This window comes from Enterobacter sp. MEB024, from assembly GCF_030209635.1.
In the GTDB taxonomy this organism is placed as follows: Bacteria; Pseudomonadota; Gammaproteobacteria; order Enterobacterales; family Enterobacteriaceae; genus Enterobacter; species Enterobacter ludwigii.
The window spans coordinates 1-57,671 of sequence record NZ_JARVRQ010000016.1 but is presented as its reverse complement, the minus strand read 5'-3'; the positions used below and the strand labels follow the sequence as shown (position 1 = coordinate 57,671).

Annotated in this window: 48 protein-coding genes, 2 tRNA genes and 1 pseudogene (1 of these 51 running past the window's edge); 26 read left to right on the top strand and 25 right to left on the bottom strand. The window is 56.8% G+C overall.

All coding sequences use genetic code 11. The features are described from left to right. From QRN24_RS21900 to nudI, 5 genes are all read left to right on the top strand, one after another. Positions 1-9,942, top strand: the 3' portion of a protein-coding gene (locus tag QRN24_RS21900) for a BapA/Bap/LapF family large adhesin (RefSeq protein WP_284943066.1). 1,233 nt of this gene lie to the left of the window's left edge; the window shows 9,942 of its 11,175 coding nt (coding positions 1,234-11,175); its start codon lies off the left edge, out of view; it ends in the stop codon at positions 9,940-9,942. 79 nt (positions 9,943-10,021) lie between these two features. Continuing rightward, positions 10,022-11,425 (top strand): TolC family outer membrane protein, encoded by a 1,404-nt coding sequence (locus QRN24_RS21895; RefSeq protein WP_047742234.1) that lies wholly within the window; start codon positions 10,022-10,024, stop codon positions 11,423-11,425. Then, complete coding sequence (locus QRN24_RS21890) at positions 11,422-13,620, top strand: type I secretion system permease/ATPase (protein ID WP_284943065.1); 2,199 nt, start codon at positions 11,422-11,424, stop codon at positions 13,618-13,620. Before QRN24_RS21895 ends, QRN24_RS21890 begins: the two co-directional genes overlap by 4 nt. A 10-nt stretch (positions 13,621-13,630) precedes the next feature. Further along, the gene (locus QRN24_RS21885) at positions 13,631-14,800 is read left to right on the top strand and encodes a beta-barrel domain-containing protein (RefSeq protein ID WP_086462978.1); all 1,170 of its coding nucleotides are present in this window, start codon (positions 13,631-13,633) and stop codon (positions 14,798-14,800) included. 170 nt (positions 14,801-14,970) lie between these two features. Further along, the gene (nudI, locus tag QRN24_RS21880) at positions 14,971-15,396 is read left to right on the top strand and encodes a nucleoside triphosphatase NudI (RefSeq protein ID WP_044860067.1); all 426 of its coding nucleotides are present in this window, start codon (positions 14,971-14,973) and stop codon (positions 15,394-15,396) included. On the opposite strand, the gene QRN24_RS21875 is transcribed toward nudI, so the two are convergent. After that, a complete protein-coding gene (locus tag QRN24_RS21875; RefSeq protein WP_226876168.1) occupies positions 15,368-16,126 on the bottom strand; it encodes an AraC family transcriptional regulator in 759 nt (252 codons plus the stop codon). The genes nudI and QRN24_RS21875 overlap by 29 nt on opposite strands. A gap of 69 nt (positions 16,127-16,195) precedes the next feature. Between QRN24_RS21875 and QRN24_RS21870 the strand changes: the two genes are divergently transcribed. Further along, positions 16,196-16,615, top strand: a complete 420-nt coding sequence (locus QRN24_RS21870) for a hypothetical protein (protein ID WP_047956002.1) — start codon at positions 16,196-16,198, stop codon at positions 16,613-16,615. Positions 16,616-16,617: 2 nt separating this feature from the next. On the opposite strand, the gene QRN24_RS21865 is transcribed toward QRN24_RS21870, so the two are convergent. The 3 genes from QRN24_RS21865 to QRN24_RS21855 form a co-directional block, all read right to left on the bottom strand. Further along, positions 16,618-17,136: a DUF6622 family protein gene (locus QRN24_RS21865; RefSeq protein WP_068794940.1), complete on the bottom strand. Its 519-nt coding sequence runs from the start codon at positions 17,134-17,136 to the stop codon at positions 16,618-16,620. An 85-nt stretch (positions 17,137-17,221) separates the two neighbouring features. Beyond that, the gene (locus QRN24_RS21860) at positions 17,222-18,403 is read right to left on the bottom strand and encodes an aminotransferase-like domain-containing protein (protein ID WP_014171291.1); all 1,182 of its coding nucleotides are present in this window, start codon (positions 18,401-18,403) and stop codon (positions 17,222-17,224) included. 66 nt (positions 18,404-18,469) lie between these two features. Continuing rightward, the gene (locus QRN24_RS21855) at positions 18,470-19,378 is read right to left on the bottom strand and encodes a LysR substrate-binding domain-containing protein (protein WP_059306477.1); all 909 of its coding nucleotides are present in this window, start codon (positions 19,376-19,378) and stop codon (positions 18,470-18,472) included. Positions 19,379-19,475: 97 nt separating this feature from the next. On the opposite strand from QRN24_RS21855, the gene QRN24_RS21850 reads away from it, so the two are divergent. Then, positions 19,476-20,078, top strand: a complete 603-nt coding sequence (locus QRN24_RS21850) for a short chain dehydrogenase (protein WP_063925511.1) — start codon at positions 19,476-19,478, stop codon at positions 20,076-20,078. On the opposite strand, the gene QRN24_RS21845 is transcribed toward QRN24_RS21850, so the two are convergent. The 5 genes from QRN24_RS21845 to QRN24_RS21825 all read right to left on the bottom strand — a co-directional run bounded on the left by QRN24_RS21845 (position 20,072) and on the right by QRN24_RS21825 (position 24,853). Further along, complete coding sequence (locus QRN24_RS21845) at positions 20,072-20,806, bottom strand: class I SAM-dependent methyltransferase (RefSeq protein ID WP_150342910.1); 735 nt, start codon at positions 20,804-20,806, stop codon at positions 20,072-20,074. The genes QRN24_RS21850 and QRN24_RS21845 overlap by 7 nt on opposite strands. A 73-nt stretch (positions 20,807-20,879) precedes the next feature. Continuing rightward, positions 20,880-21,878, bottom strand: a complete 999-nt coding sequence (locus tag QRN24_RS21840; RefSeq protein WP_014171295.1) for a transketolase family protein — start codon at positions 21,876-21,878, stop codon at positions 20,880-20,882. Continuing rightward, positions 21,878-22,723, bottom strand: coding sequence for a transketolase (locus QRN24_RS21835; RefSeq protein WP_020883879.1), 846 nt, complete (start codon positions 22,721-22,723; stop codon positions 21,878-21,880). The genes QRN24_RS21840 and QRN24_RS21835 overlap by 1 nt, the downstream gene beginning before the upstream one ends. 12 nt (positions 22,724-22,735) lie before the next feature. Beyond that, a complete protein-coding gene (locus tag QRN24_RS21830; protein ID WP_032680432.1) occupies positions 22,736-23,485 on the bottom strand; it encodes an SDR family NAD(P)-dependent oxidoreductase in 750 nt (249 codons plus the stop codon). A gap of 36 nt (positions 23,486-23,521) precedes the next feature. Next, a complete protein-coding gene (locus QRN24_RS21825) occupies positions 23,522-24,853 on the bottom strand; it encodes an MFS transporter (RefSeq protein WP_032678819.1) in 1,332 nt (443 codons plus the stop codon). Between the two features lie 281 nt (positions 24,854-25,134). Here QRN24_RS21825 and QRN24_RS21820 point away from each other — a divergent pair, with 281 nt between their 5' ends. Next, on the top strand, positions 25,135-26,055 hold the full coding sequence (locus tag QRN24_RS21820) for a LysR substrate-binding domain-containing protein (protein WP_284943064.1): 921 nt from the start codon (positions 25,135-25,137) through the stop codon (positions 26,053-26,055). Between the two features lie 18 nt (positions 26,056-26,073). On the opposite strand, the gene QRN24_RS21815 is transcribed toward QRN24_RS21820, so the two are convergent. The 6 genes from QRN24_RS21815 to QRN24_RS21790 all read right to left on the bottom strand — a co-directional run bounded on the left by QRN24_RS21815 (position 26,074) and on the right by QRN24_RS21790 (position 33,689). After that, complete coding sequence (locus QRN24_RS21815) at positions 26,074-27,453, bottom strand: amidohydrolase family protein (protein ID WP_104440310.1); 1,380 nt, start codon at positions 27,451-27,453, stop codon at positions 26,074-26,076. Positions 27,454-27,469: 16 nt separating this feature from the next. Continuing rightward, positions 27,470-28,420: a carbamate kinase family protein gene (locus QRN24_RS21810; RefSeq protein WP_025203405.1), complete on the bottom strand. Its 951-nt coding sequence runs from the start codon at positions 28,418-28,420 to the stop codon at positions 27,470-27,472. Positions 28,421-28,464: 44 nt separating this feature from the next. Further along, positions 28,465-30,009 (bottom strand): hypothetical protein, encoded by a 1,545-nt coding sequence (locus tag QRN24_RS21805; RefSeq protein WP_014171302.1) that lies wholly within the window; start codon positions 30,007-30,009, stop codon positions 28,465-28,467. An 11-nt stretch (positions 30,010-30,020) separates the two neighbouring features. Continuing rightward, the gene (locus QRN24_RS21800) at positions 30,021-31,436 is read right to left on the bottom strand and encodes a YlbE family protein (protein WP_014171303.1); all 1,416 of its coding nucleotides are present in this window, start codon (positions 31,434-31,436) and stop codon (positions 30,021-30,023) included. Beyond that, a complete protein-coding gene (fdrA, locus tag QRN24_RS21795) occupies positions 31,436-32,977 on the bottom strand; it encodes an acyl-CoA synthetase FdrA (RefSeq protein WP_284943063.1) in 1,542 nt (513 codons plus the stop codon). The genes QRN24_RS21800 and fdrA overlap by 1 nt, the downstream gene beginning before the upstream one ends. Before the next feature lie 106 nt (positions 32,978-33,083). Next, positions 33,084-33,689 (bottom strand): ankyrin repeat domain-containing protein, encoded by a 606-nt coding sequence (locus QRN24_RS21790; protein ID WP_047366136.1) that lies wholly within the window; start codon positions 33,687-33,689, stop codon positions 33,084-33,086. A 320-nt stretch (positions 33,690-34,009) separates the two neighbouring features. Here QRN24_RS21790 and QRN24_RS21785 point away from each other — a divergent pair, with 320 nt between their 5' ends. Continuing rightward, positions 34,010-34,939 (top strand): LysR substrate-binding domain-containing protein, encoded by a 930-nt coding sequence (locus tag QRN24_RS21785; RefSeq protein ID WP_020883871.1) that lies wholly within the window; start codon positions 34,010-34,012, stop codon positions 34,937-34,939. Here QRN24_RS21785 and QRN24_RS21780 read toward each other — a convergent pair. Further along, the gene (locus QRN24_RS21780; RefSeq protein WP_032678825.1) at positions 34,936-35,094 is read right to left on the bottom strand and encodes a YqaE/Pmp3 family membrane protein; all 159 of its coding nucleotides are present in this window, start codon (positions 35,092-35,094) and stop codon (positions 34,936-34,938) included. The genes QRN24_RS21785 and QRN24_RS21780 overlap by 4 nt on opposite strands. 179 nt (positions 35,095-35,273) lie before the next feature. On the opposite strand from QRN24_RS21780, the gene QRN24_RS21775 reads away from it, so the two are divergent. From QRN24_RS21775 to QRN24_RS21765, 3 genes are all read left to right on the top strand, one after another. After that, on the top strand, positions 35,274-35,573 hold the full coding sequence (locus QRN24_RS21775; RefSeq protein WP_020883869.1) for an ArsR/SmtB family transcription factor: 300 nt from the start codon (positions 35,274-35,276) through the stop codon (positions 35,571-35,573). 9 nt (positions 35,574-35,582) lie between these two features. Then, on the top strand, positions 35,583-36,104 hold the full coding sequence (locus QRN24_RS21770; protein WP_284943062.1) for a rhodanese family protein: 522 nt from the start codon (positions 35,583-35,585) through the stop codon (positions 36,102-36,104). A 79-nt stretch (positions 36,105-36,183) separates the two neighbouring features. Next, positions 36,184-36,363, top strand: coding sequence for a GDFGVC terminal motif YodC-like protein (locus QRN24_RS21765; RefSeq protein WP_014171310.1), 180 nt, complete (start codon positions 36,184-36,186; stop codon positions 36,361-36,363). Between the two features lie 38 nt (positions 36,364-36,401). Here QRN24_RS21765 and stpA read toward each other — a convergent pair whose 3' ends face one another. Beyond that, entirely contained in the window at positions 36,402-36,806 is a 405-nt protein-coding gene (gene stpA, locus QRN24_RS21760; RefSeq protein WP_020883867.1) for a DNA-binding protein StpA, read from the bottom strand. Positions 36,807-37,299: 493 nt separating this feature from the next. On the opposite strand from stpA, the gene alaE reads away from it, so the two are divergent. Further along, a complete protein-coding gene (gene alaE, locus QRN24_RS21755; protein WP_020883866.1) occupies positions 37,300-37,749 on the top strand; it encodes an L-alanine exporter AlaE in 450 nt (149 codons plus the stop codon). Between the two features lie 32 nt (positions 37,750-37,781). Here the strand turns inward: alaE and QRN24_RS21750 are convergent, their stop codons facing one another. After that, positions 37,782-38,126 carry a DUF2002 family protein gene (locus QRN24_RS21750; RefSeq protein WP_006811693.1) on the bottom strand — a complete coding sequence of 115 codons (345 nt, stop codon included), beginning with the start codon at positions 38,124-38,126 and terminating at the stop codon, positions 37,782-37,784. A 160-nt stretch (positions 38,127-38,286) separates the two neighbouring features. On the opposite strand from QRN24_RS21750, the gene QRN24_RS21745 reads away from it, so the two are divergent. The 13 genes and pseudogenes from QRN24_RS21745 (at position 38,287) to leuA (ending at position 52,988) form a co-directional block, all read left to right on the top strand. Continuing rightward, the gene (locus tag QRN24_RS21745; RefSeq protein ID WP_014171314.1) at positions 38,287-38,613 is read left to right on the top strand and encodes an ElaB/YgaM/YqjD family protein; all 327 of its coding nucleotides are present in this window, start codon (positions 38,287-38,289) and stop codon (positions 38,611-38,613) included. Positions 38,614-38,865: 252 nt separating this feature from the next. Further along, positions 38,866-39,105 carry a glutaredoxin-like protein NrdH gene (nrdH, locus tag QRN24_RS21740; RefSeq protein ID WP_020883865.1) on the top strand — a complete coding sequence of 80 codons (240 nt, stop codon included), beginning with the start codon at positions 38,866-38,868 and terminating at the stop codon, positions 39,103-39,105. Further along, complete coding sequence (gene nrdI / locus QRN24_RS21735; RefSeq protein ID WP_040018935.1) at positions 39,102-39,512, top strand: class Ib ribonucleoside-diphosphate reductase assembly flavoprotein NrdI; 411 nt, start codon at positions 39,102-39,104, stop codon at positions 39,510-39,512. Before nrdH ends, nrdI begins: the two co-directional genes overlap by 4 nt. Then, the gene (nrdE, locus tag QRN24_RS21730) at positions 39,485-41,629 is read left to right on the top strand and encodes a class 1b ribonucleoside-diphosphate reductase subunit alpha (protein WP_284943061.1); all 2,145 of its coding nucleotides are present in this window, start codon (positions 39,485-39,487) and stop codon (positions 41,627-41,629) included. The genes nrdI and nrdE overlap by 28 nt, the downstream gene beginning before the upstream one ends. A 9-nt stretch (positions 41,630-41,638) precedes the next feature. Next, positions 41,639-42,598: a class 1b ribonucleoside-diphosphate reductase subunit beta gene (gene nrdF, locus QRN24_RS21725; protein WP_086462967.1), complete on the top strand. Its 960-nt coding sequence runs from the start codon at positions 41,639-41,641 to the stop codon at positions 42,596-42,598. 333 nt (positions 42,599-42,931) lie between these two features. Further along, positions 42,932-44,134: a glycine betaine/L-proline ABC transporter ATP-binding protein ProV gene (proV, locus tag QRN24_RS21720; RefSeq protein WP_014171319.1), complete on the top strand. Its 1,203-nt coding sequence runs from the start codon at positions 42,932-42,934 to the stop codon at positions 44,132-44,134. After that, complete coding sequence (gene proW / locus QRN24_RS21715) at positions 44,127-45,191, top strand: glycine betaine/L-proline ABC transporter permease ProW (protein ID WP_014171320.1); 1,065 nt, start codon at positions 44,127-44,129, stop codon at positions 45,189-45,191. Before proV ends, proW begins: the two co-directional genes overlap by 8 nt. 9 nt (positions 45,192-45,200) lie before the next feature. Next, positions 45,201-46,199: a glycine betaine/L-proline ABC transporter substrate-binding protein ProX gene (gene proX, locus QRN24_RS21710; protein ID WP_014171321.1), complete on the top strand. Its 999-nt coding sequence runs from the start codon at positions 45,201-45,203 to the stop codon at positions 46,197-46,199. A 149-nt stretch (positions 46,200-46,348) separates the two neighbouring features. Beyond that, positions 46,349-47,533, top strand: a pseudogene (locus QRN24_RS21705) (MFS transporter). A gap of 314 nt (positions 47,534-47,847) precedes the next feature. Further along, on the top strand, positions 47,848-48,378 hold the full coding sequence (gene emrR, locus QRN24_RS21700; protein ID WP_014171323.1) for a multidrug efflux transporter EmrAB transcriptional repressor EmrR: 531 nt from the start codon (positions 47,848-47,850) through the stop codon (positions 48,376-48,378). 127 nt (positions 48,379-48,505) lie between these two features. Beyond that, positions 48,506-49,678, top strand: a complete 1,173-nt coding sequence (emrA, locus tag QRN24_RS21695) for a multidrug efflux MFS transporter periplasmic adaptor subunit EmrA (RefSeq protein WP_020883861.1) — start codon at positions 48,506-48,508, stop codon at positions 49,676-49,678. Positions 49,679-49,694: 16 nt separating this feature from the next. Further along, positions 49,695-51,242, top strand: coding sequence for a multidrug efflux MFS transporter permease subunit EmrB (gene emrB, locus QRN24_RS21690; RefSeq protein ID WP_020883860.1), 1,548 nt, complete (start codon positions 49,695-49,697; stop codon positions 51,240-51,242). Between the two features lie 96 nt (positions 51,243-51,338). Further along, complete coding sequence (gene leuA, locus QRN24_RS21685) at positions 51,339-52,988, top strand: 2-isopropylmalate synthase (RefSeq protein WP_079231737.1); 1,650 nt, start codon at positions 51,339-51,341, stop codon at positions 52,986-52,988. Here the strand turns inward: leuA and QRN24_RS21680 are convergent. From QRN24_RS21680 to QRN24_RS21650, 7 genes are all read right to left on the bottom strand, one after another. Next, positions 52,985-53,749 (bottom strand): AraC family transcriptional regulator, encoded by a 765-nt coding sequence (locus QRN24_RS21680; protein WP_032680417.1) that lies wholly within the window; start codon positions 53,747-53,749, stop codon positions 52,985-52,987. The genes leuA and QRN24_RS21680 overlap by 4 nt on opposite strands. Positions 53,750-53,803: 54 nt before the next feature. Then, positions 53,804-54,319 carry an S-ribosylhomocysteine lyase gene (gene luxS, locus QRN24_RS21675; protein WP_032680415.1) on the bottom strand — a complete coding sequence of 172 codons (516 nt, stop codon included), beginning with the start codon at positions 54,317-54,319 and terminating at the stop codon, positions 53,804-53,806. A gap of 152 nt (positions 54,320-54,471) precedes the next feature. Next, positions 54,472-56,016: a glutamate--cysteine ligase gene (gene gshA / locus QRN24_RS21670; RefSeq protein WP_014171329.1), complete on the bottom strand. Its 1,545-nt coding sequence runs from the start codon at positions 56,014-56,016 to the stop codon at positions 54,472-54,474. A gap of 83 nt (positions 56,017-56,099) precedes the next feature. Continuing rightward, complete coding sequence (locus tag QRN24_RS21665) at positions 56,100-56,528, bottom strand: YqaA family protein (protein ID WP_032678833.1); 429 nt, start codon at positions 56,526-56,528, stop codon at positions 56,100-56,102. Further along, positions 56,525-57,091 (bottom strand): fructose-1-phosphate/6-phosphogluconate phosphatase, encoded by a 567-nt coding sequence (gene yqaB / locus QRN24_RS21660; protein WP_014171331.1) that lies wholly within the window; start codon positions 57,089-57,091, stop codon positions 56,525-56,527. Before yqaB ends, QRN24_RS21665 begins: the two co-directional genes overlap by 4 nt. Positions 57,092-57,355: 264 nt before the next feature. Continuing rightward, positions 57,356-57,432 (bottom strand) — tRNA-Arg (locus QRN24_RS21655). A 159-nt stretch (positions 57,433-57,591) separates the two neighbouring features. Further along, positions 57,592-57,668: transfer RNA gene (locus QRN24_RS21650), tRNA-Arg, on the bottom strand. Positions 57,669-57,671: the final 3 nt, after the last annotated feature.

Genomic DNA, 57,671 nt, shown 5'->3' with positions numbered 1-57,671 from the left:
GTTGCCAGCAACGGCACCTGGACGTTTACCCCTTCGATCAATCTCAGCGAAAGCACGCATCAGCTCACCGTCCGGGCAACCGACGCCGCCGGTAACACCGGACCGGCTTCCCCGGTGTTCACCGTTACCGTCGATCTCACCGCACCAACTGCGCCAACCGCCATCGTGCTGAACGATGAAACGGGTGCCATCAAAGGCGCAATTACCTCTGGCCTGTTCACTGATGCCGCTAAACCTGTTCTTGCAGGGAGAGGAGAGCCCGGTGGGACAATTACGATTTTTGATAACGGCGTGCCCATTGCGACCGTTAAAGTTCAGCCCAACGGCACCTGGAGCATCACACCGGACAAACCGCTTTCGGAGGGGGCTCACTCAGTAACGGTGCAGGTCACCGACGCTGCCGGGAACCAGAGTGGGTTGTCGCAGCCAATCAACTTCATTGTCGATACCACGCCACCTGACACGCCCGACATCACGCTTAATCCGGCAGGCACGCAGATTACCGGCACTGCCGAGCCAAACAGCAGTATTGTCATCACCAGCAGCGACGGCACCATAATTGGCCGAACGACAACGGACGGCAACGGCAACTTCGTTGCCACGTTAACGCCGGCGCAAACTAACGGCCAGCAGATCTCCGTGGTGGCGTCTGATGCTGCAGGTAACCAGAGCACACCTGCAACCGTCACGGCTACGGACACAACCCCTCCTGTCGCCCCCGGCAACCTTCAGGTGGCAGAAAACGGCCAGAGCGTCAGCGGCACGGCGGAGCCAGGCAGCACCGTCACCATTAAAGATCCTAACGGCGCGGTCATCGGTGAAACCACCGCCAACAGCGATGGCACCTTTACGGCGGTTATTAGTCCTGCACAGACCAACGGTGAAGTGCTGACGGTCGTGGCAACCGACGGCAGCGGTAACGCCAGCCTGCCCGCTACAGCCGATGCACCAGATACCACGGCGCCACTGGCTCCGGACAACGTTGTTGTCTCAGATGACGGTACCAAAGTGACAGGTACCGCAGAGCCAGGCAGCACCGTGACCATCCGTGAAAATGGCGTCACGGTTGGCGAGGCGAAAGCCAATGACGACGGCAGCTTCACCGTCACGCTGACCCCACCAAAAGCCAACGGTGAAACCCTGACTGCAGATGCCACCGATCCCGCCGGCAATACCGGGCCAACAACCCCTGCCATTGCGCCGGATATTACCGCCGCGCAAACGCCGGTTATCGTTTCAGTGGACGACGATGCCTCTGCCACTACGGGCCCTGTCGCCCAGAACGGGCTCACTAATGACCGGACACCAACCATAAACGGAACGGGCGAGCCTGGCACAACCATCACGCTCTCCAGCGGCGGCACGGTCATCGGCACGGCACTCGTTCCGGCATCTGGCGTATGGAGCATCACGCCATCCTCGCCACTTGCTGATGGCGGCCACGTGCTGACGGCAACGGCAGTTGACGCCGCCGGTAACCCAAGCGGGCCATCAAATGCCTGGAGTATCACTGTCGACGGTACCGCACCCGAAGTACCGGTAATTTCGCAAGTGGTGGACGATGTTCAGGGAAGCACAGGTGCGCTCACCGCAGGTGCCATTACGAACGATCCAACCCCGACACTCAACGGCACTGCCGAACCGGGCTCAACGGTCACCATTCGTCTGGACGGTGTTGATATCGGCACCGCGCTGGTCGGCAGCGGCGGCGCGTGGACATTTACGCCAGGTACACCGATTGGTAACGGTGAGCATACCCTGACCGCCGTCACCACCGACGCGGCAGGTAACATCAGCCTGCCGTCAGGCGGCTTCACCTTTACGGTCGATATCACCCCGCCACCGGCGGCGACCATCACAACCGTAACCGATGACGTCGGTGACGTTCAGGGCCCGCTCACCAGCGGCGACACCACGGATGACACGCAACCGTTGCTGCAGGGCAGCGCGCCGGCGGGTACGGTTATTACGCTTTATGATGGCAATACCCTGCTCGGTACCGCCACACTCGACGGTACCGGCGGCTGGAGCTTCACCCCTACCACCCCGCTCACCAACGGCTCGCACTCTCTGACGGTTCATGCGACCGATACCGCCGGGAATACGACCGTCTCCAGCCCGTTTGTGCTGGTGGTCGATACCGTGGCACCCGCCACGCCGGAGACGCCAGAGATCACCGTGAACCCTGACGGCGGCACAACAGAAACCCCGCTGAACCCGGGAGAGACCACCCGCGATACCACGCCGACGCTGAGCGGCACCGGCAATCCGGGCGATACCGTGACTATCTACAACGGCACCGACAAAATTGGTGACGCCGAGGTGGACAGCAACGGTAACTGGACATGGACACCGGAGACCCCACTGGCCAACGGTACCTACGACATCACCCTGACCGTCACCAACAAGGACGGCGCGGGCAACGAAAGCGCCCCGTCCCAGCCGGTGACCATCACCATTGACACCGACCCGCCAGCTACGCCAGCAGCACCGGTGATTACGGACAGCGTCAGCCAGATAACCGGACCGGTTGCCGACGGGGAAACCACGAACGATCCGCGTCCGGTCCTGAGCGGCACCGGCACAGCGAACGATGTGGTTATTATTTATGACAGCATTAATGATCAGCCTGCTACCGAAGTGGGTCGCGTCACCGTAGACAGTAACGGCAACTGGAGCTGGCGCCCTGACGCCAGCATTGATGAGGGAAGCCACGAATTTACCGCCACCGCCACCGACGAAGCCGGTAACGTTTCGGCGGCGTCACCGGGGATCACTATCACCGTTGATACCGTGGCACCTGATACGCCTGTCATTAGCGCCGTTGGCGGTAAGCCAGACGGTGGTGTTACCACGGATACTACCCCCGGTGTGGGCGGTACCGGCCCTGCGGGCGAAACGGTCATCGTTTATAACAATGGCGTTGAACTAGGACGCGTCGAAATCGGCAGCAATGGCGAATGGTCTCTCGATCTTCCGACCCAGACTGATGGCCCACTCAACATCACCGTTGCGGCAGTCGATGCTGCGGGTAACGTCAGCGGCCTCAGCCCGGTCTTCACCGTCACCGTTGATACCACTGCGCCAGAAATCCCGCTGATTAATACGGTGTCTGACAGCCAGCTCACAAGCAATGTGCTTTATACCCGTGATGGCACGCCGACCCTCACGGGCACCGGCGAACCGGGTACCACCGTTATCGTCTCTGTGGACGGTACAGCATCCACGGTGCCGGTAACGGTACAGCCGGACGGCAACTGGAGCTGGACCGCCGACAGCACGCTGGCGGAAGGCCCGCATACCTTCACCGTCTCCGCGGTCGATCCGGCCGGCAATACGTCCGGTAGCTCTGCACCGCTTAGCGTTAACGTCGATACTCTGGATCCGGCTGCTCCCGCGGTTACTGGCATAGCCGCTCAAGGTACTCCATTGACCGGCACCGCCGAAGCGGGGGCTACCATCACTGTAACCGATAACAATGGTAATGTTCTCGGTACAGGCGTAGCCACCGGTGGCACCTTCTCCATCGCGCTCAGCCCAGCCCAAACGGATGGCGCTGTGCTGACGGTGACCGCGACCGATGCCGCGGGCAACCTCAGTCCTGAGGCATCCTACACCGTCACCGGTACGCTGCCGAATCTTCCGGATGTGCCCATCATTACGGCCATTAACGATGATGAAACGCCTGTCACCGGCGACGTGAAAGACAAAACCACCAACGACATTACCCCGACACTCGTGGGTACGGCCGAAGCGGGCAGCATTATCACCATCTACCAGGACGGCATCGCGGTTCCGCTGATCAACGTGATTGCTGACGCGGACGGTAACTGGAGCTATACCCCACTGATTGCGCTGGGTGAAGGGCTGCACACCTTTGAAGTGACCGCGACGGTCGGGCTCTCTACCAGCGGCCGCTCGCCGGTTGCAACCGTCACCGTTGACCTCACCGCACCGGACACGCCAACCATTGGCTCAGTGATTGATGATGTCGGCCCTGGCACTGGTCAACTCACCAACGGGCAGACCACCAACGACAACCAGCCTACCCTTACCGGCTCCGGCACGGTGGGCGATACCATCTCCGTTTACAGCAACGGAACCCTGCTGGGTACCGCACTGGTCGGCAATACGGGGACCTGGGTCTTCACACCGCCTGCGCTGGCGGAAGGCAATAACGTTCTGACCATCCGCGAGACCGATCCCGCGGGCAATGAAAGTGGTCTGTCGACAGGCTTCACCATTATCGTTGATACGGTTTCCACCACGCCATCGATCACCAACGTAACGGATAATGTGGGCAATGCTGCCACCACGATTGTGAGCGGCGATCCGACTAATGACGCCACGCCAACCCTTTCGGGGACGGCGGAAGCGAACAGCGTGGTGAAAATTTTCGACGGCGGTACCCAGATTGCCGTGGTCACGGCTGACGGCACCGGTGCCTGGACGTTCACCCCTGACACCGCGCTCGGCGAAGGGCCTCACGCCTTCACCGTTACCGCCACCGATCCACAGGGCAATGTCAGCCAGGTGTCTAACGGCTGGAACGTCGTGGTTGACCTGACGGCGCCAACGGTTCCAACGCTGGATACGGTTAACGACAATGCCCCTGGCGGCGTGACCGGCAACCTCACCAGCGGGCAAGTCACCAACGACACCACCCCGACGATCGGCGGCACCGGACAACCGGGCAGTACAATCCATATCATGAATAACGGTACGCAAATTGGCCTTGCGACCGTCGACGGAAGTGGTAACTGGACCTTTACCCCGAGCACGCCGCTGGGCGACGGCAACTATCTCCTTCGCGCCTACGCCACCGATGCGACAGGCAATGCGTCAGCAAACTCGTCGGTCTTTGCCTTTACCGTGGATGCGGCAGGCCCTGCTGCGCCACTGGTCAGCAGTGTGATTGACGACGTCGGCCCGGTCACCGGTACGCTCACTACCGGCAACAGCACCAACGACGCGCGTCCGACCTTCAACGGTACGGGCGAAGTGGGTGCCACTGTGCATATCATTGTGGATGGCAACGAGATTGGCACCGCGGTGGTTAATGCTCAGGGGAACTGGACCTACACGCCTGACACCGCCCTGAGTGACGGGCCTCATGCCATCACCTTCAATGCCACCGATGCGGCTGGCAACACCGGCAGCACGACGGCACCGTTTAACCTGACGGTGGATACGGCACCACCGGCGGCACCGGCCATCACGACCGCGGGAGACAACGCAGGCAGCGTACAGACGCCGCTGACTTCCGGGCAAAGTACCGACGACACCACGCCAACGTTGACGGGCACCGCGGCAGCCAACGTCACGGTGACCATCTATGAGAACGGACAGCCGGTTGGCACCGCGCTGGCGGACGGCACCGGAGCATGGAGCTTTACGCCGTCATCAGCGCTGAGCAATGGCAGTCATACCTGGACCGCGACCGCGACCGACGCGGCGGGGAACGTCAGCCCGGCGTCGCCTGGCTTTACGCTGGTTGTTGATACCAGTGCACCTAATGCGCCGGTTATCAGCCAGGCCGTTGACGATGCGGGCAGCATCACCGGCCCGCTCAGTTCAGGACAGACGACCGACGACACCGTGCCACGGCTTGTCGGGACCAGTGAGCCGTTTGCAACTGTGAATATCTACGAAGGCACAACGCTTGTCGGAACGGGCACCGCGGATGTCAGCGGCAACTGGAGTATCTTGCTCACGACCACCTTAGCCACGGGCGCGCACAGCTTCACGGCGCAGGCCACGGATGCAGCGGGTAATACCAGCGTTTCGTCAGCGGCCTTTAGCCTGACTATCGACACGACGCCGCCAGCCCTGCCGGTATTGAGCAGCATTGTGGATGATGTGGGCAATGCGGCTACGCCGATTGCCAATGGCGGATTGACTAACGACGCGCAGCCTACCCTCACGGGTACGGCGGAAGCGGGCGCCACGGTGAAAATTTTCGATAACGGCGTCCAGATCGGTAGCGCGGTCGCGACCGGCGGGGCATGGAGCTTTACCCCTTCTCCGGCGCTGAGCAACGGGTCACACAGCCTGACCTTTACCGCCACCGATGCCGCGGGCAATACCAGCGCCCCGACCGCCGCCTATGTGATCAACGTGGATGCCGCCGCGCCAGCTGCGCCGGTCATCAGTGCGGTTGTCGATGATGTCGGCAGCATCACCGGACCGGTAACCGGCAATAACCCGACCAATGACGCGCGTCCAGCGCTGAACGGGACAGCCGAAGCCAACGCGACGGTACGCATCTATGACGGCACGACGCTTGTCGGCACGGTCACCGCCGATGCGAACGGCAACTGGACGCTACCGCAAACCTCCACCACACTGACAGAAGGCACGCATAACTTCACCGCCACCGCCACCGATGCCGCGGGCAACACCAGTACGCCATCGGCCACCACCACCATTACCGTGGATCTGACTGCACCGAACGTGCCGGCAAGCCTTGCCGTGATCACCAACGGTACGCACGTCACCGGAACCGCCGAAGCGGGTAGCACCGTTACCATCACCACCAGTACCGGAACAGTGCTCGGTACCGCGACGGCTGACGGCAGCGGAAACTTTAACGCGACAATCACGCCGGCCCAAACCAACGGTGAATCACTGCTGGTCTATGCCACCGATAAGGCGGGTAACGCAGGTGTCAGCACGTCGGTGATTGCCCCTGCAACGCCGGTGCCGAACGCACCGCTTATCACCACCATCAACGATAACGTCGGCACCGTCACCGGTAACCTGACCAACGGTAAAACCACTGACGACACCACGCCAACCCTGAGTGGTACAGCCCTGCCAGGCACCACCGTCACGCTGTATAACAACGGCGTGTCGATGGGAACGGCAGTGGCAGATAGTTCAGGCAACTGGACCTTCACCACCCCGGCGTTAAGCGAAGGCTCCCACGCCTTTACCGCCACGGCGACGAACAGTTCGGGCACCAGCCCGGTCTCTTCCGCCACCAGCGTGATTGTCGATCTGACGGCACCAACGGCCCCAACCGGAACCTTTAACGCTGACGGTAGCGTATTGACCGGTAACGCGGAGGCAGGCAGTACCGTCTCTATCCGTCTTGGCGATGGCAGCACGGTGACCACAATCGCGGGCAGCAACGGCACCTACAGCTATACCTTCCTCAATAAACAGACGGAAGGTCAGACGCTGCAGATCACCGCCACCGATGCCGCAGGTAATACGTCGCAGCCCGGCTCAGCCCTCGCACCGGTCGTCCCGCTCTCCGCCAGCAATAACGTCGAAGAGCTGGATATCAGCACCACGGCCACCGTCACCAACAGCCAGTACAGTGATTATGGCTTCCTGCTGGTGGGTGCCGTAGGCAACGTCCTCACGTTGCTGGGTAATGATACTGCTCAGGTGGACTTCACGGTGGGCAGCGGCGGCAATGCAGATATTGTGGTGAACGCCAATGCCACGGGTGCGGTACTCTCCCTGCTCAATACCCTTGAGCTGGTGGTACAGCGCTGGGACAGCGTCAACGGTACCTGGACTACCGTCGTGGATACCGGACAACCCCAGTTTGCCGATCTGCTGACCCTCGGGGCCACCGGCGTATCGCTGAACCTGACCGGGCTGGCGAACGGCGACTACCGGGTGCTGAGCTATAACACTAACCTGCTGGCGACCGGCTCCTACACCAGCCTCGATGTGGCGGTGAAAGAAACCAGCGCCGGTACCGTGACGGGCGACACCAGCCTGAACGGTAACGTAATTCTCGACGCCGACCCGACCGCGGGCAGCGACAACGCACCGGCAGGCACTACTGTCTCTGCTGTCACCAACGCACTGGGTGTCACCACCAGCGTGAACGCCGACGGCACGGTTGTTCAGGGCCAGTACGGTACGCTGACCATTAACCGCGATGGCAGCTACACCTACAACCTGACCGACACCAGCGCCTCGGTCGTAGGCCGGACAGAGAGCTTCACCTACACCATCACCCATAACGGCGTCAGCGCGTCGGCGAACCTGGTACTGTCGCTGGGTGCCGGTACTACCGCTAACGGTATTGTGGCGGTGGATGACACGGCCTCGCTGACCTTTGACACCTCGGTCCATGAAATCAATAACGGCACCTCGTCGCAGGGCGGCTTTACCGTGGTGGGGATCAATCTCGGCAACACGCTGGGGCTGAACCTGCTGGACGATCTGAGCAATCCGATCATCTATAACGTGGAGGAAGGTACCACCCGCACCATGACCATTCAGGCTTCCGTGGGCGGTGTGGCGCTGGCGTCGGTATTCGACCTGTATGTCTACAAGTTCAATAACGCGACGCAGACCTTCGAGCAGTTGCGCGTCGAACCGGGCTGGCTGCGTGCGCCGTTGCTGGGCGGTACCTCGTCTCAGCTGACGCTGAACCTGCCTGCCGGGGAGTACCTCTTCCTGCTGAATACGGCTGCAGGGATCACCGCCCTGACCGCCTACACGCTGAACGTGCTGGAAGATCATGTCTACAGCGTGTCGAGCGTGGGCGAGACCACCACCGGAGATGTGCTGGATAACGATGTCGCAACCGGCGCGGTGGTATCAGAAGTGAACGGCGTGGCGGTGAACAGCAGCGGCCTGACCGACATTCAGGGGGAATACGGCACGCTGAGCATCAATGCGTCCGGACAGTACACCTACACCCTGAAAGCCGGTGTGGGTGCTGACGCGATCAGTACGCCGGATACGTTCGTCTATACCATCACCGCACCAAATGGGGCGAAGGATACGGCATCGCTCAACATCACCCCAACCGCGCGGGCGATGGATGCGGTCAACGATGTCAGTACCGCGATGGACGTCACCTCGGTACATCACACGACGACCTACTCGGATACCACCGTCGGGACGGCCAGCTGGACAACCGCGCTGCTGTCATCAACCCAGGGCAGCGGGAGCGGAACCTTCGTGGTGGATCCGAACACCGCGCTGCATAACGTGTCGCTGCACTTTAACGTGGCATCGCTGCTGGCGTTGGGCGGCCTGACGGTGAACTGGTCAATCAGTGACGGTTCGAATGTTGTTCGCAGCGGCTCCTTCAGCGGCGGTTCGCTGTTGGGCGGCAATATCGACATCGCGCTCTCCGGGCTGGACCTGAATGCCGGAACCTATACGCTGAGCTATACCGGCAGCGTACCGGGGCTCAGCGTGGGGAACATTACCATTACCCCAAGCGTGAACGGCACCACCTACTCGCTGACCCAGTTCGACTCTACCAGCGGCCACACCGTTGACGGCAACATCTTCGATGGCACCGACTCTGCCGGGGCGATGGATCAGTTGCATTCGGTGGATACCCGCCTCAGCGTGACCGGCTACAACGGCGTGACCACCACGCTGGATCCGTACACCGGCAGCGCAACGGTCAACGTCGTCGGCCATTATGGCACGCTGGCAATTGCTGCGGACGGCCACTACACCTACACCCTCAACACCGGGGTGTCGCTCTCAACCATCACCTCGAAGGAGACCTTCAACTACACCCTGACCGATGCCGACGGGAAAACAGACAGTGCCACGCTGACCATCAATATGGCGCCGCAGTTCATCAGTTCGGAACATAACGACGTCATTACCGGCACCGCCTACGGCGACACCCTGATTTACCAGGTGCTGAACGCCACCGCAGGCAACGCGACCGCGGGCAACGTCAGCAGCACTGCTGGCGATCACTGGACCAACTTCTCGCTCACGCAGGGGGACAAAATCGATATCGGCGATCTGCTGGTGGGCTGGAACGGGAGCAGTTCAACGCTCGGTAATTATCTGCATGTTACTAATAGTAATGGCAATACCGTGATCTCCATCGACCGTGATGGTTCAGGGAGCACCTACATTAATACGACGCTCGTGACGCTGGATAACGTCCAGACCACCTACGACGAGTTAGTGAACCAGCAACACATCGTTACCTGATAGCACCTGCACAAATGACCCGGGCGCACAGCGCCCGGGCATAAACAATAAAGCAGTACATTTTTATTAGGGATAAGACATGGGAATGAAGATGCCTTACTGGTGGCTCTCGTGCTGCCTGATATCTGTGCCCGCCCTCTCCGCGACGCCGGCGGCGATGATCAATACCGGACAACTCCGTGAAACGCAGGAACTCCCCTCGCTGAATGGCCGCGTGGCACCTGTCGTCAGCAAGGCTGCCCCCGGCACGCTGCAGCTTGGCGAAGCCGTCAACCGCGCCGTCACCTGGCACCCGGCCATCAGTGAAGCCGTGGGGAAACTCTACCAACAAAGCGAAGAGGTGGACGTCGCAAAATCGAAATACTATCCGCAAATTAATGCCGGCATGGATAACGGTTATACCCATGACGGCGACGATAATGGCTTTACTCCGTCGCTGGTGCTCTCCCTCTCACAAATGCTGTACGACTTTGGCAAGGTGGCAAGCCAGGTGCGTGCAGAAAGTGCCGGCGTCGCCCAGCAGCAGGCCAACGTGCTGGTCAGCATCGACACCATCGCTCATGATACCGCCATCGCGATGGTGCAGGTGCAAACCTGGCAGCAAATGGTCGACACCGCCAAAGAGCAGCTTGAGGCGCTCTCTTCGATTGGTACCCTCACCCGCCAGCGTAATGACGAAGGGGCCACCTCACTCTCTGACGTAGTGCAGACCGATGCACGTATCGAAGGCGCGCGCGCCCAGCTGATGCAGTACCAGGCCAGCCTCGACAGCGCCCGTGCCACGTTGATGAGCTTCCTTGGCTGGAACACCCTCAACACGATCAGCAACGATTTTCCACAAAAGCTGGCCCGCAGCTGCGACATTGCCGAGCCGGACGATCGCCTGGTCCCGGCAGTATTAGCCGCCTGGGCGCAGGCTAACGTCGCCCAGGCCAATCTCGACTACGCCGACGCCCAGATGACACCGACCGTCTCGCTGGAGCCGGAGGTGCGCCACTACCTGAACGAACGCTATGCGGGTAACGAAACGCGGGATCGTACCCAATACTCTGCATGGGTGAAAGTGCAGATGCCGCTCTATCAGGGTGGCGGCCTCACCGCCCGGCGTAACGCCGCAGGCCACGCGGTAGAAGCCGCACAGTCCACCATTCAGCGTACCCGCCTCGAGGTACGCCAGAAACTGCTGGAGTCGCGCAGCCAGGTATTAAGCCTGCTGAGCACGCTGCAGATTCAGGGCCGTCAGGAGGCGCTCAGCGCCCGCACCCGTGAACTCTATCAGCAGCAATATCTCGATCTGGGTTCGCGCCCGCTGCTCGATGTGCTTAACGCCGAGCAGGAGGTCTATCAGGCGCGTTTTACCCAGCAGCAGACCCTCGGACAGTTGCACCAGCTGCAGCTCAACTGCCTCTATAACACCGGGCAATTGCGTCACGCGTTCGATCTTGATAACCGCACCATCCAGACCGTGGAGATCCAGCCATGAAGCAACGCGATATCCCGCAAGGTGAGACCATGACGGATGAGGCCCTGGCGCAGTGGGCGCAGGCCTTTGGTTTTGTCGCCACGCGCTACCGCGTCGCCTGCTCCCCCGGTGCGCTGCTCGCGGGCGCGCCGTGGCTAAAAGGCAAACCGATGGTGCCCGCACTGACTCAGCTGGCCCGTGAAGCAGGGCTGTCGTTTCAGCTGCTGACGGCGGATCAGCAGGCGATCAACAGCTGGCGTCTGCCGGTCGTGGCGGCAATGAACGACGGCAGGATCGGCGTGATCGAACATTTCGATGGCGACGATACGCTGGAGGTCAGCTTTTTCGACGATCGGACCTACACCAACCGGCTTTCGATGACCGCCATGCTGCCCGCCATCCGCCACGTCATTGCCCTGCGCCCACTGGCCGCGCTGAAAGACAGCCGCGTGGATGCCTATATTTCGAAATACCGTCCGGACTGGCTTTACCGGCTGGTAATGCGCGACTTGCGCCCCTACAGCTGGGTGATGCTCGCCGCGCTGTTCATTAACGTCCTGTCCCTGTCGGGGATTGTCTTTTCCATGCAGGTGTATGACCGGGTGATCCCCGCGCAGTCCTACCCGACGCTGTATGTCCTGACCATCGGCGTGCTGATCACCACCCTGTTTGGCTTTGTGCTGCGCGTGGCACGCGGGCACATTATGGATCTGCTGGGCAAACGCTCCGATCTGCGCGTATCGGATCGGGTCTTCGGTCACGCCCTGCGGCTACGCAACAGCGCCATCCCTCGCTCGACCGGCAGCTTTATCTCCCAGCTACGCGAGCTGGAGCAGATCCGCGAGATGGTCACCTCCTCCACCATCTCCACAATTGTCGATCTGCCCTTCTTTTTCCTGTTCGTGGTGGTGCTGGCGATCATCGCTCCCCAACTGGCGTGGATCGCACCGGTCGCCGCGGTGATCATGGTCCTGCCCGGTCTGCTGCTGCAGAAAAAGCTGGCAGAGCTCGCGAAGCAGTCGGCGCACGAATCCACCCTGCGCAACGCCGTGCTGGTGGAGAGCGTGCAGGGGCTGGAGGACATAAAGCTGATGCAGGCGGAAAACCGCTTTTTGCAGCAGTGGAACAGCTACATCCAGATCACCGCTGAATCTGGCTTGCGCACCCGTGAACTGACCCAGAACCTGATCAGCTGGGGAATGACTATTCAGAGCCTGGTCTATGCCGGGGTGATCGTGGTCGGTGCGCCGATGGTGATCGACGGTACGCTGACGACCGGTTCGGTGGTCGCCGCCTCGATGCTGGCCTCGCGCATGATCGCTCCGATGGCCACGCTGTGCGGCGTGCTGGCGCGCTGGCAGCAGGTCAAAGCGGCGAAAGAGGGACTGGACAGCATCATGCAACTCCCCACAGAAAACCAGCGTGAGGAGACGCCGATCCGCCAGGATGTACTGCGCGGTCACTATCTTTTCGAGCAGGCACAGTTTCGCTATCACCCGGAAGATCCGCGCATGGCCCTGCGCATTAACCGTCTGGAGATTAAGCCAGGTGAAAAAGTGGCGATCCTCGGGCGTAACGGCGCCGGAAAATCGACCCTGCTGCAGGCGATGGCGGGCGGAATGGATCTTGCCGGCGGTGAATTGCGGCTCGATAACTTCAGCCTCCCGCACCTCGATGTCGCCGATGTCCGGCGTAACGTCGGCTTTATGACCCAGAACGCCCGGCTCTTTTATGGCACCCTGCGCGAAAACATCACCCTCGGCATGCCGCGCGCCACCGATGAGGAGATTTTCGAGGTGCTGGAGTTAACCGGCGCTGCGGGCTTTGTGCAGAAACTGCCGAAGGGTCTGGACTACCCAATTATGGAGAACGGCGTGGGGTTATCCGGCGGCCAGCGGCAATCCATTCTGCTGGCGCGCATGCTGCTTCGCGACCCCAATATTGTGCTGATGGATGAACCGACTGCGTCGCTCGATGAGCACACCGAGCGGGAATTTATCCAGCGTCTGAGCGCCTGGCTTGGCAACCGCACCCTGATTGTCGCCACGCATCGCGTGCCGGTGCTGGAACTGGTGGAGCGGGTCGTGGTGCTCAAAGAGGGAATGCTGGTGATGGACGCGCCGAAAGCGCAGGCGCTGAACAACAGCCGCATGCAGCAACAGCAGCAGCAGGCAGAAACCGGACGGGAGTGGAAAAATGAAAATCAGTCAGCGTGACGTCGCCGCAATGGACGACCTGGACAATGCGCTCGACTCCGAAAGCGGCTACACCGGTGCGCGGCGGATTGTTATCTTCTCTTTACTGATGTTCGTCGTACTCGGCGTCTGGGCGTGGTTTGGCGTGCTGGATGAAGTCTCAACCGGCACGGGCAAAGTGATCCCCAGTTCGCGCGAGCAGGTTTTACAGTCGCTCGACGGGGGGATCCTCACCGAGCTGAACGTCCATGAGGGTGACCAGGTGCAGGCCGGACAAGTGCTGGCGCGGCTCGATCCCACGCGTTCAGAATCTAACGTTGGTGAAAGCGCGGCGCGCTACCGTGCCTCGCTGGCCTCCAGCGTGCGACTGTACGCCGAGGTAAACGATCTGCCGCTGAAATTTCCCCCTTCGCTGGCGAAGTGGACCGATCTGACCGCTGCCGAAACCCGGCTCTATAACTCACGCCGTGCGCAGCTGGAAGATACCCAGCGGGAGCTGCGTGCGGCATTGGATCTTGCGAATAAGGAGCTGGCGATCACTCAGCGTCTGGTGAAAACCGGCGCCGCCAGCCACGTGGAGGTACTGCGCCTGCAGCGGCAGAAAAGCGATCTGGAGCTGAAACTCACCGACGTGCGATCCCAGTACTATGTTCAGGCCCGCGAGGCGTTATCCAAGGCCAACGCTGAAGTGGATATGGTCTCGGCGATCCTCAAAGGCCGCGAGGATTCAGTGACCCGCTTAACGGTGAAATCTCCGGTGCGCGGGATCGTGAAAAACATCAAAGTCACCACCATCGGTGGCGTCATCCCGCCTAACGGCGAGCTGATGGAGATTGTACCGGTGGACGATCACCTGCTGATCGAAACCCGCCTCTCCCCGCGCGATATCGCCTTTATCCATCCGAATCAGGAAGCGCTGGTAAAAATCACCGCCTACGATTACGCCATTTATGGCGGGCTGCACGGCGTGGTTGAAACCATTTCGCCGGACACCATTCAGGACGAAGCCAAGCCGGAGGTGTTCTATTACCGGGTATTTATCCGCACCAGCCAGGATTACCTGGTGAATAAAGCAGGCAGGCACTTCTCAATCGTGCCGGGGATGATTGCGACGGTGGACATTAAAACCGGTGAGAAAACGGTGCTGGATTACATGATCAAGCCGTTCAACCGGGCGAAAGAGGCGCTGCGAGAGCGCTAATCACTGGCTGTTTGTTTCTCCGGCCCTCTCTCGTGGAAGAGGGCCGGAGTCATGGCATCCATAACCCGCAACAATACCGCTTAAGCCAGCGGCGAAAGTCTGACCTCGTTTACCTTTTCCCTTTCCGCCTTCTGTTAAAATAGCCCAAACTCATTTTTCAGGAAGAAACCATGCGTCAACGAACTATTGTCTGCCCCATCATTCAGAACGACGGGGCGTATCTGCTGTGCAAAATGGCCGATGACCGCGGCGTATTTCCCGGCCAGTGGGCGTTATCGGGCGGCGGGATGGAGGCGGGAGAAACCATGGAGCAGGCGCTGCGCCGTGAAATTCGCGAAGAGCTGGGCGACGCGCTGGAGATCACAAAGGTCAAACCCTGGGCGTTTCGCGACGACATTCGGGTGAAAACCTATGCCGATGGCACCACGGAAGAGATTTATATGATTTACCTGATTTTCGACTGCATCAGCACAAATCGGCAGGTAACGTTTAACGACGAGTTTCAGGAGGTTGCCTGGGTCCGCCCGGAAGCACTTAAAGCACTGGATCTGAACGAAGCCACGCGCATTACCTTTGCACAGAAGGGGCTTCTTTAAGCGCCCACTGCCCGGGGGTTTTGCCGGTAAAGGCCCTGAAAACCTCAATAAACGCGCTGATACTGTTGTAGCCGCACGACAGCGCGATCCAGCCAACCGGTTTACCTGCTGCCAGCCACTCCATTGCCCGCATGACGCGGGCAAGTTGCCGCCAGTTAACAACGTTCATTCCCGTTTCCGCGCTAAACCGACGGTGGAATGTTCGCACGCTCATTCCCGCAAGGGAGGCATAGTGCTCAACCGTCTGGTTGTCGTCCACACGTTGCATCAGATGGCTGGCTACCTTCTTTAATCGGGGATCGGCTGGCATGGGCAGCAGATAGCGCACCTGACGGCCCCGCGCCAGTTCATCCAGCAGCAGGGCGAGCTTTCGCGGATCGTACCCGCTGCCTTCAGCATTTAAGCGTGAAAACAGCGCGCTGGTGAGCTCGTCGGGTTCGAAAAGCGTCGTTTCACCGGGCAGCGCTTCACACCCTGCGGGATCCAGATAGATCGCATGACCGTCAATCGCACTCCCGGAAAAGGCAGCATGCTCCTGACCGGGCGGGATCCAGCCGATATGTTGCGCCGGTACAACCGAACGCCCAGACGCTGTTTCGACAACCAGCAGACCCGTCGTAATCCGCCAGAGCTGACCGGCCTGATGGCTGTGCCACGGCGTATGGTATCCACCTGGATGCAAAAGTGTCTCGAAGCTGACCACGTTATTTGGCCGAAAATCGTTATTCATTGGCTTATTACAGAAACTACGTCTCTGTCTGTCAAGGATAATGGCGGCTCAACGCAACGAGGAGTCACCATGAACATCATCACCCGCCTGATTACCCAGTCTGACAATGCTATTTTGCGTGAGGAAATGTCCCGTTTGCTGACCGGCCTGTTTAAAGGTGAGATTGATCCGAAAGACGTTTTTTCGCCAGCGTATCAGCAGATCACGGACGGTCATTCTCTTGATTATTCTGGCTTTATTCAGCACCTGGAGCACGTGCGTTCGCAGATCCGCGATATCGCCTTCCGCGTGGAACAGATAGGGTGTCATGACACACTGCTGGCTGACCGGCATATCGTGACCGTCACGTATCCCGAAGGCCATCAGGCTGAAATAGAGGTTTATATGTTTGCCACGCTATGCGCAGGAAAAATCTGCCGGATCCACGAAGTCACGCGAGTAGCCAACGGTGAAGCTTCTGCTCGCGCGCTGGCCCATGCAACGGGCTAACGTTACTCAGCCGGTTGCGGTGCGCTGCTGAGATATACCCCTACATAGCGCGTAAACTTCCCGATAAAGACCCCGGCAAATACCCCGCCGGAGACTATCGCCAGCGCGCTCATGGCGGACTGTTGCAACGCCTGGGGAGAGAGGGCGTTCATCACCCCCAGCACGTATTTCACACCAAATGCCAGCATCATAAACGGCAGTGCCGTGTAGTCCGGCTGGCGATAAAGGGTGCGCGGCGCGTCGGTGCGGGTGATGACCGTCTGCTTAATCAGCACATACCCCAGCGTCGCGCCCGCCACAATCCCCGCAACCCAAAGGGCCACCGTCGCGAGAGTAAGATCGCGATAGACCACCAGATCGTAGATATCCCAGATAAGAAAGATGGCAGGAATGATGGCCAGCTTTTCCAGCGTAACGGTGGCAGGCTTACGGGCGTTGAGGCCACGGGAGACGAGAAAGATAAACAGGACCCACACCCAGACGGGGGTGTGCGTGAGGATACCGATCAGAAATTCAAACATGGGATTCACCATGAACGCTTGCGGCGCTGGCCGCACTGCACAAGTAATGCGCATAACAGCACAGGTGCCATTATGCGCAGGTCTGTTACAGCGATTTTTTCAGGCGACGAACCGCCTCTTTCAGCTCTTCATCGGTTGGCGTGACAAACGACATGCGCAGCGTCGTATGGTCTGGCTCATTACAATAGAAGAACTCACCCGGCACAAAAACCACGCCGTTGCTTAACGTTTTTTCCAGCCAGCGCGTGGTGTTGATGCCATTGTTCATTTTGGCCCACAGGAACATTCCACCCTTCGGCTTATGGAACGTCATGACATCACCCAGTTCCGCCTCCAGTTCATTTGCAAAGGTCTGGTATTTCTGGCGGTAGGCTTCACGGATCATTTTAATCTGATCGGCCAGACGACCGGTTTTCAGGTACTCGTAGGTCATCAGCTGTGACAGCGTGCTGGTGTGCAGATCGGTGGTTTGCTTGAGATTAACCACCGCGCGTTTCAGCCACTCCGGTACCAGCACCCAGCCCACACGAGTGCCCGGGGCGAGGATTTTGGAGAAGGTCGAGGTATAGACGACGTTCTCTTCATTGCCGATATCTTTGGCATGGGCAATTAACGGGCGGAACACTTCATCGGTATAATTAATTTCGCTGTACGGATCGTCTTCGATAATAACGAAGTCATAGCGCTTCGATAATTCCACCAGCTGTTTACGACGCACCTCAGAAAGCGTTACCCCACCCGGGTTACCAAATGTCGGAACAATATAAACCGCCTTGATGGTTTTATTCGCCACCAGTGCTTCAAGTTCATCCACTTTCATTCCGTCGCCATCGGTGCCCACGGATTCAAATTTGGCCTGTGCCAGACCAAATACCTGCAGTGCCGCGAGATACGTTGGACGTTCGACGACGACGGTATCGCCCGGGTTAATTAACGCCCGCGCCAGCACGTCGAGAGATTGTTGCGAACCGGACGTAATGACCACGTCATCGGCCTTGCAGGCGATCCCACGGCCTTCACAGATGAGCTTAATTTCTTCACGCAGCCCCGGGATGCCTTCGGTCAGACCGTACTGAAAAGCTTCACCAAAATGCTGTGATAATACGGCATCAGCGGCAATTTTCAGGCCTTCATGATCGAACAGTGCAGGGTTAGGAATACCGCCACCCAGCGAAATCACCCCGGCCATTTTGCTATGTTTTAATAATTCACGGATGGCAGATGATTGCAGGCCCTGTGCGCTGCTGGCGAGTTTATTCACAGACATTCTTTGCTTACCTTCTTTTTTTATAATGTGCCTAATCTTAGTAGCATAAGTCTGCGGCTTTGATAATTACTTTTCTTCAACTGCATGGCCGAAATATTCCGCGCCCTGCAGAATATGCGCGACAAATTGCGTGAGCTTGGGTAGCGGACGTAAATCCTGGCGCCACAGCAAATGTACCGGTCGTGGCGCAGGCGTGTAGTTCTCCAGCACCTGCACCAGCCTGCCGCTCGCCAGCTCTTCCGCCACCAGCACTTCGGGTTGCAGTAATAATCCCGCCCCCGCTCTCGCCGCCATCCGTAGCCCATAGCCATCGTTGCAGCGCAGAATGGCATCGCGCTTCCAGCGCATCTCGCCTTCAACCCCCGGTAGCCGCCATTCGTTACGTGCGGTCCACACCGTGTGTGACAGGCAGAGATGATCCGCCAGATCGGCAGGCGTTCGCGGCGTGCCGTAACGCGCCAGATACGCCGGGGCCGCGCAGATCACCATTCGGTACGGGCAGAGGTATTTCGCCACCAGATCGTCGTTATGAATGTCACCGATGCGAATGGCCAGATCGACCCCTTCATCCACCAGATCCACCATCCGGTTGGTCAGATCCAGCTCCACGCGCACGTCCGGGTAGCGCTGCAAAAAGGTCGCGGTGAGGGGGGCAATCACACAACCGCCAAACGAGGTGGGCGCCGTGACCCGCAAGGTCCCGGCTGGGGCGGCACGCAGTCGCTCAACCGCGCTTTCGGCGATAGAGACTTGCTCCAGCACCCGCTTCGCCTCGTCGAAATAGACCCGCCCGGCATCCGTCAGACTTTGACGCCGCGTGTTTCGCTCCAGCAGCCGGGTACCGAGATGAGACTCCAGCAACGCAATGTACTTCCCCACCATCACCGCCGACATCTCCAGCCGGCCTGCCGCGCCGGTAAAACTGCCGCTCTCAACGACAGCAATGAAGGTCTCCATGCTGCGAAGCTTATCCATATTCCAAACCCCTGGTTAGCAATCCTCTAACTTTAGCCCAGTTTATCTGAGTTTTGATTTATTAAAGAATGAAGGCTCACAACCTAAGGAGTCAGCTATGAAAATCGTGATTATTGGTGCCAGCGGTACGGTCGGTCGTGCGGTAACAGAAGAGCTGAGCCGTCGCCACGACGTGATCCGCGTGGGTCGCACGCAGGGCGACTACCAGGTGGATATCACCTCTCAGGCAAGCGTCCAGGCATTGTTTGAAAACATCGGTGCGGTGGATGCGATTGTCTCTGCCAGTGGCGGCCTGCACTTCGGCCCGCTCGCGACCATGAAAGACAGCGATTTCAACCAGGGCTTGCAGGATAAGCTGCTGGGACAGGTTCGTCTGGCGTTGACCGGCCAGCATTATCTCAACGAAGGCGGCTCCATCACCCTGATAAGCGGGATCGTGGCGCATGAGCCTATCGCTCAGGGGGTGAATGCCACCACGGTGAACGCCGCCCTGGAAGGGTTTGTCCGCGCTGCGGCCTGTGAACTCCCGCGCGGGATCCGCATCAACCTGATTAGCCCGACGGTGCTTACCGAATCAGCGGAAGCGTACGATGGCTTCTTCCCGGGCTTTGAAAGTGTTCCCGCCGCAACGGTGGCGCAGGCCTATCGTCGCAGCGTGGAAGGGGTGCAGAATGGACGAGTGTATAAAGTGGGTTACTGAGCCTTAGCGGCAGAAATCAGGACCAGCATCGGACGTTCCGCCTCTTCGGCCAGCGCGGGCCAGGCATCAATTTGTGCCTGCGTTGGTCCCCATTCGTTCACTTCCGTTATTGTCAGCCCCGCCTTAATAAGCGCATTGAGCGTGGTACCGAGCGTACGGTGGTATTTGATCACCCCGTCTGCCAGCCAGTTGCTGACGCGCTCGCCCTCATCCTGATAGCGATTAACGCCCCAGAAACGCTCGCCGTTGTCGTCGGTCAACCAGCCCTGACGTGAGGCGCAGGTGTAAATCGGATGTTCCATTGAAAAGACGAGGCTGCCACCGGGTTTAAGCGCCCGCCGGATTTTCTCAAACAGGGTCTCCAGCGCCGGCAGGTAGTGCAGCGCCAGTGAACTGTAGATCAAATCAACGCTGTGCTCAGGTAACGCCAGAGATGCCAGATCGCTGCGCTGATAGTGAATTTTCGCGTCATCCGTCAGTTCAGCCGCCCGGGCGAGCATCTTTTCGGAGAGATCAACACCGGTCACTTCTGCCGCCCCCAGCGCGCGTGCAGCGCGACAGAACCAGCCGTAACCGCAGCCAAGATCGATAACTGACTTGCCGGATAACGGTGGCAGCATGCTTTTCAGCGCAGGCCATTCCGGTGCGCCGTCCAGACCCTGCACCGAACGCGGTAGCCGGGCATAGCCTTCAAAAAACGCCGGGTTGTCGTAGATGTTTTGTGCCATGACGGACTCCTTTATCGCAACAGAGGCGAGGGTAAAACACCCCTCGCCCGTTGACAACATACCCGTCTGAAAATCAGAGCCTGCGCCGGATCTTCTCCACCATGGCGGCAGTCGAAATCCCGTAACGCGCGTGAAGGGTCGGTAGCGCACCCGCATCAAGGAAAGCATCCGGCAACGCAACGGTGTCAAAGTCGACGTTAACGCGATGGCGCATCAACAGCGACGCCACGGCTTCACAAAGCCCGCCAACGCTACTGTGGTTTTCAGCCACAATAACCAGACGTCCGGGTTTCGCGGCTTGCGCCAGAATGGTCGCTTCATCCAGGGGCTTAATCGTGGGTGAGTGAAGTACCGCCACGCTGACATTATCCTTGCGCAACTGCTTTGCCGCCTCCAGTGCGCGCATGGTCATCAGCCCTGAGGCGATAATCAGCACATCACTGCCCTCTTCCAGCAGCGCGGCTTTGCCTATTTCAAACCGATAATTGTACTGATCCAGCACCACCGGGACCTTACCGCGTAACAAACGCATATAAACCGGTCCTTCGTGGCTGGCAATGGCAGGCACCGCCTGTTCGGTGTCAATCGCATCGCAAGGATCGATAATGGTCATGCCCGGAATGCCGCGCATGATCGCAATATCTTCCGTTGCCTGATGGCTTGGCCCGTAGCCGGTGGTCAACCCCGGTAGCGCGGCGCAAATCTTGACGTTGAGGTGTTCCTCAGCAATGACCTGATGAATAAAATCGTAGGCACGGCGGGTGGCGAACACGGCATAGGTGGTGGCAAAGGGAATAAAGCCCTCTTTGGCCATCCCACCTGCCGCCCCCATTAACAGCTGTTCCGCCATTCCCATCTGGAAGAAACGGTCAGGGTATGCCTGGGCAAAGATATGCAGGTCGGTATATTTCGACAAATCTGCCGTCATGCCGACAATGTTCTGACGCTGAGCCGCCAGTTTCACCAGCGCGTGGCCAAACGGCGCGGCCCGGGTTTCCTGCCCTTCCTCTGCAATCGAGGCAATCATGGCGGAGGTGGTTAAACGCGGTTTATTTTCGACGGGCTGGCTCATTACAGGACTCCTTCTGGTTTATTCGCATCGAGCACGGCGAGCGCCTGTTGCCACTCATCGGCATCCACGCGAATAAAATGGTTCTTGTCACGCTGCTCGAGGAAAGGCACGCCCTTGCCCATCAGCGTGTCGCACAAGATGACGCGCGGCTGTTGTTCGGGATAGCGTCTGGCATTATCAAACGCCGACACCAGCGCGGGGATATCGTTACCGTTAACGCGTTGTACATACCAGCCAAAGGAGGTCCACTTATCTTCCAGCGGCTCAAAACCGAGGATGTTATGTGAATTACCGTCCGCCTGTTGCCGGTTAATGTCCACCAGCACAATCAGATTCGAGAGCCCATGATGCGCGGCTGACATGGCGGCTTCCCAGGTTGAACCTTCGTCCAGCTCACCGTCAGACATGGAGTTAATTACCCACGCCGTGCTCTGTTTGTGTTTCAGCCCCAGCGCCATTCCCACACCAATGCTGAGTCCCTGCCCCAGAGAACCGCCGGAGATCTCCATGCCGGGTGTATACGTTGCCATGCCGGACATCGGCAGGCGGCTGTCATCCGAGCCGTAGGTTTCAAGTTCCTCTTCAGGAACGATCCCCGCCTCGATCAGCGCCGCATAATACGCAATGGCGTAATGTCCGTGGGAGAGCAGGAAGCGGTCGCGGCCTTCCCACTCCGGCTCCTGAGCCCTGAAGGTCATACCGTGCGCAAACGCAGTTGCCAGCACGTCGGCATAGCCCAGCGCCTGACCGATATAGCCCTGACCTTGTACTTCGCCCATTCGCAGCGCGTAGCGGCGAATGCGCCACGCGGCCGCGGCAACCTGTTGAACTGTCGTATTCGTCATTCTCGTCTCCCCTTAATGGATCAGCATGCCGCCGTTCACGTCGAGCGTGATACCGGTGGAATAAGAAGAGAGATCGCTGCCCAGGAACAGCGCGGCACGGGCAACATCCTGTGCATCACCAAGACGGTTGAGCGGAATACCCGCCAGAATGGCGGTTTTCATCTCATCGCTCAGCTTGCCAGCGGTGATGTCCGTCTGGATAAGCCCCGGGGTGATGCAGTTCACACGCACGTTATCCGGCCCAAGCTCACGGGCCATGGCTTTGGCCAGCCCCAGCACGCCGGCTTTTGCAGCGCTGTAGTGCGGGCCGCCAAAAATACCGCCGCCGCGCTGTGCCGAAACTGAAGAGATACAGACAATGCTGCCGGACTTCTGCGCGCGCAGAGTGGGAATCACCGCCTGGGACATCAGCAGCGTACCGCGCAGGCTGACATCCAGTACGGCATCGTAATTGTCGCGCTTAATATCCATCAGTTTGAGCGGCTGGGTTATCCCGGCGTTATTCACCAGAATGTCGATGCGCCCATATTGACCCAGAACCTGCTCAATGGCTGCGTTCACCTGCAACTCGTTGCTGACGTTTGCCGCAAGCCCCAGATGCCCTTCACCCAGACATGCAGCCGCACGCTGGCTGGCCTCGGTATCTAAATCAATAATGACCACTTTCGCGCCCTGCTCGGCATATAATTTTGCCGTGGCGAAACCCAAACCGCGCACAGAAGCCGCGCCGGTAATCACGGCGACTTTATCTTTCAGAAGCATATATTTACTCCAGTATTGTAAGAGAGGTTTTATTTATTACTTCGGTTCTTCCAGCAAGATAATCATGACTAATCCAATTGCTGCGCAAATACCGAAATAAATAAAGACAGAATTAAAGCTTCCAGTTTTATCCAGCAGATAACCTGCCAGCATCGGCGAAACAAATCCGCCGAGATTACCGCCGCTATTAATAATTGATGCGGCGATGGGATACGTTTTGCTGTCCGCGACGGCCATTCCATAAGCGGTGAAGGCGGGCCAGCCTATATTCAGACAGAGACCAACAAAAAAGAGGCCGACACAAACCGCAACGGTGCTTTGCGGGATATTCAGCATGATGACCATCATCAGTACGGTGCTGATGGCTGTAAACATCATGGTCGGTTTACGCCTGCGCCCGAGCCATTTATCGGAGACATAGCCGCCAAAAATCGCGCCGATAAAACCGCCGATACACGGCATACTCGCGACGAGGCCCATGCTCATGAACGTAAAGCCTTTTTCTTTCACCAGATAAAGCGGTATCCAGGTCAACAGGCCATACAGCACGCTGACCATCATGAAGTAGGCCACACAGTCACCGAGAATATTTTTCGATGTGAACAGACCTTTTACCGTGCTGATGGGCGACAGATCCCGTACGCGAATCAGACGGTCAAGGCGGGAGAAGCCGGGGGAAATCACGATATTTTCCCGTCTGGCATCCGGTGTCGCCTGACCTGCGGTAATGGTCTCCAGTTCGGCCTTTGACACGAAAGGGCTCTCGGAAGGCCGGGTACGTACCAGTAAATACCACAGGACAGCAATGACCAGCCCCGGAATAGCAAAAGAGAAAAAGACCCAGCGCCAGCCCCAGGTCATGGCAATCCACACTGCCAGCGGCGGCACCAGGATGGGGGCAAACATGGTGGCAGCAATATAGACGCCGGTCGCTGTGGCCTTCTCTTTTGGTGGAAACCAGTTATTGATCGTTGATGCCAACCCCACCGGGCATGGCCCCTCGGTTAACCCCAGCCCCAGGCGGATAAACTTCAGGCCCAGCACTGAGGTCGCAGTCCCCATCAACCAGGTAAACGCCGAGAAGCCAAATATCGACAGCGCCACCATCCCGCGAATGCCTTTTTTGGCGATAAAAAAGCCCGCCGGTATTTGGCTCAGGGCGTATCCCAAAAAGAACATACTGGCGATCGCACCGGCTTCGAAATTATTGATATGAAACTCGTCGATGATAAAAGGAAGTACAGCACCAATATTTGTTCGGTCGGCATAGTTAATGGCATACACAATAAAAATTAATGCCAGCACAACGAAACGGTAATTGGTTTTCTTTGTCGCTATGTAGGGGGCAACTTGTTCTATACGAGACATGTTTTACCTCATTATTCGAACAACGTGAGTCGTTTTATTTATGCGTTCAACGTCAATATATCGGCTATCGAACGAAACACCATTCAATAAAACTCATTTATTGCTGAGATAAATTTGATACGCGATGCAGGTCATAAAAATAAAATGTAACTCTCATCAATATTCATCGATAAAACACTGTGAACAGGATCATGTTTAATCCATTCAGCCGGGTAAAAATTGCTGACGCGATGCCGCAATGTTATGTTTTTTAAAATTGTCTCGTTTAAAAGGAGTGGGCCATGCCCGCGCAGGATCGCCAGACCCTCCCCATACCCTCACTGCGAAATATTCAGTCCTTTATCGCCGTGGCCAACTCTCTCAGTATCCATCTGGCAGCCGAACAGCTTAACGTCACCGCGTCAGCCGTCAGTCATCAGATCGCCTCGCTGGAATCCTGGATGGGGAAGAAGTTATTTATCCGCAGCGGCAAAGGCGTGACCCTGACCCCGACGGGGGAAAAATATCTGCGCGACGTCTCCGCAGCGATGAGCGCCATCGGCCGTGCAACCGAACAGGTGATGAAAGAGGCCGATAATCCGGTATTGCGCGTTCACTCTTCACCAACGTTTGGCCTGACGTGGTTATTGCGCCGGCTCGGCAAATTTCGCAGTGAATACCCGGATATTACGGTCAATCTTTCCTGCTCCTATGAGAACCTGCAGTTTGCACGCGATAACATCGATATTGATATTCGCCACGGCATCCCGGACTGGGACGCTTACAGGGTCATGACCATTAAAAACGATGCGCTGGTGGTGCTGGCCTCACCGGCATATCTGCGTGCACATCCCGTCAACACGCCGCAGGACCTGCTTTCACAGGCGCTTATCTCGTCGACCAGCACCCTGGTCAACTGGGAAAAATGGTTTGCCTGGCACAATATCGACCGCCCCTGGCTCAACTTCAGCCTGAGTTTTGATCGTTCTTACATGAGCTTTGAAGCCGCGCGCATGGGGCTGGGATTTATTCTGGAAAGCAAGATGATGGCCACCGATCACCTGAACGATGGCTCCCTGGTGCAGGTGCTACCAGATGAAACGGGGATCGCCATTAATGCGCATCATCTGGTGATGCCGCACAGGAACGAGCGCACCTGGAAGATCCAGCAGTTTGTTGAGTGGATTGATCGCGAGCTGCGTCTGTCGGGGTATCACCTGTAGCAATACCCCGACGTGGCGTCAGGAGACGGTGCCCCACACAAGATGGCCCTTATGGAAGGTCGCGGTGCGCGGTGAAATCCGCGCCACGGCCTCGGCGGAACAAGAAGCGTCCACCAGCACAAAGCTGGCATCGTCCTGCGCTTTTGGCCACACGCGCTCGCCTTTGTCGTTCAACGGCAGCACATCACCGGTGGCGATACCCAGCGCACGGGAGAGCGTCTGTTCATTCGGGCGAATATAGAGCTGGGCGTAAAGATTGGCTTTTTCCAGCATATCGCCCAGCCCATACGGCGACCAGTGGTCAATGACGCTGTCGGTGCCGGTCATGACGAACACCCCCTTGTCACGGAGTTGCTTCAGCGGCATATGCAGGGTGCCAATCGGCACCGTAGAGGCAATGGTCACCTGCTGCGCCGCCATGCGGGTGGCGATTTCATCGACCTGCTGCTCGTTGAGCGTGGCCAGCGCGAAGGCATGGCTGATGGTCAGCTTGCCCTTCAGCGCGGGCGTTTTCTCCACGGTCTCTACCATGTAGTTCACCGCCGCGACGCCTGCCGGGCTGGTTTCATGCAGGTGGATGTCCACCCCTTTGTCATAATCCAGCGCAATCTGGAACATCGTGTCGAGGGATTTTTCCATCGCACCGTCCACGTTAGTCGGATCCAGACCGCCCACGTAGTGTGCGCCAGCCTGCATGGCCTCGCGCATCAGCGTTTCGGAGTGCGACAACAGCAAGCCGTGCTGCGGGAAGGCGACAATTTCACAGTCAAACCCCGGCTTGCGGCGCGCTAAGACGGCCTGGAGATTTTCCAGATTCTTCAGGCCGGATGTCGGCTCAATATTGCAGTGGCTGCGGGCGAGGGTGGAGCCTTTCGACTGGATCAGATCGATAAGCTTTTCCGCACGCTCCTGCGTGTAGGGCTGTAACTCTGGCAGCAATTTTTGTTCAAGACGGATCATGTCCTGAATGGTCGTGCCCGCCGGGCGGTTAAGGGAATGCCAGGGACCGCCGTAAAAGGTTTTATCCAGGTGAATATGCATGTCGCGCATCGCGGGCAGCATCAGCTTACTGCCTGCATCATAGTGTGGCAGCGTGGCATCGGCATGGCTTTTGTTATCACGCAGGGCGACAATTTTGCCGTCATTAATTTCGAGTGTTTTCAGCTCGGTGCGGGTGCTTGTCGCCACGCCGCCGTCAACGTTGAACCCGGCCTCCAGCAGCACGTTATCCAGGTAGTAGTGTCTGGCGGTAATGTTCATGGTTTTGCCTGTCTCACAACGTGGTTTCGCAGTCTCTGCAGCATACGCGACGGAGCCAGTGGTGCCAAACAGGGCGCAGGCGGTAACCATTTTGCCGCTCTGGCTAATAAACTCGCGTCGGCTTTTATTCTCACTCATCTTCTCTTCCTTTTACTTACGCATTCACAATGTGGGTACCGGTCTCACCGCGCAGCGCCGCAGGCAGGCAGTCCGGCGAGGTGATGATCACGCGCTTGCCGCCGTCGTTCAGAAACGCCAGCGAGGCGACGATTTTCGGCAGCATGCTGCCCGCCGGGAAGTGCCCCTCCGCCACGTAGCGTTTCATCTGCGCCACATTCACCGTATCCAGCGCCTGCTGGTCCGGCTTACCAAAGTTGATGCACACTTTCTCCACCCCGGTGGTGATCACCAGCACGTCGGCATGGATCTCGCGGGCCAGCAGCGCGGTCGAGAGATCCTTATCAATCACCGCATCGACGCTCTGGTAATCCCCCTGCGCTGTGCGCACCACCGGAATACCACCACCGCCCGCCCCGATCACCACAAAGCCTTTTTGCGTCAGGGTCTTGATAGCCTCCGCTTCAACGATACGCAGCGGCTGCGGTGAGGCCACCACCCGGCGATAACCGCGCCCGGCGTCTTCAACAAAATGCCAGTCAGGATGGGCGTGCTGGAGCGCATCACGCTGCGTCTCACTGAAAAACGCGCCGATAGGTTTGGTGGGATGGGCGAAACCCGGATCGTGTTTATCCACTTCCACCTGCGTGACGACCGTGACCGCTTTTTGCTCGCCGTGGGCGGCCATGCGGTTATTGAGCGCCTGCTGGATCAGGTAGCCGATACCGCCCTGGGTATCCGCCACGCAGTTTGCCAGCGGCGTGAGGGGTAGCCCTTCCCGCTCGTGAGCAATTTCAGCGCGGCGCAGATCCAGCCCCACCTGGGGGCCGTTACCGTGAGTGAGCACGATGTCATAGTCAGACGCCAGCATCTCCAGCACTGACTCTGCAACCAATTTCACGGCCTGTGACTGGTGTTCAATGGACTGACTGGCGTTATCTTTGATAATGCTGTTGCCGCCAATGGCAACGACCATGAGCTCTTTCATAGTGTTTCCTTTGAAATGGTGCGGGGTGAGGACATCAGCCATTATCAGGACTCCGAAACCGGCGCTGCCGCGCTCACCGCGTCGCGGCTATCAAGAAAATGCTTCACCACAAACATGCCCCCCATCATCAGGTAGGCCGTGACAAACATCAGCGAACTGCCTTCGGCAAAGCCAACCACTGGCGCGTGGATCACGCCGAACAGTGCCAGCAACGCCCCAACGGCGGCGGCCACGGCTCCGCGCAACGGTTTGTTGATGATGGCGAAGATAGCGATGCAGCCCCACAGCATGCTGGCGAGCGGTGCGCCGTTACCCAGATGCACCAGTCCCTGGTAGTAGATCCCTTTGCTGTGCAGCACGTCGGTGCCAATTTTCGCCGCACTGGTCCCCGCCGCGCCCATCACGCTGTTCATCATGGTCAGCGCCCAGTTGGCGATCCACGGGAACAGGCAGATGAAGATCACGGGAACCTCCACTTTGGGCGTTTCCCTTACTACCTGGTTGGCGGTCACCACCCCGATAAACACCAGAATCGGCACGATGGCGGTCATCGGTATGATGGCGAGCATAAACGCCCCCAGCCCGAACAGCGGCACGATAAACATGGTCACACCGGAGGCCAGCGTGTAGCCAATGCTGGCCCCCATCGCTTTCCAGCCCGCGTGGCCGACGTAAACCGTCACCGGGAACGGGTTACCCATCAGACACCCGAGCATGGAGGCCAGCCCGTTTGCCAGCATCACCTTGCGGGTCGGGTACTCATCCCCCGCCGCGTGGGCGCTTTCGATGTTTTCCAGGTCAAAAATGTAGTTCGCCAGACCCAGCGGGACGGCAGAGGCCAGGTACGGTAATGCGTGTGGCAGTCCCTGCATAAAGCTGTCGACATGCACTTCCGGCGGGTTAAAGCCAAACGACGACATCGAGGCTTTGATGGCCTCCGGGCTTTGCAGACCGGAGATCCACGCCAGCGCGGTACCGGCAATCAGCAAGAGCAGGCCGGTCGGGATTTTGGCGAAGATCGGCTTTTTACCAAACCAGTTAATAAAGATCAGCAGCAGCACGATGAACGACACGGTAGGTGCCTCAAACGCCTGCAGCATCGGGTTCATCGCCAGCAGCAGCAGGCCCAGCCCGGACAGGCACGACAGCAGGACGGTACGCGGGATCATCTTGCGGATGGTTTCCCCCAGGAACGAACCGCCCGCCAGAATCATCGCCTCCACGAAGCACCACACCAGACCAATCTGGATAGCGAAATCCGCATCACCGGTTTGCTGGTAGACCGGCATCAGCACCAGAAAGGTCACGGTGAAAATTGACGGCGCGCTTGGGCCAGACGGCAGCGCGGTGACATCCGTACGCCCGGTCTGGCGCGCCATCTGCAGGCCAAACCACGCGTAGCAGACGCTCGCGACCAGCACCGCCAGCCCGAAGGCTGGCGCAATGCGTCCATAAACAATCTCCTTCGGGATGCCGACGACAAAAATGAGCAGCCCCATCATGGTCAGCAAATTGGTCAGGTTGTTGGTCATCAACCCGAAATACGCCGCCCAGTCACCTCTTTTCCACTCCAGTTTCATGTTTTTCATGGATGCATGCCTTATAAAAAGTAGCGATCGCGGAAGGTCAACAGCGCCTTTTCAAAACAGCTAAACGGCGGGTGAACGATGCCCGCCCCAATCATGCCAATACCTGCGTCTTTGTGGGCAATGGCGGTGTTAATGACCGGCAGAATGCCGCTGCCCGCGACTTTTGTGATGTCGATGGCGGTTGGAATGCCCATAAACGAGAGCAGCGGAATGGTGACGTTCGGGTTTTCGCCGAGGGTGATCTCGCGCATCTGACGGGAGAAATCGATGGCTTCATCCACCGTGCCACCCACCAGTGCCACGATCGCCGGGGCTGTGGCCATCGCAAAACCACCGATACCGTAGGTTTCGGTAATGGCGCTGTCGCCAATATCCAGCCCGGAGTCTTCCGGCCTGTAGCCCGCGAACATCGGCCCCATCACCTGCTGCGCCGGGCCGGTGAACCACTGCCCCGGCAGCCCGGAGATGCGCAGGCCGAACTCGTAGCCGTTACGCGCCATGGTGGTGACCACGGTGCTGTACTCAATACCGTGTGCGGCATCCATGGCGGCTTTACACATCGCCATCCACGTCGGGCCGGAGAAGTAATCGCTGCTGGCGACGAACTCAAACACCTCACGCTGCTGTGCCACCGGATACCCAGCCTGAATCAGCCCGGGCGTCAACGCCTGGATCAGCAGCGTGGTGCCGGCGTTGTTGCGGTTATGGCACTCGTCGCCCATGTGCAGCGCCTGGGCCAGCATCAGGCGCAGGTCGATTTCACCAATGATTTTCATGGCATCGCGCAGCATCGGGCCGAGCACGTCACGCATCCAGTTCAGGCGGTCAATAACGCTCTGGTCGTTGGCGCCCATGCGCAGGATCTTCGCCATCTGCTCGCTAAGGTTAGTGAACGCCCGGTTGCCGTAGGTTTTGTTCTCAACGATGTGCATAAACATCGATGCCGAAGTGACGCCCGCCATTGAGCCTACACAGTCGTGCTCGTGACAGGGCGAGAAGGTGATCGCCCCTGACGCCGCCACGCGCTCCGCGTCGTCGATATCGCGTGCCAGCCCTTCAAACACCAGCGCCCCGGTCACGGCCCCTTTCATTGCGCCACACATGTTTTCCCAGCTGACGGGCGGACCGGCGTGCAGAATGGTGGTGCGGGTCATGCCCGGCACGACGTTGATCGCCTGGTCGTAGCCCACCAGCACCGGATGGGACTGGATAATGCGCTCAAGGGCAATCTTATTGGCGGCGGCGATTTTGTCAGCCAGTGGCGCAAGGGCCAGCTGATCCAGCGCCTCTACTACCTGCAAGTTCCCCTGCCCCGGCGGCGTCCAGTCGAGCTGGGTCACGGGGATATGCTGCTTTTTGAGATCCGCACTGAACAGCGCGATACCGACGTTAATCACGTTCAACGGCTGGTTAAATAAGGTCGTCATCAGGCAGTCTCCCCTTTAAAGACAAATTCACGTGCCAGTAATCCGGTGTTGGTGCTGCTGCTCGCCCAGATCACCCCTGCCTCGGTCAGAAGCTGACACTGCTGTGCCAGGGACGGTGAGTCCTGGTCGGTTCCGAGCACATAGCCGAGAATTGCCAGCGGACGGTTATCGGCTTTCGCCGTCGCCTGCGCCTCTTTTATGGCCTCAAGCATCACGCCGACCGGATCCTCGTGCGCGCCAAAGCCCAGGACAAAGTCCATCACGATCACGCCCACCTCGGGGTCACGCGCCTCCTGCAACAGGCGGCTGATGCGGTTGGTCGGATCGATCATCGGGTGCGGTTTGCCGTGGGTGAAATCGTCATCTCCAAAATCAAGGAAGGTGTGGGCTTTACTGACGTTGATATCATCCAGCCGTTTTGCCGGATCGGGTTGAATGTTGCTGTAGACGTCGTCGAACTTTTCCAGCGCGGCGAACATGGCCTCATCGCACAGGGTGCCGCCGCAGAACAGGCCGCGGATGTATTTCTGCTGGGGTGTCAGCCGGGCACGCACCTCTTCGATCAGTGGCCAGTTCAGCGGATGCAGGTCGAGAGACTCTTTTTTCACCCCCGTTAACAGCACGGCCTTCAGCGCCGCCTCTTTGGTGCCACGGGCGAACTGCAGGTTGCCTTCATCAGCCGGCGGCTGATGACGACCGAGGAAACAGACCACCACCGGTTTGCGGCAGGTGCGGGCGCGGGCCAGCACTTTTTCTGCCACCGACGGCGCAGGCGGTTTAGAGATGAGGGTAATCACCTGGGTGGCGTCGTCAGCGTCCAGCATCGCGATGGCATCCAGCATCATCAGGCCACCTATCTTTTCGCTCAGATCGCGCCCGCCAGTGCCAATCAGCTGCGACACGCCGCCGCCGAATTCATGGATCCGCACGCTCAGCTCCTGGCTGCCAGTCCCGGACGCCCCGACAATACCGATCGGTCCGCGGCGCACCGCATTGGCGAAGCACAGCCCGGTACCGTTGATAATGGCCGTGCCGCAGTCCGGCCCCATCATCAGCAACCCTTTCTGGTGTGCCAGCTGCTTCAGCGCCAGTTCATCATCAAGGCTGACGTTGTCAGAGAAGAGCATGACGTTGAGATCGTTTTCCAGCGCCTGACGTGCTTCGCGGCCGGCAAACGTGCCGTTTACCGAAATCACCGCCAGGTTGCTCTCAGGACGATGGGTTTTCGCACTGGCAAGGGTGGCATAACGCGCTTCATGGCTCCCGCCGCTCTCCTTGCGGGTGAAAAGCGCTTCGATGGCTGCCAGCGTTTCGTCATTCGCCGCCTCGCCTTTAATCACGATCATTAAGTCGCCGTTTTTGGCATCCGCTAATTCCGGCGTTAATAGCCCGAGATTTTTTAATACGCCTTTGTTCATTTCTGTCGCCATAGCCACAAAAGCCTGCTCAACGCCCGGCAATTTATTGGCCCTGGTGGAAACCGACATCAATGACACCGAGTCAAAATAAGTATTCTTTTTTATGACGATTTTGGTGGGCATTATTTTCTCCTGAATGAGGATAAAAGGGGGCCGCCGTCGTGCAATAGGCACGTCGGTAAAATACTGTCTGAATGAGCGACCAGCCGGAAAAGGCTGGCCGAAAGAATTACGCGCCTGCGGCCAGCAGCAGGTCTGCTATCTGGTGGTAGCCTTTTTCCCGCGCCAGTTCGAGCGGGGTTTTGCCGTATTTATCGGTCATGTGCGGGTTTGCGCCGTTATCCAGTAACAGCTTTACAATTTCTTGCTGTTTCGCGCCGCCATCGTTGAGGACAATCGCTTCCAGCAGCGGCGTCCAGCCCACGAAGTTGGTGTGGTTGACGTTAATATCGGTTTTCTCCAGCAGCTCGCGCACAATCTCAACGTGCCCTTTCTCGCTGGCAGGCGTAATGCCGACGCCACCGAAGCGGGTCAGGCGATCAAGATCCGGGTTGGCGGGTAAAACTATCCGCAGCAGGGTTAAATCATTTGTCAGGCAGCTAATCAGGAAGGGGTTAAAACAGGTCTGATCCTGTTGATCAATATCTGCTCCGGCGGCAATTAAAAATGCCACGCAGTCATAATGCTTTTTCAGGCTGGCAATAATAACGGCCGTTCTTTTCTGGCGTTGAGTGACATTAATATCGACACCTTTTTCAAGGCAGGCTTTTAGCCCGTCAATATTGCCCTGCTCTGCCGCCAGCAAAAATTCAGTAACGAGTTCGTTCGCAGACATATTCAGACTCCCCATGATGTATTGCTCATGACCTGAGAATAGCAACAGCCTGGTGAGAAAAGAATCCGCTTAAAAATCATTCATCGACAGTCAATTCATTATTGAGTTAAATTCAACAATTCAGCCAAAATGTGCGGCCGTGCAATCTTTTACTTATGTTTTAGCGCTTTTATTCGCCTCAGGCAGCATTCTGCTTATGCCTGATGAAGCCTGACATGACGCGGCTCGACGCAAATAATCAGAACTGTGACCGCCGTCATATGCGTTGTAACAGCGCTGTTAAAATATGTTCAAAACTGATGGCTAACAGGAGCCGTAATATGAATTCCATCTTTACTGAAGAGAACCTGCTGGCCTTCACCACGGCCGCACGCTTTGGCAGCTTCAGCAAAGCCGCCACCGAGCTTGGCGTAACCACCTCTGCCATCAGTTACACCATCAAGCGAATGGAGACCGGGCTAGATGTGGTGCTGTTTGTACGCAATACGCGCAGCATTGAGCTGACCGAGTCGGGGTTTTACTTTTACCGTAAAGCGACCGACCTGCTGAATGATTTTCATGCCATTAAGCGCGGGATAGACACCATTTCGCAGGGCATTGAGGCGCGGGTCCGCATCTGCATCAACCAGCTTTTGTACACCCCACGCCATACGGCGCGGCTGCTGCAGGTGCTGAAAAAACAGTTTCCTACCTGCCAGATCACCGTCACGACCGAGGTCTACAACGGCGTCTGGGACTCCATTATCAACAACCAGGCCAATATCGCGATTGGCGCACCGGATACGCTGCTCGACGGCGGCGGCATTGATTACACCGAGATCGGTGCCATCCGTTGGGTATTCGCCATCGCGCCGGAACACCCGCTGGCCTTCGTGCCGGAGCCGATAGCCGAAAGCCAGCTGCGTCTGTACCCCAACATCATGGTGGAAGACACGGCGCACACCATAAACAAGAAGGTCGGCTGGCTGCTGCACGGCCAGGAGGCGATTCTGGTGCCCGACTTCAACACCAAATGCCAGTGTCAGATCCTTGGGGACGGGATTGGTTTTTTACCGGAGTATATGGCCCGCGAGGCGGTGGAGGACGGGCTGCTGGTCACGCGGCGAATCAATAATCCGCGTCAGGATTCACGCATGCTGCTTGCCACGCAGCATGCGGCGACCGGCCAGGTCACGCGCTGGATCAAACAGCAGTTTGGTCCACAGGGCGTGCTGACCGGGATATACAGCGATCTATTGTGGCGCGCTTAGTTTTTGCTTTGCACCCAAAACGCGTGAATAAGACCAGGGATGTAGCCCAGTAAGGTCAGAACGATGTTAATGATAAACGCCCAGCCAAACCCTTTGCCGAGCAGCACGCCCAGCGGTGGCAGGATAATAGTAAAGACAATACGCCAAAAACCCATAACGACTCCGTGCAAGCTAACCAATTGAAAATAAAAAAGAGAACATTCTCTAAGCGTAGCCAGTTTAACGGCCTGCGCCATCTCTTTATCGCCCTTTTACCCTCTTTTACGCTTTTGACACTGGCTTAATCCTCCCCATTAGTTTAGAATTTACTTAATTAAGTAAATACTAAACTAATATGACTGAACTCGAACAACTTCAGGCCAGCGCCGGACAGGCCGCAGCCCTGTTAAAAGCGATGAGCAATCCGCGTCGGTTGCTGATCCTCTGCATGCTGTGCGGTACACCGGGTACCAGCGCGGGCGATCTGGCTCGGGCGACGGGGCTTAGCCCATCCGCCACGTCACAACATCTGGCGCGTATGCGTGAAGAGGGGCTTATCGACAGCACCCGTGAAGCGCAGCGCATTCTGTATTTCATTAAAAACGATGCGGTGCATCAGCTGATCAGCACCCTGAAAAGCCTCTATTGCCCGTAAGGAGCCACCATGTCACTACCGCTCATTTCACCCCAGCAGGCCAATGCGCTCGTTTCTGAAGGTGCAAAACTGATCGATATTCGCGATCCCGACGAATATGCTCGCGAGCATATTCCCGCCGCCCAGTCCGTGCCGCTGGACACCTTACCCGGCGGGCTTGAGACGCACGCGGGCGAAACGGTGATTTTTCACTGCCAGTCTGGCGCCCGGACATCCTCGAACGCAGCCCGCCTTGCTCAGGCTGCCGCGCCTGCTCAGGCATTTATCGTTGAAGGCGGAATTCAGGGGTGGAAGCAGGCTGGGTTGATCACGCAGGAAGACACGTCACAGCCGCTGCCGTTGATGCGTCAGGTGCAAATTGCCGCCGGGCTGCTCACCCTGTGCGGGGTCGTGCTGGGCTTTACGCTCTCCAGCGGCTTTTTCCTGCTGAGCGGCTTTGTGGGGGCCGGGCTGCTGTTTGCCGGGCTGACCGGGTTTTGCGGAATGGCGAGACTGCTGAAAGTGATGCCCTGGAACCGGCGTACCTCGTAAGCAGTAATCGGTGAAATACGCTGTACCCGGCATCAGACGTGGGCTAAGGTGAAGATCATTGAAACGATGAGGAGGTAGTATGTTTTCTGTCGGTGATTATGTGCAACCGCGTAAAGGCGGCCCAAAACTGAAAGTACTCGAAGTGAACGGCGATAGCGTTGTGGCGGTTCAGGCCAGCAATGAGCAAGGCGAGAAATTTACCCTGAAGGCCGCAGACCTGGCCCTGTATACCGAAGAGGGTGATTTCGGCGTCTGCTAAACAGGCAACCGGGCGGTGTCTTCCGCCCGGCTCATGGATTAAATCAGAAAATCATCCAGTGATTTACCATTTGCCAGTGCATTGGCAATAGGCTTTGGCGTACGCCCCTGACCGGTCCATGTTTTCTCTTCACCGTTGAGATCAATAAAGCGATATTTCGCTTCACGCGGTTTACGTTTTTTCGCTGGCTTACCGGCCTGCGCCATATCTGAACCGAGGAGATCGGACGGTGAAATACCATCAGCTTTCATCAGTTCCAGCAGGGCATTAATTTTTTCCTGCTGCTCAGCGCGTTGTTGCTCTAATTCAGCCAGCTCACTCCGTTTCTCTTCAGCAACGACCCTGACTTTTTCCAGCATTTCTTCAAGAACGTCCAGGGATAATTCACGCGCCATCGCACGCAGAGTTCGGATATTATTAAGATTCTGTAACGTCAAAGACATATATTTGAAAACCTTTTCTTTAGGGTAAATCGAAAAATCGACAAGAGAATAATTCATTTCGCCTGGAATATCTACCCGCGGGCACGTCTTGCTAAAAATGTAAATGTTTTAAAATATCGCGTTTAATAATATCGGCGGATAACTGTCGGTACCGCCGGATTCAATCTTTATCTCAGTATAAACGGTTAGATTTAATCCAAATCAAAGCATGCCGCACTGTCGTCGTTCGGGCAGAACGTTCGCTTCGGCACGCTTAAGATCAACAGATTGATTTACATACAAAAACTGACGGCAGGGACAGATTATAACGAACCGAACAAAAAACACGCAATCTTAGAGAATTTTGTGGACAAAACGCGACTAAATAAAAATTAATAACTAGTTGTTAGTTCAAAGGCAGAGATATACGCTATACACGCCTGACAAACCAACCTAAAGCACTAACCGCTGAGGGAAAATCGTTTCTATTGTGTTCTTCTCAAGGAGTTCAGACATGTTCTCACCGCAATCTCGCCTGCGCCATGCGGTAGCGGATACCTTCGCGATGGTTGTTTACTGTTCCGTCGTGAACATGCTGATCGAAATTTTCCTCTCCGGAATGTCCTTTGAGCAGTCACTTTCTTCTCGCCTGGTGGCAATTCCGGTCAACATTATTATTGCGTGGCCTTACGGATTATACCGCGATGCGGTCATGCGCTTTGCGCGTCGTATTAGCCCGTCAGGGTGGGTGAAAAACCTCGCCGACGTTTTGGCATACGTGACGTTCCAGTCGCCGGTTTACGTGGCTATTCTGCTGACAGTGGGCGCAGACTGGCATCAAATCGTCGCAGCGGTCAGTTCAAATATCGTGATTTCAATGTTGATGGGTGCGGTGTATGGCTATTTTCTCGACTACTGTCGCCGCCTGTTTAAGGTCAGCCAGTACAGCCAGGCCAAAGCATGATGTGAGGCGACTGGCGAATGCCAGTCGCAGATTTACTGTACGTCGCCAAACAGTCCCTTCAAAAACCGCTCCAGCGCCATACGCGAACTGAAGCCATGCGGAATACCATAATGTTCATGCGTTTCACCACCTAAATACAGTGGGAATTGCTGATAATGATCGCAGGTTTTAATATCCGAGGCAGGCTCAGCAAATGACAAACTTCTGTCTTTCAGCGTCGGGTGAATAATGAGAGCGGTACGTCCCATTCTTGCTTCACGATTAACGTAAACATAATTCTCGCCACGGCGATATCCATACGCTTTTGATGTCACCTCATCCATGGTGAATCCCTCTTTTTCAAGAACGCGCGCCACCTCATCAGGTCGTAAATACATATCTTTTCCTCGTTATCTTTTCCTGCCCGGCAACCTTACAGTATTCAGCATTAGCAGGGCTTTCAGAATATTCCATAAACTGCCAGATAACGCGTGACGCGCTTCAGATATTAAATTTCTGGACTAAACTAAACGGGAACGCAAAATTACGGAGGATCGTATGTTTAACAGACCGAACCGAAACGATATTAACGACGACACACAGGATATTCGTAACGATGTCAGCCAATTAGCGGACTCGCTGGAAGAAGTGCTGAAATCCTGGGGTTCCGGTGCGAAGGACGAAGCGGATGCCGCAAAACGTAAGGCTCAGTCTTTGCTACGTGAAACCCGCGCCCGCATGAATGGGCGTTCGCGCACCACGCAGGCTGCCTGCGATGCCATCAGCTGCGCCAATACCTTCGTTCGCGAAAAACCCCTCTGTACGCTTGGTACGGTAGCCGCGGTGGGTATCTTCGTGGGGGCGCTGCTTAGCCTGCGCAAATAGTCGTCTCAGCCTGTCCGAATCCGCCCCGGTCGCGTCAGCCCCCGGGGCTTTTCTTTGCCTGCGCGCCTGAAAAAGCCGTACAGCCCGCCCTGCCCCGCTATGCTCATCATCGGGGCCATATTAATCTGAAATTCCCATATCTTGTATGGTTGAATCTTAAGACAACTACATCTAGTATTCCTTTTAGCAAGATACACACAACCTGACGCGATGATTCGCGCCGCTCTCTCATTTTAAATGGAAATACGAATCATGAGCATTATTATTTACACTCGTAACGATTGTGTTCAGTGCCACGCGACAAAACGTGCAATGGAAAGCCGTGGAGTGGCCTTTGAGATGGTGAACATTGACCTGCAGCCCGAAGCTGCCGATACCCTGCGGGCGCAAGGTTTTCGCCAGCTACCGGTCGTCGTCGCCGGGGAGACCAGCTGGTCCGGCTTTCGCCCCGACATGATTAACCGCCTCGCCGCCCAGGCCGCCAGGGCATGAGTGGGCTGGTCTACTTCTCCAGCAGCTCGGAAAACACGCTCCGCTTTATTGAGCGCGTCGGGCTGCCTGCGATACGTATCCCGCTTAACGAGCGGGAACGGATCCGGGTAGACGAACCCTACATTCTGGTGGTCCCGAGCTATGGTGGAGGTGGCACCGCGGGGGCCGTGCCTCGCCAGGTGATCCGCTTTCTCAACGATCCCCACAACCGACAGCTTATTCGCGGCGTTATCGCGGCAGGCAATCGCAATTTCGGCGATGCCTTTGGCCGTGCCGGGGATGTCATTTCTCAAAAATGCGGCGTGCCGTATCTCTATCGTTTTGAACTGATGGGGACACAGCAGGACGTAGAGAACGTGCGTAAAGGAGTGAACGAATTTTGGCAACGACAACCGCAGAACGTGTAATTCAGGCGACACCGGATTACCACGCATTAAACGCGATGCTGAACCTCTATGACCGTGAGGGGCACATTCAGTTTGGCAAAGATCATGAGGCGGTGGAGGCGTTTATCGCCACCCACGTCCGCCCCAACAGCATGACCTTTGCAAGCCAGAATGAACGTCTCGATTATCTGGTCAAGGAAGGCTATTACGAAGAGCGCGTGCTGGCCCGGTACGATCGTGCCTTTGTGGAGACGCTGTTCGGGCAGGCCCATAGCCGCGGTTTTCGTTTCCAGACGTTTCTTGGCGCATGGAAGTTTTACACCAGCTATACCCTGAAAACATTCGACGGCAAACGCTATCTTGAAAGCTTCGAGGACCGCGTGGTGATGGTTGCCCTGACGCTCGCGCAGGGCGATGAAACGCTGGCAGAACGCCTGATGGATGAGATACTCTCCGGCCGTTTCCAGCCCGCCACACCGACCTTTCTCAATTGCGGAAAAGCCCAGCGCGGCGAGCTGGTCTCCTGCTTCCTGCTGCGCATCGAAGACAATATGGAGTCGATTGGTCGCGCGGTGAATTCGGCGCTGCAGCTCTCTAAACGCGGCGGCGGTGTGGCATTTCTGCTGTCGAACCTGCGTGAAGCCGGTGCGCCAATTAAGCGCATCGAAAACCAGTCCTCCGGCGTGATTCCGGTCATGAAAATGCTGGAAGATGCTTTCTCGTATGCTAACCAGCTGGGGGCGCGTCAGGGCGCGGGGGCGGTCTATCTGCACGCGCACCATCCGGATATCCTGCGCTTCCTGGATACCAAACGTGAAAACGCCGATGAAAAAATCCGCATTAAGACCCTGTCGCTTGGGGTGGTGATTCCGGATATCACCTTTGCGCTCGCCAAAGAAAATGCCGAGATGGCGCTCTTCTCGCCATACGACATTGAGCGTATTTACGGGAAAGCGTTTGGTGATGTGGCGATAAGCGCCCTGTATCACGATCTGGTGGCCGACGATCGCATTCGTAAGAAGTACATTAACGCCCGCGATTTCTTCCAGACGCTGGCCGAAATTCAGTTTGAGTCCGGCTATCCGTACATCATGTATGAAGATACGGTCAACCGTGCGAACCCGATTGCCGGGCGAATCAATATGAGCAACCTCTGCTCCGAGATATTGCAGGTGAACAGCGCATCCACGTATGACGAAAACCTGGACTACGCCGACATCGGCAAAGACATCTCCTGTAACCTCGGGTCGCTGAATATTGCCCACACCATGGACTCCCCCGATTTTGGCCGCACGGTGGAGACCGCCATTCGCGGGCTGACCGCGGTGTCAGACATGAGCCACATCCGCAGCGTGCCGTCGATTGAAGCCGGTAATGCCGCCTCGCACGCCATCGGCCTTGGGCAGATGAACCTGCACGGCTATCTGGCGCGGGAAGGTATCGCCTACGGTAGCCCGGAAGGACTGGATTTCACCAACCTCTATTTTTACACCATTACCTGGCATGCGCTGCATACCTCAATGATGCTGGCGCGCGAGCGTAACCAGCGCTTTGCGGGCTTTGAACAGTCGCGTTACGCCAGCGGAGAGTACTTCAGGCCATATCTGGAAGGAGACTGGCAGCCGAAAACCGACAAAGTGCGCCAGCTGTTTGCCGATGCCGGGGTTCTCCTGCCCACCCGCGAGATGTGGCAGCAGCTGCGGGACGATATAATGCGTTACGGCATCTATAACCAGAATCTGCAGGCCGTACCGCCAACCGGATCAATCTCTTACATTAACCACGCCACGTCGAGTATCCACCCGATTGTGTCGAAGATTGAGATCCGCAAGGAAGGTAAGACCGGGCGCGTTTACTACCCTGCCCCGTTTATGACCAACGACAATCTGGCCCTGTATCAGGACGCGTATGAGATTGGCCCTGAGAAAATTATTGATACCTACGCCGAGGCGACAAAACACGTGGATCAGGGGCTGTCGCTGACGCTCTTCTTCCCGGACACCGCCACCACGCGTGACATCAACCGGGCGCAGATTTACGCCTGGAAGAGAGGGATCAAAACCCTCTACTACATTCGCCTGCGCCAGCGTGCGCTGGAAGGCACCGAAATTGAAGGCTGCGTGTCCTGCGCGCTGTAAGGAGAAAGGATGAAACTGTCACGCGTGAGTGCCGTTAACTGGAATAAAATTCAGGATGATAAAGACCTGGAGGTGTGGAACCGCCTGACCAGCAACTTCTGGCTGCCGGAAAAAGTCCCGCTTTCAAACGATATTCCGGCCTGGCAAACCCTCAGCCACGCCGAACAGCAGCTGACGATACGTGTGTTCACCGGCCTGACGCTGCTGGACACCATTCAAAATACCGTCGGTGCCCCTGCGCTGATGGCCGACGCGCTGACGCCTCACGAAGAGGCGGTGATGTCGAACATCAGCTTTATGGAGGCGGTCCATGCCCGCTCCTACAGCTCGATTTTTTCGACGCTGTGCCAGACCAAAGATGTGGACGCGGCGTACACCTGGAGCGAAGAAAGCGAGTCATTGCAGCGAAAGGCCAGCCTGGTGCTGGAGTATTATCAGGCCGACGAACCGCTGAAGAAAAAAATTGCCAGCGCGTTTCTCGAATCCTTCCTGTTCTATTCGGGCTTCTGGTTACCGATGTACTGGTCGAGCCGCGGCAAGCTGACCAACACCGCCGATTTGATTCGCCTCATCATTCGTGATGAAGCCGTACACGGGTACTACATCGGCTATAAATATCAGAGGGGACTGGAGAACGTCAGCGAAGATAAGCGCGAAGCGTTAAAAGGTTTTGCCCTCGATTTGCTGATGGATTTGTACGAGAACGAACTGAGTTATACCGAAGAATTGTACGCCGGTACCGGTTGGGAGGAGGAGGTAAAAGCGTTTCTTTGCTACAACGCCAATAAAGCGCTGATGAATCTCGGCTACGAAGCGCTTTTCCCACCGGAAATGGCCGACGTGAACCCGGCGATCCTGGCGGCACTGTCACCCAACGCCGATGAAAACCACGATTTCTTCTCCGGGTCTGGTTCGTCGTATGTGATGGGCAAAGCGGTGGAGACCGAAGATGAGGACTGGGATTTTTAATGAGCGGATTAACGTTCATTAATTTAATATAAATCTAACAATTTCCTCCCTAATATTTCACGGGCAACTACACTGTAATTCCCCGTTCATATTCGCCTGAATCACTCCGATTCAGGCGAAATGTCGCTGTGCAAAAGCAAAAAATTCAGAAAAATTCAAACCACGCTCAGCCCTTTACTCATGGGAAATTCAGCCGTTTCGCTTACGGCAAAATTCCTGCCATAAGCAAACCCAGGGTTGTCTCAGATTCTCAGTATGTTAGGGTAATGCCAGTTAACTATTTACCATGGTAATGATATCGACATAAACAAATAACAGGACACTCTCTATTGCATGGCAATTAAATTAGAAGTGAAAAATCTTTATAAAGTATTTGGCGAGCATCCTCAGCGCGCATTCAAATATATTGAGAAAGGCCTTTCAAAAGAGCAAATTCTGGAAAAAACCGGGCTGTCGCTTGGCGTTAAAGACGCCAGTCTGGCCATTGAAGAAGGCGAGATTTTTGTCATCATGGGGTTATCCGGTTCGGGTAAATCCACTATGGTTCGCCTTCTCAATCGCCTGATTGAACCCACCCGTGGACAGGTACTGATTGATGGCATTGATATCGCCAGAATATCAGAGGCTGAACTTCGCGAGGTGCGCAGAAAGAAGATTGCAATGGTGTTCCAGTCATTTGCGCTGATGCCGCATATGACGGTGCTGGATAATGCCGCCTTTGGCATGGAATTAGCGGGCGTTACCGCTAATGAACGTCAGGAAAAAGCGCTGGATGCATTACGTCAGGTGGGCCTCGAGAATTATGCGCATGCCTACCCGGATGAGCTTTCTGGCGGGATGCGCCAGCGTGTCGGATTAGCCCGCGCATTAGCCATTAACCCAGACATTTTATTAATGGATGAAGCCTTCTCGGCACTCGATCCATTAATTCGCACCGAGATGCAGGATGAGCTGGTAAAATTACAGGCTAAACATCAACGTACCATTGTTTTTATTTCCCACGATCTTGATGAAGCCATGCGTATTGGTGACCGTATTGCCATTATGCAAAATGGTGAAGTGGTGCAGGTGGGCACGCCGGATGAAATTCTAAATAATCCGGCCAATGATTATGTGCGCACCTTCTTCCGCGGCGTGGATATTAGCCAGGTCTTTAGTGCGAAAGATATCGCCCGTCGTTCACCGAACGGTCTTATCCGCAAAACACCGGGCTTTGGTCCGCGCTCTGCACTGAAACTGTTGCAGGATGAAGATCGGGAATACGGTTATCTGATCGAACGCGGTAATAAATTTGTTGGCATTGTTTCCATCGACTCCCTGAAAACCGCGCTCAGCGAAAATCAGGGTATTGATGCGGCGGTTATCGACTCCCCGCTTGCCGTGGACGCCGAAACGCCGCTCAGCGAGCTGCTCTCTCACGTTGGTCAGGCCCCGTGTGCCGTACCGGTAGTCAGTGAGGAACAACAGTACGTCGGCATCATCTCAAAACGCATGTTGCTGCAGGCTTTAGATCGCGAGGGGACAAACAATGGCTGATCAATCTAACCCGTGGGGAACCACCGAGGCGGCGGACAGCGCTGCTCAATCTGCCGATGCGTGGGGGTCTTCCACGCCTGCGCCAACCGATGGCGGCGCGGCGGACTGGCTCAACAGTGCACCGGCTCCTGCGCCAGAGCACTTCAATATTATGGATCCGTTTCATAAGACGCTGATCCCGCTGGATAGCTGGGTCACGGAGGGGATCGACTGGGTAGTGACTCACTTCCGTCCAGTCTTCCAGGGGATCCGCGTACCGGTGGATTACATCCTGAACGGTTTCCAGCAGCTGATGCTCGGCATGCCCGCGCCGGTCGCTATTGTGCTCTTCTCCCTGATTGCCTGGCAGTTTGGCAGCGCCGGCATGGGTGTCGCCACGCTGATCTCACTGATTGCCATCGGCGCGATTGGCGCCTGGTCGCAGGCAATGATCACCTTAGCGCTGGTGCTCACCGCACTGCTCTTCTGCGTCGCTATCGGCCTGCCGATGGGGATCTGGCTGGCGCGCAGTCCGCGGGCGGCGAAGATTATTCGTCCGCTGCTGGATGCGATGCAGACCACCCCCGCGTTTGTCTACCTGGTGCCGATCGTGATGCTGTTTGGTATCGGCAACGTGCCGGGCGTCGTGGTGACCATTATCTTCGCCCTGCCGCCGGTCATTCGTCTGACGATACTCGGGATTAACCAGGTACCGGCCGATCTTATCGAGGCGTCGCGTTCATTTGGTGCCAGCCCGCGCCAGATGCTGTTTAAAGTTCAGCTTCCGCTGGCGATGCCAACCATCATGGCGGGTGTCAACCAGACGCTGATGCTGGCCCTCTCCATGGTGGTGATTGCCTCAATGATCGCCGTCGGCGGACTGGGTCAGATGGTGCTGCGCGGCATTGGTCGTCTTGATATGGGACTGGCCACCGTGGGCGGCGTCGGCATTGTGATCCTCGCCATTATCCTTGACCGCCTGACGCAGGCTGTCGGTCGTGATTCACGCAGTCGCGGCAACCGTCGCTGGTATAGCACCGGCCCTGTCGGGTTAATCACCCGCCCATTCAGAAAATAAGGAACAACGATGCGACATCGCGTACTTTTTGCCACAGCGTTTGCCACCCTTGTCTCCACCAGCACGTTTGCTGCAGACCTGCCGGGCAAAGGCATTACCGTGCAACCGGTGCAGAGCACCATTTCAGAAGAGACCTTCCAGACGCTGTTAGTCAGCCGCGCGCTGGAAAAACTGGGCTATACGGTCAACACCCCAAGTGAAGTGGATTACAACGTGGGCTACACCTCGATTGCCTCCGGTGACGCCACCTTTACCGCCGTCAACTGGCAGCCGCTGCACGACGACATGTATGCCGCCGCCGGCGGGGATAAGAAATTCTACCGCGAAGGCACCTTCGTGACCGGTGCGGCCCAGGGGTATCTGATCGATAAGAAAACAGCCGACCAGTACCACATCACCAATATCGAGCAGCTGAAAGATCCGAAGATTGCCAAACTGTTCGACACCAACGGTGACGGCAAAGCTGACATGATGGGCTGCTCGCCGGGCTGGGGCTGTGAGGCGGTGATTAATCACCAGAACAAAGCCTTTGACCTGGCGAAAACGGTCGACGTCAGCCACGGTAACTACTCGGCGATGATGGCCGACACCATTGCCCGCTTCAAAGAGGGTAAACCGGTTATCTATTACACCTGGACACCGTACTGGGTGAGCGACGTGCTGAAGCCGGGGAAAGACGTGGTGTGGCTGCAGGTGCCCTTCTCTTCCCTGCCGGGCGAGCAGAAAGATATCGACACCAAACTGCCAAACGGCATGAACTATGGCTTCCCGGTAAACACGATGCATATCGTTGCTAACAAAGCCTGGGCTGAGAAAAACCCGGCGGCAGCGAAGCTGTTCTCGGTGATGAAACTGCCTCTGGCGGACATCAACGCCCAGAACGCAATGATGCACGCGGGGAAATCGTCCGAAGCTGACATCAAAGGCCACGTGGATGGCTGGATCAAAGCCCACCAGCAGCAGTTTGATGGCTGGGTAAAAGAAGCGATGGACGCGCAGAAGTCATAAGAGCCCTTCAGACCTGCCCTCTCCCCACGGGAGAGGGTTAACTCCCCTAAACCGCACAATCCAGCACGTAACAATCCCACCACATTCACAATCATTCGCTATTATGGTTCACGGAAAAATAATCACTTAACTCACGATTCCTGAACCTGATGACTAAAACAACTCAAGGGCTTAGCCCGGCACTCATCCTTTTAATGTCCGTGGCAACGGGTCTGGCAGTCGCCAGTAACTACTACGCGCAGCCACTGCTCGATACCATCGCCCGCGCATTTAACCTTTCTGCCAGCTCAGCTGGCTTTATTGTCACCGCCGCGCAGCTTGGCTATGCCGCCGGGCTGCTTTTCCTCGTGCCGCTGGGCGATATGTTTGAGCGTCGGATGCTGATTGTCTCCATGACCCTGCTGGCCGCAGGCGGGATGCTGATCACCGCCAGCAGCCACTCGTTAACGATGATGATTATCGGCACCGCGTTAACGGGTCTGTTCTCCGTCGTGGCGCAGATTCTGGTTCCGCTCGCCGCCACTCTCGCCTCACCGGAAAAGCGCGGCAAGGTGGTGGGAACAATCATGAGCGGCCTGCTGCTGGGGATTTTGCTGGCGCGGACCGTCGCCGGGCTGCTGGCGAGTCTTGGTGGCTGGCGTACCGTGTATTGGGTGGCGAGCGTACTGATGGCCGTGATGGCGCTTGCTCTGTAGCGCGGGTTGCCAAAGGTGAAGCAGGAAAATCACCTTAATTATCCGCAGCTTCTCGCCTCCGTTTTCAGCCTCTTCACACACGATAAACTGCTGCGTACGCGTGCGTTGCTGGGCTGTTTGACCTTCGCCAACTTCAGCATCTTATGGACCTCAATGGCGTTTCTGCTGGCCGCGCCGCCGTTCAATTATTCCGAAGCGGTGATTGGTCTGTTTGGTCTGGCGGGCGCTGCGGGAGCTCTGGGCGCGCGTCCGGCGGGCGGACTGGCGGATAAAGGCAAATCCCATCTGACGACCTCTGCCGGGCTGGTTCTGCTCCTGCTCTCCTGGGCAGCCATCTGGTATGGCCATACCTCTGTACTGGCGCTGATCGTCGGTATTCTGGTACTCGACCTCACCGTGCAGGGTGTGCATATCACTAACCAGACCGTCATCTACCGCGTGAAGCCAGAGGCGCGTAACCGCCTCACGGCCGGATATATGACCAGCTATTTTATTGGCGGCGCAGCGGGTTCGTTAATTTCAGCCTCGGCGTGGCAGCATGCCGGTTGGTCAGGCGTGTGCGGGATAGGGGCAATCGTCGCCGCGCTGAATCTGCTAGTATGGTGGCGCGGGTACCATCGCCAGGACGTAATTAACTAAGTTTTACATTGCTTTGGGCCTCTTAGGGTGTAAAGGGGCCCTGCAGTCTGTTAATGTAAACGTAATCATTTATCCCAGAAATTTTAATGTGGGTGACATATTTTCTACCGGCATGAATAGTTCAGACCCCCGTCCTCACATCCTCTCTTCCGCGGGTTCACTCCCAACGCTCTCTGTGCTCACCGGGTCACGGACTTACCCGGCGCTTTCTGATGGTGACATAAGTTTGGCGGATATAACCGCACAAATAATTCATTTACATTATTTGTCACTATCGTTACTATATCGGCTGTAATTAATGAGGTTATGCCCAAATGGATAGTTCGTTTACGCCCATTGAACAAATGCTTAAATTCCGCGCCAGTCGTCATGAGGACTTCCCGTATCAGGAGATCCTGCTGACCCGCCTGTGCATGCACATGCAGGGTAAGCTACTGGAAAATCGTAATAAAATGCTGAAAGCTCAAGGGATTAACGAGACGTTGTTTATGGCGTTAATTACGCTGGAGTCTCAGGAAAATCACAGCATTCAGCCGTCAGAGCTGAGCTGCGCGCTGGGTTCATCCCGTACTAATGCCACCCGTATTGCCGATGAACTGGAAAAACGCGGCTGGATTGAACGCCGTGAAAGCGATAACGATCGCCGCTGCCTGCATCTGCAGCTGACCGACAAAGGTCACCAATTCCTGCGTGAGGTGCTGCCACCTCAGCATAATTGCCTGCATCAACTGTGGTCTGCCCTCAGCACCACCGAGCGCGACCAGCTTGAGCACATTACTCGCAAGCTGCTGACCCGTCTGGACCAGATGGATGAAGACGGCGCTGTTCTAGAGGCGCTGCGCTAACGCGACAACACGCTCAACAATCCCAGACTCATAAGAAAACCGACAGGCCAGCACGTCACACTGCTGGCCTTTCTGACAACAGCTCGGCTCAGCCGATGTGAAAATAAGAAGATCGTGGAGAACAACAATGAGCGCAAATGCGGAGAGCACTACCCCGCAGCAACCGGTCAATAAAAAGGGCAAACGCAAAAGCGCCCTTATTGTACTGACATTGCTCTTTATTATTATTGCCGTGGCATATGGGATCTATTGGTTTTTAGTATTACGTCATGCTGAAGAGACAGACGATGCATACGTGGCAGGGAACCAGGTACAAATTATGGCGCAGGTATCGGGCAGCGTGACGAAAGTCTGGGCTGATAACACCGATTTTGTGCAAAAAGGGGATGTATTGGTCACGCTCGATCCGACCGACGCCCAACAGGCTTTTGAAAAAGCCCAGACCGCGCTGGCCTCCAGCGTCCGTCAGACCCGCCAGCTGATGATCAACAGCAAGCAGCTGCAGGCCAACATCGACGTGCAGAAAACCGCACTGGCGCAGGCGCAGAGCGACCTGAACCGTCGCGTTCCCCTCGGCACTGCCAACCTGATTGGCCGTGAAGAGCTGCAGCACGCGCGTGATGCCGTTGCCAGCGCACAGGCGCAGCTGGACGTGGCGATTCAACAGTACAACGCCAACCAGGCGATGGTGCTGGGCACCAGCCTGGAAAACCAGCCTGCCGTGCAACAGGCTGCCACCGACGTGCGCAACGCGTGGCTTGCCCTGCAGCGTACTAAAATTGTCAGCCCGATGACCGGCTACGTCTCTCGTCGTTCCGTCCAGCCTGGCGCCCAAATTAGCCCAACCACGCCGCTGATGGCGGTCGTTCCGGCGGACAACCTGTGGGTTGATGCGAACTTTAAAGAGACGCAGCTTGCCCATATGCGTATCGGCCAGACCGCGACGGTGATCAGCGATATTTACGGTGATGACGTGAAGTACACCGGGAAAGTGGTCGGCCTGGATATGGGGACCGGCAGTGCCTTCTCCCTGTTGCCAGCGCAAAACGCCACCGGGAACTGGATCAAAGTGGTTCAGCGCTTGCCTGTACGTATCGAACTGGATGCAAAACAGCTGGCGGACCATCCGTTGCGTATTGGCCTATCTACGCTGGTAACGGTTGATACCGCCAACCGCGATGGTCAGATCCTGGCAAGTCAGGTGCGCAGCACCCCGGCTTATGAAAGTAACGCCCGTGAAATTAGCCTCGATCCGGTCAATAAACTGATCGATGACATCGTGAAGGCAAACGCCGGTTAATCCGAAGGTGAGCGTTATGCAACAGCAAAAGCCGCAAAAACCGCTGGAGGGGGCGCAACTGGTTATCATGACCATTGCGCTGTCGCTGGCGACATTCATGCAGGTGCTGGACTCTACCATCGCAAACGTGGCGATCCCAACCATCGCCGGTAACCTTGGCTCGTCACTGAGCCAGGGGACCTGGGTCATTACCTCGTTTGGGGTGGCAAACGCCATCTCCATCCCTATCACCGGCTGGCTGGCGAAGCGCGTCGGTGAAGTGAAGCTGTTCCTGTGGTCAACGGTATTGTTCGTGCTCGCCTCCTGGGCGTGCGGTATGTCCAACAGCCTGACGATGCTGATCATCTTCCGCGTCATTCAGGGGATTGTGGCCGGGCCGCTGATTCCGCTGTCGCAGAGTTTGCTGCTGAACAACTATCCGCCCGCTAAGCGCTCTATCGCGCTGGCGCTGTGGTCAATGACGGTGATTGTCGCACCGATTTGCGGGCCTATCCTCGGCGGCTATATCAGCGACAACTACCACTGGGGCTGGATCTTCTTCATCAACGTGCCGATTGGGGCGCTGGTGGTGATGCTGACCCTGCAAACGCTGCGCGGTCGCGAAACCCGAACAGAGCAGCGGCGAATTGACGCCATTGGTCTGGCGCTGCTGGTGGTCGGGATCGGTAGCCTGCAGGTGATGCTCGATCAGGGTAAAGAGCTGGACTGGTTTAACTCGACAGAGATTATCATCCTGACCGTTGTCGCGGTGATATCGCTGAGCTTCCTGATCGTCTGGGAGCTGACGGACGATAACCCAATCGTCGATCTCTCGCTGTTTAAGTCGCGAAACTTTACCATCGGCTGCCTGTGTATCAGCCTGGCCTACATGCTCTACTTCGGCGCTATCGTTCTGCTGCCGCAGTTGTTGCAGGAGGTATATGGCTACACCGCAACCTGGGCAGGTTTGGCTTCTGCGCCAGTGGGGTTAATTCCGGTCCTGCTGTCGCCGATTATCGGCCGCTTCGCTCACAAGCTCGACATGCGCAGGCTGGTGACCTTCAGCTTTATCATGTACGCGGTGTGCTTCTACTGGCGCGCGTATACGTTCGAGCCAGGCATGGACTTTGGCGCATCCGCATGGCCGCAGTTCATTCAGGGCTTCGCCGTGGCGTGCTTCTTTATGCCGCTGACGACCATTACGCTTTCCGGCTTGCCGCCTGAGCGCATGGCGGCGGCATCAAGCCTGTCGAACTTTACGCGTACGCTGGCAGGCTCCATCGGGACGTCGATCACCACGACCCTTTGGACCAACCGCGAGTCGATGCACCATGCGCAATTGACCGAAGCGGTGAACCCGTTCAACCCTAACTCGCAGCAGATGTACAGTCAGCTTCAGGGAATGGGAATGACGGAGCAGCAGGCGTCCGGCTGGATCGCCCAGCAGATCACCAACCAGGGCCTGATTATCTCGGCAAACGAGATATTCTGGATATCGGCGGGGATCTTTATCATCCTGCTGGGACTGGTATGGTTTGCCCGACCACCGTTTGGCGCCGGAGGCGGTGGCGGTGGCGCGCACTAACGTGCGGTGTCCAGATCGCGACAGCGATTGTCAGTAACGATAAAGCAGCGCTCCTGAAATCGATTCACGATAGTGAAAAGACAACAGGAGCGCACCATGCTGAAAACACCTTCCGACAAATACCAACCTCAACCTGCTATTTCCCTGCCCGATCGCCGCTGGCCTGAGCAACGCCTCACGCAGGCGCCGCGCTGGCTTTCCACCGATTTACGTGACGGTAATCAGGCCCTTGCCGAGCCGATGGACAGCAACCGCAAACTACAGTTCTGGGCGCTGTTACTGCGTTGCGGATTCAAAGAAATCGAAGTAGCTTTCCCCTCTGCCTCGCAGACGGACTTCAATTTTGTGCGTCAGTTGATCGACGAAAACCGCATTCCGGATGACGTCACCATTCAGGTATTAACCCAGGCGCGAGAAGACCTTATCCTGCGCACCTTTGCGTCGCTGCGCGGGGCGAAGCAGGCCACGGTACACCTGTATAACGCCACCGCCCCGCTGTTCCGCCGCCTGGTGTTCGGCATGGAGAAAGCGCAAATCGTTGAGCTGGCGACCCGTTCCACGCGTCTTATCCGCACGCTGTGCGAAGAGAATCCCGCCACCCGCTGGCAATACGAATACTCTCCGGAAACTTTCTGCTTTACCGAGCCGGAATTTGCGCTGGAGATTTGCGAAGCCGTGGCGGACATCTGGCAGCCGTGCGCCGAACGCCCGATGGTGATCAACTTACCGGCCACCGTTGAGGTCAGTACACCGAATGTCTATGCCGATCAGATTGAGTATTTCTGCCGTCATTTCAGCCGCCGCAGCGATGTCTGCATCAGCGTCCATCCGCATAACGACCGCGGCACCGGTGTCGCCAGCGCGGAGCTGGCCCTGATGGCCGGTGCAGACCGTGTCGAAGGGTGTCTGTTTGGTAACGGAGAACGAACCGGTAACGTCTGCCTGGTCACGCTGGCAATGAACCTCTACAGCCAGGGGATTAGCCCGAATCTGGACTTTAGCGACATGAATCACGTGGTGGAGGTGGTAGAAACCTGCAACCAGCTGCCGGTGCATCCGCGCCATCCGTGGGCAGGACGGCTGGCGTATACCGCATTTTCGGGTTCACATCAGGATGCCATCAAGAAAGGCTTTGATGCCCGCAAGCCTGACGAACGCTGGGAGATGCCCTATCTGCCGGTTGACCCACAGGATATTGGTTGCACCTACGAAGCGGTGATCCGGGTTAACAGCCAGTCAGGAAAAAGCGGCAGCGCGTGGCTTATTGAACAAAACCATGGTCTGAAATTACCCCGCGCCCTGCAGCAGGACTTTAGCCAGCACGTACAGCAGGAAACCGACCAGCACGGTAAAGAGATGACGCAGCATGCGCTGTGGCAACTGTTCCGCACCCGTTATGGGCTGGTAGAGACGCCAGGCTTTGCCCTGCACGCTTACCGTAGCGACAGCCAGCAGGACGGGCAGTTACATCTGACGGCAAGCGTCACGACGCAGGGCGGGATGCGCCAGCTGGAGGGGCAAGGCAACGGGCTGTTATCCGCGGCGGCCAATGGTATAAGCCGCTGGGTCACGACCCCGTTTGTGATTAAGGACTATCACGAACATACGCTTGGGGAGCGCAGCGACAGCCGCTCGGTGGCGTATATCCGCTGTCTGTTTCAGGATGGTAGCAGCCGCTGGGGCGTGGGCATTGACAGCGACGTGGCCCGCGCGTCTCTTCAGGCCCTGTTCAATGCTGTCAGCTAGCTGTCTTTGAAATAATCGCTGGGTGATATCCCCATCACCCGGCGAAACATCGCCGTAAAGGCACTGTGGCTGCCGTAGCCCAGATCCAGCGCCACGCGTAGCACTGGCTGACCTTGTCCCAGGCGCAGCAGCGCTTCCAGCAGGCGCGCCCTTCTTAGCCACTCACCGTAGCTTAACCCCGTCTGCTGCTTGAAATGGCGGTTCATCGTGCGTTCACTCATACCAAGCGTGTTTGCGGCCTGCATGCTGCCCCAGCTTTCCCCCGGCAACAGCCGGATCTGCTGGCAAAGGGTACGCAACGGCTCGCTTTCCGGCTCAGGCAGGTGAAACGGCAGCACCCGCATCGTGCGGATTTCATCCAGAATGAGCTCATATACGCGCTCATCACGACTGCCCGGCGAGTAGGACGCCTCAAGCGTCAGCGAGGTGAGGATAAGTTCGCGTAACAGACCGGAGATCTGGACTATCTGACAGGTTGCCGGAAGATCGGCTCGCGCGAGGGGATCGATAAACAGCGTGCGCGCCGCAACGTTGCCGGTAATACGCAAAGAGTGCGGAGTGCCCGCGGGTAGCCAGACGCCGCGTCCGGGCGGCACCACCCAACAACCTGATGCGGTATCGACTCTCACCACCCCACTCAGGGTATGCAGCAATTGCGCGCAGTCGTGCTGATGCCACGGCTCGCTGTCGCCATGAAGGTAATCATGGGCATAAGGAACAAGTGGGCGATGGGTAAAGGAGAAGGTTGAGGTTGTGGTCATGAGGTTAAACGCCCCTCACCCTACCCTCTCCCTGAGGGAGAGGGAAAAGGTGCACTAGATGTGCAGTTCCTGCAGTTTTTCTTTTGGCAGCGCCAGCGCTTCATTGCTGTTTACGCGAACGTCACGCTCGATGATATGACGCGCGATCTCCTGGGCTTCTTCCAGAGAGTGCATCTGGTAAGTTCCGCACTGATATACGTTCAGCTCAGGGATCTGGTTCTGCTCTTTCACCTTCAGCACATCTTCCATTGCCGCTTTCCAGGCATCCGCGACGCGTTTCTCTTCAGGCTGGCCAATCAGGCTCATGTAGAAACCGGTACGGCAACCCATCGGAGAGATATCGATGATCTCCACGCCATTACCGTTCAGGTGGTCGCGCATAAACCCGGCAAACAGGTGCTCCAGGGTGTGAATGCCTTTCTCTGGCATCACTTCTTTGTTAGGCACGCAGAAACGCAGATCGAATACGGTGATCGTGTCGCCGTGCGGGGTGTGCATGGTCTTCGCCACACGTACTGCAGGTGCTTCCATACGGGTATGGTCGACAGTAAAGCTATCTAATAACGGCATACGTCACCTCCGATAGTGATTTTTTTTAAAATAAACTGAACTCTTCTACAAAATGCACGTCTGAGTATATGAAAGACGCGCATTTGTTATCATCATCCCTGAATTCAGAGATGTATATTTTGGCCACAGCGATGTGGCCTTTTTCTTTTCTGTTAAGCCTGTTTCGCCAGAAACGCCTCAAACGACTCCGTATCCGCCGCTTCAACCTCTTTCTGACGCACGACAGAGGCGTCTCGTTCTGCCACAAAATCGGCTTCACTCAGAATCTCTAACGGCTCCTGCTTCAGCATCTCGCGGTATTCCGCAGAGAGCGAACGCCCGGTGCCGCCAATACCCTGATCAATCATAGAACGCAGAATACGCGCTGAGAACGTCAGTTCCGGGTTATCAAACGATTCAACCAGCTGGTCGCAGACGTTTTGATAGGCTTCCCCACCGTCAATGCTGTCCATGGTTCGGGCAACACGCTTCAGGTCGCGGAACAGATCCTTACCGACTTTCGTCAGCGGGAACTGCGCTGTTTCGCAGCCAATGCCCAGCGTCAGACCCGGCTTGCGCCCTTCCAGAATCACGCGGTTCCAGTTGGTACGGGTACAGAGCAGTTCCTCTGAACTCATTTCCGGCGCATCCGCCAGTACGCACCAGACCATAAACAGATCCAGGAAGCGAACCTGCTGCTCATCAACGCCGATGGGTGAGAACGGGTTGATATCCAGCGAACGCACTTCTATGTATTCAATCCCGCCGCGCTGCAGTGCATCCGACGGGGTTTCACCGCTGCGCGTAACGCGCTTCGGACGAATAGGCGCGTACAGTTCATTTTCAATCTGCAGCACGTTGCTGTTAATCTGCAGGCGCTTACCGTCTTTTTCGAGGCCGATTTTCTCGTACTCTTCCGACGGCGTTTTGATCGCCCGCTTCAATCCTGCCACATATTCGTGCAATTCGTTAAACGTAATACCGAGATTGCTTTGCGACTTATTGGTATAACCCAGATCGCTAAGACGCAGGGAGGTGGCGTACGGGAGATAGTACATTCCACACTCTGTCTTCTCGAACGGCAGCGTGGTCGGTTTCCCCTGCAGGAATGACGAGCATATCGCAGGCGATGCGCCAAACAGATACGGAATGACCCAGCCAAAACGATAGTAGTTGCGGATCAGGCGGAAATAACCCGCGGAGATCGCGTCTTTATCCGTTTCGCCGCACTTCGCCTGCCAGAACGCCATGGGTAAAGAGAAATTGTAATGCACGCCAGAGATGGTCTGCATCAACGCACCGTAGCGGTTTTTCAGCCCCTCACGATAGAGCGTTTTCAGCTGACCGATATTTGACGTGCCGTATTGCGCCAGTTCAATCTCCTGGCCTTGTTCGATATAGCACGGCATGCTGAGCGGCCACATACGCTCATCACCCAGATTGCGGGCAGTGTAGCGATGGATGTCGCGCAGAATCGTTAGCATATGATCAATATCACCATCCACTGGCGTGATGAATTCCAGCAGCGCTTCAGCGAAATCGGTTGTGATCCATTTATGTGTCAGCGCCGAGCCTAACGCCTTCGGGTGACCCGTTGTCGCTAAGCTACCGTCCGCGTTAACGCGCAGCGTTTCACGCTCAAGACCACGCTGAATACCCTTCAGTGCCTGAGGGTGATTTTCCAGCCAGGCCAGCGCCTGAGATACGTCCGGGATCAAATTGACCTCCCGCCTGTCAAAGTATTGTTACTCAGCATAATTGTAATGGTTGACGATTGAAGGTCGCGTATTCATTCCACCAATTAGTGCCACCACGTCATACCCTGTAGTGTTGCCCATGCCACGAGAACATAGCGCAACGCCTTGCCAAGGCACAAAAAAAAGAGCACTGGCCCCCAGGAGATGCGCATCCATCCCGCCAGCAGGCACAGTAAATCACCTATTACAGGCATCCAGCTTAATAACAGCGTGGCAGCGCCATAGCGTTTTAGCCAGCCGACTGCCTTTTCCTGCCAGCGCGATTTTTCACGCAGCGGAAAGAAACGCCCAAGAATAACGTTAGTCAGCCCTCCAAAGCTATTACCCATTGTTGCTATTAACACGAGCAACCAGGGCTGACTCACGCCAGACAACAGCATCGCTACCAGCACTACTTCCGAATTTCCCGGCAAGAGCGTGGCGCTTAAAAAACTGCTGGCGAATAATGATAAAAGTGACAGCGCGTCACTCACAGTAAGCGGACGTCCACAACATCCATCCCGGCATCGCGCGCGGCCTGAATACCAAAATCAGCATCTTCGAACACAACACATTTCACCGCAGGCACACCCATCAGTTCTGCACAACGCAGGAAGGTGTCCGGTGCGGGCTTGTGATTTTGAACATGATCGGCGGCAACCACCGCAGAGAAATAATGGCGCAGGCCAAGATGGGTGAGCAGCGCTTCCGCAATAGCGCTTTCACTGCCCGTGCCAACGGACATAGGACGACGCCCGTGCCATGCTTTTACGACGTCAATTAACGGTAACGGGCGCACGGTATCTAAAAGCATCGCTTTTACCGCATCGGTTTTTTCACGGGCCAGAAGGTGCGGGTCGAGATCGGCATGATTACGTTCAATCACGGCCTGCGCTATACGCCAGGTTGGGGCTCCGTTGAGGGCGATCATCGCCTGAAGATCGAAACGCATACCGTAACGAGCAAGGACATCAGTCCAGGCTTGACGATGCGTGGGTTCGGTATCCAGGAGAGTGCCATCCATATCGAAGATCAAACCGTCATACTGTGCGTACATCGTGCTCTCGCTAAACGATTAACAAAGCATTACTTTATCGTAAACGGTGGTTTTTGTCGCTCAAAGAGAAATGATTGCTGACGGAACGTCGAAGGAATAACCAGGGAGAAAGAGAGTGGTACAGAAAAGAAGATGGTGCATCCGGGAGGATTACTCGGCTACGCCTCGCCCTTCGGGCCGTTGCTAAGCAACGTTATCTTCCCTGGTGCTTGCGGCTAACCCGCAGACCTTGAAACAACAGCCTTGCTGTTATCTCGGAGAAGATGGTGCATCCGGGAGGATTCGAACCTCCGACCGCTCGGTTCGTAGCCGAGTACTCTATCCAGCTGAGCTACGGATGCATCGGGAAATGCTTTTGAAACAGTAAATGGTGCATCCGGGAGGATTACTCGGCTGCGCCTCGCCCTTCGGGCCGTTGCTAAAGCAACGTTATCTTCCCTGGTGCTTGCGGCTAACCCGCAGACCTTGAAACAACAGCCTTGCTGTTATCTCGGAGAAGATGGTGCATCCGGGAGGATTCGAACCTCCGACCGCTCGGTTCGTAGCCGAGTACTCTATCCAGCTGAGCTACGGATGCATC

Bases quoted from the DNA above. Each gene is read 5' to 3' on its own strand.
- proW (WP_014171320.1), top strand. From the start codon at position 44,127: ATGGCTGATCAATCTAACCCGTGGGGAACCACCGAGGCGGCGGACAGC.
- QRN24_RS21825 (WP_032678819.1), bottom strand. From the start codon at position 24,853: ATGTCTCGTATAGAACAAGTTGCCCCCTACATAGCGACAAAGAAAACC.
- QRN24_RS21830 (WP_032680432.1), bottom strand. From the start codon at position 23,485: ATGCTTCTGAAAGATAAAGTCGCCGTGATTACCGGCGCGGCTTCTGTG.
- QRN24_RS21780 (WP_032678825.1), bottom strand. From the start codon at position 35,094: ATGGGTTTTTGGCGTATTGTCTTTACTATTATCCTGCCACCGCTGGGC.
- QRN24_RS21850 (WP_063925511.1), top strand. From the start codon at position 19,476: ATGAAAATCGTGATTATTGGTGCCAGCGGTACGGTCGGTCGTGCGGTA.
- QRN24_RS21785 (WP_020883871.1), top strand. From the start codon at position 34,010: ATGAATTCCATCTTTACTGAAGAGAACCTGCTGGCCTTCACCACGGCC.
- QRN24_RS21770 (WP_284943062.1), top strand. From the start codon at position 35,583: ATGTCACTACCGCTCATTTCACCCCAGCAGGCCAATGCGCTCGTTTCT.
- QRN24_RS21805 (WP_014171302.1), bottom strand. From the start codon at position 30,009: ATGAAAAACATGAAACTGGAGTGGAAAAGAGGTGACTGGGCGGCGTAT.
- QRN24_RS21815 (WP_104440310.1), bottom strand. From the start codon at position 27,453: ATGAGTGAGAATAAAAGCCGACGCGAGTTTATTAGCCAGAGCGGCAAA.
- QRN24_RS21800 (WP_014171303.1), bottom strand. From the start codon at position 31,436: ATGACGACCTTATTTAACCAGCCGTTGAACGTGATTAACGTCGGTATC.
- QRN24_RS21885 (WP_086462978.1), top strand. From the start codon at position 13,631: ATGGACGACCTGGACAATGCGCTCGACTCCGAAAGCGGCTACACCGGT.
- QRN24_RS21745 (WP_014171314.1), top strand. From the start codon at position 38,287: ATGTTTAACAGACCGAACCGAAACGATATTAACGACGACACACAGGAT.
- stpA (WP_020883867.1), bottom strand. From the start codon at position 36,806: ATGTCTTTGACGTTACAGAATCTTAATAATATCCGAACTCTGCGTGCG.
- QRN24_RS21765 (WP_014171310.1), top strand. From the start codon at position 36,184: ATGTTTTCTGTCGGTGATTATGTGCAACCGCGTAAAGGCGGCCCAAAA.
- QRN24_RS21855 (WP_059306477.1), bottom strand. From the start codon at position 19,378: ATGGATAAGCTTCGCAGCATGGAGACCTTCATTGCTGTCGTTGAGAGC.
- QRN24_RS21680 (WP_032680417.1), bottom strand. From the start codon at position 53,749: ATGACCACAACCTCAACCTTCTCCTTTACCCATCGCCCACTTGTTCCT.
- QRN24_RS21790 (WP_047366136.1), bottom strand. From the start codon at position 33,689: ATGTCTGCGAACGAACTCGTTACTGAATTTTTGCTGGCGGCAGAGCAG.
- emrA (WP_020883861.1), top strand. From the start codon at position 48,506: ATGAGCGCAAATGCGGAGAGCACTACCCCGCAGCAACCGGTCAATAAA.
- fdrA (WP_284943063.1), bottom strand. From the start codon at position 32,977: ATGCCCACCAAAATCGTCATAAAAAAGAATACTTATTTTGACTCGGTG.
- nrdF (WP_086462967.1), top strand. From the start codon at position 41,639: ATGAAACTGTCACGCGTGAGTGCCGTTAACTGGAATAAAATTCAGGAT.
- proX (WP_014171321.1), top strand. From the start codon at position 45,201: ATGCGACATCGCGTACTTTTTGCCACAGCGTTTGCCACCCTTGTCTCC.
- proV (WP_014171319.1), top strand. From the start codon at position 42,932: ATGGCAATTAAATTAGAAGTGAAAAATCTTTATAAAGTATTTGGCGAG.
- QRN24_RS21835 (WP_020883879.1), bottom strand. From the start codon at position 22,723: ATGACGAATACGACAGTTCAACAGGTTGCCGCGGCCGCGTGGCGCATT.
- leuA (WP_079231737.1), top strand. From the start codon at position 51,339: ATGCTGAAAACACCTTCCGACAAATACCAACCTCAACCTGCTATTTCC.
- QRN24_RS21845 (WP_150342910.1), bottom strand. From the start codon at position 20,806: ATGGCACAAAACATCTACGACAACCCGGCGTTTTTTGAAGGCTATGCC.
- luxS (WP_032680415.1), bottom strand. From the start codon at position 54,319: ATGCCGTTATTAGATAGCTTTACTGTCGACCATACCCGTATGGAAGCA.
- QRN24_RS21775 (WP_020883869.1), top strand. From the start codon at position 35,274: ATGACTGAACTCGAACAACTTCAGGCCAGCGCCGGACAGGCCGCAGCC.
- emrB (WP_020883860.1), top strand. From the start codon at position 49,695: ATGCAACAGCAAAAGCCGCAAAAACCGCTGGAGGGGGCGCAACTGGTT.
- nudI (WP_044860067.1), top strand. From the start codon at position 14,971: ATGCGTCAACGAACTATTGTCTGCCCCATCATTCAGAACGACGGGGCG.
- QRN24_RS21890 (WP_284943065.1), top strand. From the start codon at position 11,422: ATGAAGCAACGCGATATCCCGCAAGGTGAGACCATGACGGATGAGGCC.
- QRN24_RS21870 (WP_047956002.1), top strand. From the start codon at position 16,196: ATGAACATCATCACCCGCCTGATTACCCAGTCTGACAATGCTATTTTG.
- alaE (WP_020883866.1), top strand. From the start codon at position 37,300: ATGTTCTCACCGCAATCTCGCCTGCGCCATGCGGTAGCGGATACCTTC.
- QRN24_RS21750 (WP_006811693.1), bottom strand. From the start codon at position 38,126: ATGTATTTACGACCTGATGAGGTGGCGCGCGTTCTTGAAAAAGAGGGA.
- QRN24_RS21865 (WP_068794940.1), bottom strand. From the start codon at position 17,136: ATGTTTGAATTTCTGATCGGTATCCTCACGCACACCCCCGTCTGGGTG.
- QRN24_RS21810 (WP_025203405.1), bottom strand. From the start codon at position 28,420: ATGAAAGAGCTCATGGTCGTTGCCATTGGCGGCAACAGCATTATCAAA.
- QRN24_RS21860 (WP_014171291.1), bottom strand. From the start codon at position 18,403: ATGTCTGTGAATAAACTCGCCAGCAGCGCACAGGGCCTGCAATCATCT.
- nrdI (WP_040018935.1), top strand. From the start codon at position 39,102: ATGAGTGGGCTGGTCTACTTCTCCAGCAGCTCGGAAAACACGCTCCGC.
- QRN24_RS21820 (WP_284943064.1), top strand. From the start codon at position 25,135: ATGCCCGCGCAGGATCGCCAGACCCTCCCCATACCCTCACTGCGAAAT.
- QRN24_RS21840 (WP_014171295.1), bottom strand. From the start codon at position 21,878: ATGAGCCAGCCCGTCGAAAATAAACCGCGTTTAACCACCTCCGCCATG.
- QRN24_RS21895 (WP_047742234.1), top strand. From the start codon at position 10,022: ATGGGAATGAAGATGCCTTACTGGTGGCTCTCGTGCTGCCTGATATCT.
- QRN24_RS21875 (WP_226876168.1), bottom strand. From the start codon at position 16,126: ATGAATAACGATTTTCGGCCAAATAACGTGGTCAGCTTCGAGACACTT.
- yqaB (WP_014171331.1), bottom strand. From the start codon at position 57,091: ATGTACGCACAGTATGACGGTTTGATCTTCGATATGGATGGCACTCTC.
- emrR (WP_014171323.1), top strand. From the start codon at position 47,848: ATGGATAGTTCGTTTACGCCCATTGAACAAATGCTTAAATTCCGCGCC.
- nrdH (WP_020883865.1), top strand. From the start codon at position 38,866: ATGAGCATTATTATTTACACTCGTAACGATTGTGTTCAGTGCCACGCG.